The sequence below is a fragment of the Anaerostipes sp. genome (genome assembly GCF_018381315.1).
Taxonomy (GTDB): Bacteria; Bacillota; Clostridia; order Lachnospirales; family Lachnospiraceae; genus Anaerostipes.
Genome location: NZ_JAGZSD010000002.1, coordinates 115,344 through 173,014, shown reverse-complemented (window position 1 = coordinate 173,014; position 57,671 = coordinate 115,344). Strand labels below are relative to the sequence as shown.

The following is a 57,671-nucleotide window of genomic DNA, read 5'->3' as shown; positions in this document are numbered from 1 at the left end:
TCTTTTCCAAGTATGGCTTCATTACGGTTCTCTGGGCTGTCTCCATCTCGTTCTCCTTCTTTTCTTCCTTTATTTCTATTCCTGCAATCTTTAAAAAGTTTTCGAAAATGGTTTTTCCAGACTCAGTGAGAATGGACTCCGGATGAAACTGTATGCCGTAAACATCATAGTCTTTGTGTTTTACTGCCATAATCTGGCCTTCATCATCCGTACCCACTACAGAGAGAACATCCGGCATTCCTTCACCTGCTACAATCAGGGAATGATATCTGGCCACCGGAATCGTCTCCGGCAGTCCATGAAACAGCGGAACACTGCTGTCAATCTGGATATTACTCTGTTTTCCGTGCATCAGCTGCTGCGCATGAACAGTCTTGGCACCGAATACTTCTCCGATTGCCTGATGTCCAAGACAAATCCCAAGTATCGGGACCCTGCCTGCAAAACAGCGGACCGCTTCTTTTGAAATGCCTGCGGATTCCGGATATCCCGGGCCCGGTGAAATGATCAGTGCCTCTATATCTTTCTTCTCTATCTCTTCAAGTGTGATTTCATCATTCCTGACGACCTCTATATGTTCGTACAGTTCACCAATCCCCTGATAGACGTTATAAGTAAAAGAATCGTAGTTATCAATTAATAAGATCATAATTCTGCCGCCTCCTTAATCGCATTGATGACTGCAAGTGCTTTGTTCTCGGTCTCCGCATATTCCTTTTCCGGATCAGAATCTGCCACAATTCCGGCCCCTGCCTGCACATATCCCTTTCCGTCTTTAAACAGCACAGTCCGGATGGCAATACAGGTATCAATATTCCCGTCAAACGCCAGGTATCCGACTGTTCCTCCGTAAAGTCCCCGTTTTTTATTTTCCAGCTCATCAATAATTTCCATTGCTCTGACTTTGGGTGCTCCGGATAATGTTCCAGCAGGCAGAATACTCATCAGGGCATCCAGCGCCGTCTTATCTTCCCTCAGTTCTCCCTGCACGTCACTTACCAAATGGGTCACCTTGGAATATTTCTCTACCGACATAAAGTTATCCACACGGACAGTACCAAACCGGCATACTTTTCCCACATCATTCCGTCCAAGATCCACAAGCATGGTGTGTTCAGCCTGTTCCTTCGGGTCATGCCTGAGCTGTCTGACTAAGATATCGTCTTCTTTTTTGGTCGTTCCTCTCGGCACCGTGCCTGCGATCGGCTTTGTTGTCACGATTCCATTTGTGACACTTACCAGCATCTCAGGGGATGCTCCTGCAATCTGATAATCTACAAAATCAAAGAAATATAAGTATGGAGAAGGGTTTGTTGTCCTGAGACATCGGTATACATCAAAAGGATCAGCCTCACTCTCAACTTCAAATCTCTGTGACAGAACAACCTGAAAGATATCCCCATTTTTGATATATTCCTTAGCTTTCTTAACTCCTGCTTTGTACTCTTCCTTGGACAGATTGGATATGACCTTTATCTCACTTTCCCCTGTGCGGTTCTTTCTGGCCATCCGAAAGCTGTCGATCTGTTCAATCATCTGTTTTGCCCTCGGTTCCAGGCTCTCATATTTTTTCTCAAGGTCATCATTTTCATGGACATTCTGGATGACAATCACCCGATTGGTAAGATGGTCAAACGCCACAATCTCATCATACATACACAAATGACATTCAGGCATTTGCAGATCATCCTCCGGTATATTCGTCAGTTTCTTTTCCACAAACCGGATAGTGTCATAACCAAAATATCCGATGAATCCTCCTGTAAGCTTTGGTTTATCAACCAGCACCGGAGACTGGTATGCATTGACCATGTCTATTAAATAAGCAATATGGTTTTCCACAGTCTGTTTCTCTCCGTCAATCTCTATCTGTGTACCATTGATTTTTATTTCCTTCTTTGGATTTACACCTATGAATGAATACCGCCCCCACTGGTCTCTGTTTTCCACACTCTCCAGCATGAAAGAAGGTGTTCCGGACTTTCTCAGTGCCATAAATACTTGTATCGGTGTCACATGATCCGCCAATACCTCATAAAACACCGGCACTGTCGGATAGATTGTCAATAAATTTTTAACTTGTTCTAGTGTTGGACTTAACATATAATCCTCCTGTCTATTCACATCGTGTTGTTTTGTTCATTTACTTTGAGCATTTGTGCGCATCCTGCACGGAGTGTTTTTTATTTCATAGGGCGCACTTTCCTATGAAATAAAAAAAGCCTATCATCCCTCATACAAGGGACGATAGACCGTGGTGCCACCCAAATTTAAGAGTCCTTCCGAAATTATGAACTCTCCTCTTAGAGTACTCCGCATGTGCTTTTATACTCCGTTCCCATAACGCGGGATCACGGCGGCAGATACTGACAAACTGTGTTCTCTGCGCTCCTCACAAACCCATTCACATGACACGTGTATGCTGTCTTCCACCAACCGACAGCTCTCTGTAAAACCGTTTGCCAAGCTACTTACTTTTGCTCAAAGGATTTTTTAATTTTTTATTATTATATTCCAGGAAACCAAATTATGTCAAGTTATTTTTTATATCAAGGATGGAAACCACTCTCACTTCAATGATTGGAAGTATTAAAATTAGATATAGATTCGGTTGGAATGAGATTCATACGCCGAGTTTTGCGTATGTCTTAGTAGTTTATATTTGAAAAGAGATGAATGATATATTCGTATGAGATATTGTGAGAATGATTTCTCATCCTTGATTTACATTATAATACATTTGTCATCATTTTACAACCATTATTTTACTTTTTTTACATTCTTGTTTAACTCTCTTGTTGGCTTTCTAATTTGTTAATCCGTTCTGAATGATCCTCTGCTATCTTTTTTAATATATCTATATTCTCCAAAGATTCTGCCTCTATATTTGTGACCAGACGAAATGTAATATCCTTATTATGCAGGTAGCCGTCATATAAAGATTCCAGTTTTGGCAATACCCCATTATCCAGTGTATTTCCAATTTTTGAAACCATATTTTCTGTTCTGTACAAGTCTTTTTCTATCAAGTCTGTCTTTCGTACAAGCAGAGTAATTTCATTCTGCATCGTATCCATATGCTGATTCATCTCATTGATCTGACTGTCAACTAAAATAAATTTTTCGTCTAATTCAATCAAATGATTTTCAATTGTATCCAGACGGCTGTCTACTGTATCGAATCTTGTATCTATTTCGTCCAGACGGCTGTCTACTGTATCAAATCTTGTATCCATTTCATCCAACCGGCTGTCTACTATATCGAACCTTACATCCATTTCGTCCAGACGGCTGTCTACTGTGTCGAATCTTGTATCCATTTCATCCAGCCGGCTGTCTACTATGTCGAATCTGACATCCATTGTATCCAGCCGATTATCTACTGAATCAAATCTTTCATCCATTGTATCCAACCGTTTGTCTACTGCATCGAATCTTTCATCCATTGTATCCAACCGACTGTTTACTGCATCGAATCTTTCATCCATTGTATCCAGCCGGCTGTCTACTGTATTGAACCTTACATCTATTTCGTCTAACCGGTTGTCTACTGTATCGAATCCTGTTTCCAGACTCAAATCTATCGTATGTAATTGTTGAGAAATCGGACTTAATTTTATATCAAATATTCCTGCAAGCTGCTGAAATTCTTTGTTTGATAACACCTGAAGCGCCCCCTTCCATTGTTATAAAATTTTCTTTTGCACATATTCAGTTTCAGCATAATTTATATTACTGATTATATCATTCACACAGAAGATAATCAACAATTTTTTCCAATCTTGTGCAACAAAAACGAATTCTGCGAGCGGGATTCTCCGCCTGCGGCGGGTCGCTTTGGCGGCATGATTCCTTGTCACCACAGTGCGATCCTGGCGGAGCGTTTTTTATTTCATAGAACGCATTTTCCTATGAAATGAAAGAAAAAAGATCTTGGAATCTTTCATTTCCAAGATCTTTTTCCTTCGGAATTTAAATTATTACAGGATGGCACCTTCATGTTCTGCATGATTGGAATACCAGATTAGTCTTCCTATGACAGTTTCGCAGCAACCGCTTTAATAAAGTCCTGGCTGTTGACCACATTGACATTTTCTAATGTTGTAATCAGCGCAAGGTCCTTTGTCATGGTTCCTTCTTCAATCGTGTCTATAGTAGCTTTTTCAAGTTTGTCAGCAAATTCAGCCAGTGCTTGGTTAGCGTCCATCTCGCCGCGTTTTCTTAATGCTCCTGTCCAGGCAAAGATTGTAGCTACAGAATTAGTAGACGTCTCTTCTCCTTTAAGGTGCTTGTAATAATGGCGCTGTACGGTTCCATGGGCTGCTTCATACTCGTAATATCCGTCCGGAGATACTAAAACTGATGTCATCATAGCAAGGGATCCAAATGCAGAAGATACCATATCACTCATTACATCCCCGTCATAATTCTTGCAGGCCCAGATATAGCCTCCCTCTGATTTCATTACACGCGCAACTGCATCATCAATCAATGTATAGAAATACTCGATTCCAGCAGCTTCAAACTGATCTTTGTATTCTGCATCATAGATTTCCTGGAAAATATCCTTGAATGTGTGGTCATATTTCTTTGAAATGGTGTCTTTTGTGGCAAACCACAGATCCTGTTTTGTATCCAATGCATATGTAAAGCAGCTCTTTGCAAAACTGCGGATAGATTTCTCTGTGTTATGCATTCCCTGCAGGATTCCGGCACCATCAAATTCATGAATCAGCTCTTTCATCTGAGTGCCGTCTTCTGCTGTATAAACTAATTCTGCTTTCCCTGCACCCGGAACTTTAATCTCAACTCCTTTGTAGACATCCCCATAAGCATGTCTTGCAATCGTGATCGGTTTTTTCCATGTACGGACCGTGGGTTCTATTCCTTTTACCGTAATCGGAGTTCTGAAAACAGTTCCGTCTAAAATGGCACGGATTGTCCCGTTAGGGCTTTTCCACATTTCTTTGAGATCGTACTCATCCATTCTTGCAGCATTCGGTGTGATCGTAGCACATTTAACTGCTACCCCGTATTTTTTCGTAGCCTCTGCCGCATCAAAAGTCACCTGATCATTGGTGGCATTTCTGTATTCCAATCCAAGGTCATAATACTCAGTCTTTAAGTCAATAAACGGGATCAAAAGCTCATCTTTAATCATTTTCCAGAGGATCCTGGTCATTTCATCCCCATCCATCTCAACCAACGGTGTCGTCATCTCAATTTTGCTCATACTGGTTCTCCTTTTCATGCATTCTCCGTAAATTGTTACTATTATAGCGAAAAAAGAAAACCATGTCAAAGAGTATGAAGTTCTTACCAATTCTTCCGGCCAGCTTAAAACAGAAATTCGCCGGCAGTATATCGTAATTATGCAAATTGCTGATAAACAAAAGATAAAATACCCGGACTTTTATACATACAAAAGAAAGATCCGGAGAAACCGGATCTTTGGAATAAAAAGTTTACTGTTTCAGCAGGAATTTTCCCTATAAAGTCAACGTTACCTTCGTTTTTCCCAACCGGTTGTACTTCTCACAAGTTTCCTTTAAAAAGTATCCTCTCCAGTCGGCTCTGGAAAGATCTCCTTTCGATAGTGAAGAATAACTTATCGCGGGTCCTCCGAGAATCTTTGCTAAAAGTCAGGAAATATTACATTCCAGAGACTATAAGCCAAAGAGCTGGTTGAAATGTCACACTTCATGCTCCGTATGCAGCAGCTGATGTGCCCTATGGGACAACGGTTTTTCAAAAAATTCATCATAGAGACTCTGAATATCCGGATTATCATGGGAGAACCGAATCTCTGTATTCTGATCCAGGAAGTAAAGGCTTGATCCTCTCTCTTCTGCCAGTTCACAGCCGTCATGGATCGGCTGACCTCCGCCTCCGGCACAGCCTCCCGGACAGGCCATAACCTCAACAAATTCATATTTCACTTCTTTTTTGCGGATAGCTTCCATAAGCTTCCTTGTATTTCCAAGACCGCTGACAACTGCAATATGAATAACATTTCCTGCAATATCAAACTCCGCTTCTGTCCATCCTTCCCGTTTCACTCCCCGAATTTCACGGAAGGCATCTGCATCCGGATTTTCTCCGGTCACAAGAAAATATGCCGATCTCAGTGCCGCTTCCATAACACCGCCTGTGGCTCCAAAAATGACACCGGCTCCTGTTCCTACTTCAAACGGGGTATCAAACTCACCCGGCTCTAAATATTTAGGATTTAAATGTTCCGCCCGCAGCATCCTGTCAAGCTCTCTGGTTGTAAGAACACAGTCAATATCGTGTCCTGCATATTCATCATAAAACAGCTCCATTTCCCTCTCTGCCTTCTTTGCCAGGCAGGGCATGATGGACAGGGTAAAAATCCGTTCCGGGTCCACCTGAAGTTTCTGGGCAAAATAAGTCTTCATAACTGCACCAAACATCTGCTGCGGAGATTTGGCTGTGGAAAGACTGTCAACCATATCCGGATATTGGGTTTTTATAAATCTAACCCAGCCGGGACAACAGGAAGTAAACATCGGATACTTGTTTAAATCCCCATCCTGCAGGCGCTTAACAAACTCACTTCCTTCTTCCATAATCGTCAGATCAGCAGAAAAAGTCGTATCAAATACATAATCGATCCCCATTCTTCTTAAGGCCGTCACGATCTTTTCGACCGGAGCTTCTTCTCTGGACAGCCCCAGATGCTCTGCCCATGCAGCCCGGACAGCAGGTGCAATCTGGGCAACCACAATCTTATCATCATCCTCCAGTGCTCTGAACAGCATGGAAGTATCATCCCGTTCTCTCAATGCTCCAACCGGACAGTGAGTGATGCATTGTCCGCATAAGGAGCAGTCCGCCACGCGGATATCCCGGTTTCTGGAAACATCCACATTGGTTCTGGCTCCGGTGCCGGATACATCCCACACATTCAGTCCCTGTACCTTATCACAGATCTGAACACAGCGCATACATTTGATACATTTATTGGCATCCCGTATCAGAGGGAATGTTTTGTCCCATTCTTTATGAACCAGTTCCTTTTTAAACGGATTTTCCAAAATGTTGAAATCATTAGCAATCGTCTGCAGGCTGCAGTTCATACTCCTGCTGCAGGTAATACACTGCCCGTCATGCTGGGACAGCAGCATGGAGACAGTCTTTCTCCGGTTCAGCCGTACTTTAGGGCTGTTCGTATAGATCACCATGCCTTCTTCAACTACATTGTTGCAGGAGGTGATTAATTTATCCTTGCCCTCCATCTCTACCACACAGACACGGCAGGCGCTTATCTCGTTGATTCCCTTTAAGTAACAGAGCCTTGGAATATCAATATGGACAGAAGCTGCAGCCTCCATGATTGTTGTGCCCTCAGGCACCGTTACTTCTACACGGTCAATTGTAAGTGTTACCATTTAATATCCCTCCCTCCTTTAAACACGCCGAATCCAAAGTGGTCACAGCGCAGGCACCGGCCGGATTCCTGATAGGCCTCTGCCTTGGACATACAATTTTCTACTCCCTCAAAATCATTCACGCGCTCTCCTGCTTCCCGTTCTGTCATGTTGACTCTTCCGCATGGCGGACGGTCATCCAGACGCGGCTCCGGAATCTCCACATCACAAGTAATCTCATGCCGGAAGCCAAGATACTCATCAATATTTGCAGCAATCACCTTGCCTGCCGCAATGGCGGAAATAACAGTTGATGGTCCTGTTGCACAGTCTCCTCCGGCAAAAACACCCGGTATCCCATCAAATCCGCCGTATTTTTCTGTCTTGATCTTTCCTCTCTGGACAGGGACTCCATTTTCCTCAAAATGTTCATACAGGATATCCTGGCCGATGGCTACGACTAAAGTCTCACATGGAATAAATACATCGTCCTCCCCAGTCGGACGTACGCTGGCTCTTCCATTCTGGATTTTGCTGATCATCTGCGGGGTAACCCAAATACCTTTGATGCTTCCGTCTTCCCCGGTCTCAATTCTGGACGGTGCCATCAGAGTTTTCACTTCGACTCCTTCAGCTACCGCACCCTGAATTTCTTCCTCCAGCGCTGTCATATCGGCAACTCTTCTCCGATAGACAATACTTACCTTTTTTGCTCCCAGACGGATCGCCGTGCGCACAGCATCCATTGAAACATTGCCTCCGCCGATCACTGCGACTTCCTGTCCCTCAAGGCACTCACACCGTCCGTGTCCTACATCCCGCAGGAACTGTACCGCAGATATAACTCCCTTGGCATCTTCTCCTTCAAGACCGAGCTTTTTATCTGTGCTGGCACCAATGGAGATCAGCACCGCATCATGCTTTTGTCTTAACTCGCTGACAGAACAGTTCTTTCCGATCACTGTACCGTACTGTACCTTAACCCCTGTCGCGAGAATCGCCTCAATATCCTCGTCGAGACGTTCCTTTGGCAGACGGTAATTAGGAATACCATATCGCAGCATACCGCCCAGCTTCGGCAGCATTTCATAAATTGTGACTTCGTGGCCCATCAGCCGTAAATAATAAGCGGCACTCAAACCTCCGGGTCCGCCGCCTACGATGGCAACTTTTTTACCTGTAGGCTCACCGCATGGAGGAGGCGGAACTTTGCCTGCAAAATCCGCTGCAACACGCTTCAGCCCTCTTATATTTACAGAATCATCAATCATATTGCGCCGGCATTTGGCTTCACACGGGTGCTCGCATATAAATCCGCATGTGGTAGGCAGAGGATTGTCTTTTCTTATCAGACGTACAGCATCTGCATATCTCTCTTCCCTGACCAGTGCTATGTATCCTGGAATATCAACCCGTGCCGGACATAGGGATACACACGGCACCGGAAGTTTTAAGGACATCAGACACCGATTGTACATGATGTGTTCCAGATAATCATCCCTGAAACCAATCACTCCCTTATAGACCATATTGGCTGCCTCATAACCGATGGCACAGTCAGCAGAATCCATGATTGACTGCGCCGTATCCCGGATCAGTCCCAGGGTCTCTATAGTAGCCCTCCCATCCAATACATCATTGATCAGATTCTTTAACTGTCCGAGTCCGATTCTGCACGGCACACATTTTCCGCATGTCTGCGCATGGCACAGTTCCAAAAATGCCCTGGACATATCTACCGGGCAGATACCTGGAGGACTGGACTCAATCCTTCTCTCCAAATCTTTATAAAGTCCTTCCATCACAATCTGCGCCCGGTCCGGCGTCACAATTTCCAAACGACTCATTCCATCACCCTTTCTTTCATAATATTGTATCTAATTATATACAATATTGACTGTACAAACAATAGATTTTGTCTAAAAACACCGTTAATATAATAACGAAAAACCGCATAAAATCGTGGTTTTTATATGCTCCATGTTCTATTTTGATACGTTTTAGACGGTTAAATCCACTGTTTCCGTGCAAAATAAATTTAGGGCAGGCAAAATAAGTTGTACATATTTTTAACAATCTTTATTTTACACTTTTTTGCATTTGCTATATAATAGTATTTATCATGAAAAAAATGGAGGTAATCTATGTTTCATCTGATCGATATGGATACATGGGAGCGCAGAGAACATTTCCAATATTATACTGAGATCATCAAGTGCGGCTACAGCCTGACAGCTGATTTGGATGTAACTGATTTTCTGAAACTGATCAGGCAAAAAGATCTCAAATTTTATCCAAGCTTTGTCTACTGCGTCTCATCCGTTGTCAATCGCTTAAAAGAATTTAAAATGGGGCTTTCTGAAGAAGGCCTTCCAGTAATCTGGGATTCTGTGCATCCTTCTTACACTGTATTCCATGAAGATGACCACACTTTTTCTGATTTGTGGACATATTATTCGGAAGATTTTTCATCTTTCTACCAGGCCATGACCGAAGATATGAATACATACGGAAATAACAAAGGTATTAAAGGCAGGCCCGGACAGCCCCAGAATTTTTTCTGCATCTCCTGTGTTCCCTGGCTGTCATACACCGGACTCAGTACCATGTCCGCAGAGGGCAGCCCCAATCTGTTTCCCATCATCACCTGCGGCAAATATCACAAAACCCATGGACGTTATAAAATGCCTCTGACCGTCACCATCTCCCATGCTGCTGCGGACGGATACCATACCACGCTCCTTATAAACCAAATACAGGAGTTTATCACAAAAGATTTTACAATCTAAAACAGGGAAACGGTATAAAAACCGTTTCCCTGTTTCTTTTGATACATCTTAACTAATATGCCACAACTACACCGCCGTCACACGCATATAAACTGCTGACTCCCTTGGTATCTACTATGACAATGTCTTTAACATTTACTTTCTCTTTCAGCATATCCTTAAGATAAACTGCACGGTCATAGCAGTTACAGTGCGCAATCGCCAGAATCCGCTCCGTAAGGTCCTGTCCCTCTTTTACAATACAGTCTGTCATCTTTGCCAATGCTTTTTTTGTCCCTCTCGCCTGTGCCAGCTTCTGGATGACACCTTCCTTGGTCCCTTCCATCACCGGTTTGATGTTCAGGGCTGTGGCAAGCACTGCATTTACCTTGGACAGCCGTCCGTTTCTCTGCAGGACATCCAGCGTTTCCAGTACAAAATAGGTTCTCTGCCCTTTGATATATTCTTCTACCTGTTCTACAACCTGCTCAAACGGCATGCCTTGTGAGGCATACTCATAAATCTTTCTGGCAATCAGAAGCTGTGTGCTGGAAGCTCCTCTGGAATTAAACACATAAATGTTCTTTTCCCCAAACTCTTCCTTGTACAGCTTTTTGCCAAGCTCTGCACTGTTGTAGGATCCGCTCAGTTCCGCCGACAGCGTCACCACGTAAATATCATCTGCCTTTTTATATGCTTCCATATAAGCTTCAGGCGCCGGGCAGGCTGATTTGCAGGCTCCTTTGCTGTTCGCCACTTTATCCAAAAAAGAACGCTGGTCAAAAGTATCATCGTCAATGATCTCTTCATCACCGATCAGCAATGTCAAAGGGATCCAGGTATAACATCCTTTCTCAAAATCTTCATTTGTTAAATCCGTGCAGCTGTCACAGACAATATTAAAACTCATATGGCGTCTCCTTTTTAAAACTTTCCGATATAGTATTCATTACTACATATCATATCATATATTTCTATAAATGAAAACCCTTTAATCCTCACCAAGATAATAAGCACAGATACATCCTGCTGCCAATGCTGCCAGCCCTGTCACCCCTGAGAATAAATTAAAGTGATCAAAATTTGCCTCATAGAGTATGGCAATGGGTGATCCTAAAATCAGTCCGCCGATTCCGGCAAATGTGACCGCCTCAAAATGCTCAAACAGATATTCAATAATCTTTGCAATAACTACCACTCCTGCAGCAATCCCCGCTGCCATTGGTGTCAGCAGCAAAATGCCGTGCGTCAGTCCGGATAAATTCAGAGTAGCCAGATTCACCATAAACTGTGTAATCTCCTGAAGAATCGGCTGGTAAAACCCAAGGACTAAAAGGACCATAGATCCGCTGACACCCGGAACCACCATCGTCGCTGCCGCAATGATACCAATCAGAAACATCTTGCCCATCATCAGCGGATCTGCTGTTAAGGTCACATCTGCAGCTGTGCTGCTTCCTAAAAGCGGAAGCAGTACCACCAGCGCAAACATCAAAAGAAAAGCGATTCCATGGGAAAGCCCCTTTTTTTCTCCTTCCATTCTCTTAAAAATCGCCGGCAGTCCGCCGATAATCAGTCCGATAAACAAAAAATTAGTCTGAATCGGATAAAATTCAAACAGCCATTTGATCACGAAAGAAAGTCCGATCAGACCGATAACTGCCCCGATCCCTACAGGGACCAATATTTTGAGACTCTGTTTAAATTCCCTGCGGATGTGCGTCAGCGCATATATAATCTTGTCATAAATCCCCATGGAAACTGCCAGCGTTCCTCCGCTGACTCCCGGTATAATATTGGCTACCCCGATCAAAATCCCCCGGCATATCTCTTTCAATAACTTCATAGGTTCTCTCCTCCTACTTACCTTTTAAAAACATTTTCATTTCTTCATCCCACGCTGTCTCCAGGGTTTTATCAGGCACAAATGTTTTTCTTGATACTCCGGTTGTACATTTTAGATTTTCCCGGTCAAAATATATGTTTAAAAATAGGCCTCCGATATCTTCCTTCCTCTCAGGTATATTATATTTTGAAAGGAAGTCTTCCATTCGTTTTGGATTGAGCATCAGCACAAATTGAAAGGACAGCGGGGTTTTTTTGCCTTTGATCAGCGCAAATATCTTCTGCTTTTCTAACTTCCACGGTATATAAGGATACTCTTTCAGTATTTCCCATTCATCTGTATCGTAAAAGTCTTTCTGCATTTTTCCATTGAATTCATAATTGATTTCCATAGAGAGCTTTCCTTCGTACAGCATAAACTCATCACATACCGCTCCGGTCAAAAACCCTGCCATAAACGTCTTTACTTGTTCTATCTCAATTGAAATCATATCGGCTCCTTATTTCCATACGTTAAAAACGAGCGGCCTCTTGCCGCCCGTTTTTATTGTAACTTGTATCATTTCAGAATTCAACTGTTTCCAATCAGTTATTCTGGGTACTGCTTGAGGAGCTGTCTTCTGTTTTCTTCTCCAGCTTGACACTGATGGTCTTCTTTTCATAAGTCCCCATCTGATTCTGGCGTTTTACAACGACTTTCACAGTATCCCCGGCTTTTTTGCTCTCAATCTTGCTCTTCAGGCCTTCCATTGTAGAAACCGCAGACCCGTCGAAGCTTACGATCACATCTCCTGCACTGATTCCGGCCTTCTGTGCCGGTGAATTCTGTACAACCTGCCGTACCAATGCCCCCTGAGGCATATCCATCTGTGATGCCATGTCACTGGAGATCGTCTGGCCTGATATTCCCAGATATGCCTGTTCAGATTTGGATACTGATTTCTGTTTAATCAGCTGATCAATAATCGGTTTGGCCGTATTGATCGGAATTGCATACCCCATTCCCTCCACATCTTCAGATGAGTATTTTACTGTATTGATTCCTACAAGCTCACCCTTGCTGTTTAACAGGGCACCGCCGCTGTTTCCAGGATTAATGGCCGCATCTGTCTGAAGAAGTGTCATCGTTTTATCTGTAAGCTGGACTTCCCTGTTCAGGGCGCTGATATATCCTCCGGTCACAGACTGTCCGTAGCCAAGTGCATTTCCTATAGCGATGGCCTGTTCTCCTACCTTTAAATTATCAGAATCACCAAGAGTGATTATTTTAATCTTCTTCATTGTTGCAGATTTTATACTTTTTAGTTTAACCGCTACTACAGCCAGATCTGCATCACTGTCCGTTCCTTTTACAGTTCCTGAAGCGCTGGTTCCGTCTGTAAATCCCACAGAAATGGACTGTGCATCAGCGATTACATGATTATTTGTGACCACTAAAAGATATCCATCTTTCTTACCAACGATGATACCGGAGCCGGCTCCTTCACTTTCGTTGTTCTGCTGCTGTCCGAAAAAGTTTCCTGAACTTGTGACATATTTGCTTGTAATGGAAACAATGGATGGCATGACATTGGATGCCACGGTTGATAAATCTTCATTTCCTGATGCTGTTCCCTTTGATGAGGTATTTGTTGTATTCGTTGTAGCCAGCTGGCTTCCTCCGTTTCCGATGCCTGCTGCTGAAAATCCATACTGAACTCCCTGCATGGTCACCCCTGCAATCAGTCCAAAGGCCACAGCCGCCGCTGCAATTTTAACGGCCTTCTTTCCTGTTTTTCTTTCATTTCCTTTATTTTGATTTTGATCTGGTTCTGTATATCCCGTATTATTAAAATTCATATCTTCGTACATAACCTATATCTCCTTTCGTATTTATCTTGCTTAAATAGTACAAAATAAATGTGTAAAAAATGTGTTCTAAATGTTATAAAACTAAGAAAAACATAAGAAATAATTCCATTGTGCCTTTCTGTTTTTTCACTTATAATAAGTTCATAAGTGTGGCGCAATATATTGTTATAGAGGAGAAAACAAATGATTAAGCAAAATCAAGCCTATTTAAATCGGCTTCATATTTTCATTGATGCAGTCTGTATTTATCTGTCGGCTGTTTTATCATATAAAATCCGTTTTAAATGGGGTAAAAATGAATGGATATCAAGAATGCTTTTTTTTGTGGGAAAATATGAACGGGAATTTGCTTACTACCAAAAAACGATTTTTATCACAATTATTATTCTTATTTCATTATATGCTTTCTTCGGCCTTTATACTCCAAAGCGTTATCAGCGTGGAAGCCGTGAAATTATAAATCTTTTTAAGGCAAATCTGATTGGTCTGGGTATCGGTTCCGTTGCAATTGTTCTGATTAGACTCCAAAACTTTCCCCGGAGTCTTCTGTTATTATTTTTCTCATTGAACTTTGTAATTGGAATTGTATCACGTTATACTATAAAAAAGGTATTAAACAGCACCAGAGAGCGCGGCCGGAACTTAAAGCATGTGGTACTGGTCGGCTTCAGCACATCTGCTGCCGCCTATATTGACCGCATCAAAGCCAATCCCCACTGGGGACTTTATATCCACGGTATATTTGATGATACCATCAGTGATAACTTTGAATACCGGGGAATTAAAAAGATCGGCCTTTTAAATGAACTGGAAGATTATTTAAGCCAGACCCCACTGGACGAAGTCGCCATCACGCTGAATCTGGATGAATACGAAAAACTCGAAAAACTGGTTGCCATCTGTGAAAAGTCAGGTGTTCATACCAAATTTGTTCCGGACTATTATAACTTTATTTCCACCAATCCATACACCGAGGATTTAGACGGACTTCCGGTCATCAATATCCGAAATGTTCCTCTGACAAACATCGTAAACCGAGTTGTCAAGCGGACCATCGACATCATTGGTTCTGCATGTGCCCTGATTATTTTGTCACTGCCTATGCTGATTATCGCTTTTTTCGTGAAGCGCAGTTCTCCCGGGCCGGTCTTCTTTGCCCAGGAAAGAGTCGGCCTTGGAAATAAACCTTTTAAAATGTACAAGTTCCGCTCCATGGGGGTCCAGGACCCTAAAAAAGAAGCTACTCAGTGGACGAAACCAAACGACCCGAGAGTTACGCCGTTCGGAAAATTTATCCGCCACACAAGCCTGGACGAGCTTCCTCAGTTTTACAATGTGCTGCGGGGAGATATGAGTCTGGTTGGACCGAGACCGGAGCGTCCGCTGTTTGTCGAAAAGTTTAAAGAAGAGATTCCGCGCTATATGATCAAACATCAGGTCCGCCCAGGTATTACCGGCTGGGCCCAGGTCAACGGCTTCCGCGGTGATACATCCATCCGCGGCAGAATTGAACATGATTTGTATTATATTGAAAACTGGACACTGTCCCTGGATTTTAAGATTCTGTTTTTGACAGTTTTCAAAGGATTTATCAACAAGAACGCTTACTAGGAGGTTTATATGAGCGTAAAATCTACAAAACACCGGCATTCCCATATCCGGCTGTTTTTCGTACTGCTGCTGCTGATTGTCGTGCTGATCGGAGTCATTTTAGGACTGTCTTACTCAAAGCTTGGAAAAATCAAATCCACACCTATGAACCAGAGCAAACTGGTCACGGTCCATGAAGACGCAAATATGAAAGACTATACGAACATTGCACTGTTCGGCATAGATTCCCAGACCGGAAGTATGTCAGACCGTGGGAACCGTTCGGATTCCATTATTGTGGTCAGCATCAACAACAGCACAAAGGAGATTAAAATGCTGTCCGTCTACCGGGATACTTATGTCAGTGTAAACGGCCATTACACAAAGATTAACGCAGCATATTCCTTAGGAGGCCCTGAACTGGCCGTCAGCACCCTCAACAGAAATTTGGACCTGAACATTACAAAATATGCAACTGTAAACTTTAAGATCTTAGCAGATATTGTAGATGCCATCGGAGGTATTGAGGTAAAGGTCGACTCCTCCATTCTGAAAAATCTAAACAGCTATATCGGTGACATGAACCGGCTCAACGGCGGTGATTCCCCGAAGATTAAATCTGGAGGCGTCCAGACATTGGACGGAAACCAGGCAGTGGCATACTCAAGGATCCGGTACACAGCAGGAGGTGACCTGGCCCGTGCAGGACGTCAGCGGGAAGTACTTCAGAAAATCTTTGCCAAAGGCAAAAAAAATCCTTTCGGATTGATGGGTGCCATGGATAAGATTCTTCCGCAGATTAAGACCAATATGGAGCAGAAAGAACTGTTTTCCATGCTTCTGTCCATCTTCCGCTATGACATTAAAGGCCAGAAGGGATTTCCGTTTGACCAGAAGGAATACAAATATCTCGGTGTCTGGTATGGCTTTCCCACAACGCTTAAGGAAAATGCCGTTCAGGTACATAAATACCTGTTTGATACAGAAAATTATCAGGTAAGTGCCGAACTGGGACGGATTAATCAGAAGATCATTAATGTAATCGGATACTAAAAAAACCAGGACATTCTGTGTCCTGGTTTTGTCTGTTCTTTAATACCATCTTGTCATAGGAAGTTCGTTATTGACCCCGTTTGTAAACAGCAGCTGATGCAGGTCAATGATTCCATTCTGGAAAGTGGATGCACATGCACAGAGATACAGATCCCACATCCTGGCAAATGTCTCACCGAACTTCTCTTCAATCTCTGCCCTGTGTTCGTTAAAATTCTTATCCCAGCACAGCAGAGTTCTGTTGTAATGTCTTCTCAGGCTTTCTGCGTCCAGTAAATAAAAATGGTATTTGGAGCCCAGGCTGACAATTTCTCTGAGACTTGGAATAACGCCGCCCGGAAAAATATATTTCTTCATCCATGGATCTCCCGGATGTTCCTCCAGCGCACTGATAAAATGAAGCAAAAACACGCCGCCCGGTTTCAATGCTCTTTTGATACATTGAAAAAAGAGTTCGTAATGATCCCGTCCCACATGCTCCAGCATACCAACACTGACAATACGGTCAAATTTGGTTTGATAACCGGGAAGATCCCTGTAGTCCATCAGTTCAGCCTTCAGAAGATCCCCAAGCCCCTCTTCTTCAATTCTTTTTTGAAAACCCTGCTGCTGTTCTTTGCTTAAAGTAATGCCGGTCCCGCGGATCTTATATTTTTTTGCGGCCTCGATCAGCAGGTACCCCCAGCCACATCCGATATCCAGAACCTCCATCCCTTCTTTTAAATCAAGCTTTGCAAGAATTCTGCAGGTCTTGTTCTTCTGTGCATCAAAAAGTGTATCACTCTCAGACTCAAAATATCCGCAGGAATAATTTAAAGTCTCATCCAGCCAGAGGCTGTAAAAGTCATTTCCCAAATCATAGTGGGATGAGACATCTTCTTTCTGTTTTCTTCGTCCCAGTGACGGAAACATCAGCTTCCTCAGTATCCTTGTATCCACTGAGAAGTTCCCCATCTGTCCGAGAAAATAATACAATGCCTGGTACAAATCCCCGTCGATCTCCAAATCGCCCCTCATATAGGCCTCTCCCAATGCAAGGGATGTACTTGTCATCATTTCTTTCAGATCCGGTTCCTTTTTAAAGATAATTGAAAATCTTGGCTCTCCGTCCCCGATGGAATATTCCTCTTCCTTGATTTTAACAAGAAATGGAGTTTGGTCAAATCTGTCCAAAAAATGAAGGATTGCTTTTTCTTCCAGCTTCATGTGCTCTGCCACACCCTTTCTAAATATAAGTTTTGAGCTTATAAGGACTACTTCCGTCAGACTTTACAAAAGCCGGCTGGAAATACGAAAAAACTCATACTTTGAGTATTGACAGAATTTTGGTATTTAAACGATAGAGGTCAGTTCCGGGATGTCTATGACTCCCACAAATCTTCCGACTCTTTTATATTCCATAATGTTTGTGATCTCCTCATCGTCAATCGTACCGTTCAGGGATCTGAGCAGCTGGACGCCGTGCCTCTTAAAATACCGTCCAATATATAAATATCCTGCACGCAGGAACATCCATATCTCCCCATGTTTAGGATAGCGCCCGTCCATAAACTGAAATCCCAGTACAGAATTTCTGTAAAACTTCGGCTCCAGCATGTTTGTGCGCACCCATACAAAAAATGTACATTCTTTTGTCATAGGATTTTGTTCCACCCACACATCATGCACTTTCTGGCTTCCATAGTCAGCCTGCCCGTCCTCCACGCTGGTAAATTCAAAGCATTTCATTGATTTCTTCCCGGAAGATTTTAAAGACATCATTTTGTCATACTCTAAATTTATCACATATTTTATATATTCTTTCTGATGTACCGGCAGACATTTAAACTTACGTATATATTCTTCATAAGCATATGGGATCATGGGCTCCCTGTCTGCAAACTCATCCAGAGAACAATTAAGGGAAGCTGCCACTTCTTCTATCGTATTAAATCGCGGATTAGGAGTAATTCCGCATACAATTTTTGATAGCGTGCCTATGGGAATACTGCTAATACTTGACAATTCTTCCACCGTTAAATTTTTTGTTTGCATAATTTCCTTTAGTTTTTTATAATTCATTCGCTCCACCTTCCAAATATGGAATAAATTCATCCCTCGAAAAGTTGACAATATTCCTCTTTATTTTCTATAATGAACATGATTACATAATCTAAGGAATAAATTTATCTTTATGAGGGGAGTATATCATGCACAACGAAAATCTTCAATTGGTACTGTCAGATGACACAATATTACAAATTTCTGTAATCCATTCACAGAATCACACATCTGTACCTGACAGCACCTCACACGTCATTCACATTAACCAGCTCTTAAACCAAGCGGCATCTTCTGCTGCACATTTAGATCTCTCAGGCAGGATCAGCAAACTTTTGAAACAATTAGGCATTACACCAAACTTAAAAGGCTATCTCTATCTGAGACAGGCCATTGAACTGGGTATCCAGGATCCTTCTGTTTTTGACGGAATTACAAAACGCCTGTATCCTTACATTGCAGAAAAGAATCATACAACATCCACAAGTGTTGAACGTACCATCCGCCATGCAATTGACAGCGTATGGAGCAAAGGAAACAAAGAACTGTTCTGGAGCATTACTCAGTCCTGTACACTGGAACGCCCGACAAACAGCCAATTCATCATTCAGCTGGCAGAGTACTTCTCCGATTATTAAAGCTTTGCATCGTTATTCCTTCCGGAATGACCAGCCATAAAACAGAAAGCAGTGTGCTATACCTTATCGTGCGCAAGCACGCTAGCCCGAAGGGCATAAAATACGGGATGCCCTGTGGGTATGAATTATCATTCATAAAAACGGCCTTTACCCGGATATCAATTCCGGATAAAGACCGTCATTTTTTTATTTCTTATTTCACTTTTTCTACCGTCTCCCATATCTTCTTTCAAAGATTTCCCTAATTTCCTCTTTGCTGAGTTCCACGTAGTTATTCTGAAGAAGCCTGCGCTGGTTCTTTAATGTGCTTTCTGTAAACTCCTCAATCTGTGTGATGGTCATTCCGTAATCCTTTAATGGTTTAGTCTCCATAAACTTGGATAAAAATTCCCTAAGCCTGAGAAATGCTGAATCTCTTTCCCATCCAAAAATATCAGCTATGGTCTGTTTAAGTTCCTGAATTCTGCCTTCCGGCTTTTTTAACTCATAGAGCTCCATCACTTCCATAAAAAACTGGTGATTTGCTTCTCCGTGCGGCACATGAAATGCGCCTCCTATGGAATAAGACAGCGCATGGACAGCAGCACACCCTGCGTTTCCAAATGCAATACCTGCATAATTAGATGCCAGCATATAGTTTTTTAAGTCTTTCTTCCTTTCCTCTCTCCCGTATTCCGCCATGTGATGGTATCCGTTCAGTATCATTTTTATAGCTTCTTTGGAAAACAGCTCTGTAGCCGGAGAAGCTTTCGGAGACAGAAAGGATTCCACCGCATGGATCAGCGCATCCACTGAGCTTGTGAGAAACACCTTGTAAGGCAGTCCTTCCAGAGTTTCAGGCACCAGAACAGCATAATCTGCATAACATTCATCGGATGCCAGTCCTTTCTTTGTATGTTTAGATTTTATTTCAGCAATGGCTACGTTTGTGACCTCACTTCCGGTGCCGCAGGTAGTAGGCACTGCAATCAGCGTTTTTTCCTTCACTGCCTCCTGCTCCTCTTCAAACAGCGGCGTGCAGCCATCCGGCATATCCAGCGCCAGTATCTTGCAGATGTCCAGAATTGTTCCGCCGCCCAGTGCAAAAATCCTGTCATAGCAATAGACTGACGCTGCGTCTTTGATCCGCCCGATCATCTCATCGGATGGTTCTCCGTCTCCGAACTCTTCCTGAAAAATAAAATTTGTCTCCACACCAAGCGGTTTCAGCAGCGGCTCATACAAATACCTGTTTGTAACAACCAGATCATTTGGCCCGATCTGAAATTCTTTCTGAAATTGCTTCATTGTATCGAAATAATATATGGATGGCACTAATTTTAATAACTGCATGTTTCTCCTTTCTATTCCTCAGGCGGAATCACCTGGGCTCTTCCGCTGATGACAATTTCATTGTCCTGATTGACACAGGTTGTCTCCAATGTGACAAGCTCAAAGTTTTTCTTCATCTCAATCTTATGAACCTTGATCCTTGCAGTCACCCGGTCACCGATCCTTACGGGCCGTTCAAAATTCAATTCCTGCTTCAGATAAATGGTACCGGGACCCGGAAGAACACCGGCGATTGCAGCCGAGATGATGCCCGCCCCGATCATGCCATGGGCAATACGGCCGTGAAATCTGGTCTCTTTTGCATATCCCTCGTCCAGATGCAGCGGATTTCTGTCTCCTGATATTTCAGCAAACAGCTCTACATCCTGCTCTGTTACATATTTATAAAAGAAGCCTTCCTGCCCTATTCTGAGCATATATTCTCCTCCCCGCTTTTCCCGTGGAGCAGAACGCTGACCCTGTAGTTTCCGGGTCTTGCCGCTTCCTCAAAGGCGCTCTGAATCTCATCCAGAGGATAGCTTGCCTCGATCAGGGGCTTCACGTCTGCCACTCCTTCATTCAGCATCCTTGCCGCCTCCAGAAAGTCTTTTGTGTCCCCAAGGTAGGTGCCCAGAATCTCCATTCTCCGGTAATGAATATCATTGGAGGAAAGGCCCAGTTCAGGAGGAGGATAAGCTGCTGCAAACATCAGCATTCTGCCATCAAAATGTTTCAGCATAGCCGCTGCCTGTTCATTGGCTTTTGAAGCTCCTGCCGCTATAATAACCGCATCAGCACCGCGTCCGCCGGTCATCTGCCTGACTTTTTTTACCGGATCTTCTTTCCCAGCATCAACCGTCTCAAATCCCATATCTCTGGCGGTTTTAATTTTCTTTTCCATCATCTCTGTGACAATGATTCTGGCGCCGTAAGACCTGGCAGCCTGGGCGTTTAAAAGCCCCATAGTCCCGGCTCCGATAACTGCCACTGTATCCTGGGGGCGTACCCTCAGCTTCCCGATTCCTTTTACAACTGTTGCCAGAGGCTCTAAAAAAGCTGCCTCACTTGGACTGAGTCTGGGATTCATCTTTACCACTGCTGTTGCATTTCTTACCTGATAGTCCGCAAATCCCATCCTGCCTTTATAACCTCCCTCATGAAGGTCATAGGAACTCCGGATCACACATTGGCTCTCTTCTCCCCGCCTGCAGTATTCACATTCCCCGCAGTAGTTATTGGAAAGGGCCACAAAATCACCGGGCAGAAGCTCCACAACTTTATCTCCGGTTTCTAAAATAATACCTGCACCTTCATGGCCTCCTGCCATAGGATATCCCTGATGTTCCCTTAAGCCCAGCCACTGTCCGTAATCAGCGGTACAGATATTGCAGGCCAGCTGCTTTACCAGCACCTGGTGTTCTAAAAGCTTGGGAAGCTTCATCTCATGTACTTCAGCATGTCCCTTTGATGTAAGCACACCAACCCTGAACGTTTCGATCTTTTTGTCATCCATGATATTCCCTCCATCCCGGACATTTATGGTAGTCCGTGCTCCATAGACATTTTCGGCAGTTTCTGCATAAGACGATCTCCCGGCCCTGCTTCATTTTTTTTACCCAGTGAGGGTCACAGAGCAAAGCCCGGCCGAGAGCCACAAAATCTGTACATCCCTGCTCTAAAAGGAAAAGTCCCTGCTGTGCCTGCCGGATCCCTCCCACAGCAATCACCGGGCACTTAACTCTCTGTTTCATCTGCATGGCTCCCCATACACGGATATTAAACGGAAACCCGTCCGGAGATGTCTCCATAGTCCTCTCATCCATAAAACCGGTGGACCCAAAACCCGTAGATACATTCAGCAGATCCATTCCTGCCTTTTCAAATTCCTTCGCCATATATGCGGAGGCATCCAGATCCGGTTCATCAAATCCAAGCCTGACAGATATGATAAAATCTTCCCCGCAGCTCTGCCGGATTTCTGACAGAATATCAATTGTCATCTGCATCCTTCCTCTGATATCTCCTCCGAACCTGTCTGTCCTGTGGTTGACTGTAGGGGATAAAAATGCACTCAGCAGATAGGAATGGGCACAGTGGATCTCTACGCCGTCATATCCTGCTTCCTTTGCCCTGACAGCAGCCTGGACAAACTGCCGTTCTCTTTTGCGGATTTCTTCTCCGCTCATTTCCTCTGCCGTATACTCTTTTCCTCTGAGCATTCCATGGAACTTAGACGGTGCCGCAGGTTTTCCAGATACCGTCCTTATTCCCGCGTGATGAAGCTGTGAGAGTATAGGCACTCCACAGGCGTGTACTGCAGAAACCAGCTTTTTATGTCCCTCGGTCTGCTCATCCTTCCATATCCCTATCTGCTGGGCTGAAAGGCGTCCGTCTTCTGATATACAGGCCGCTTCCACAATGATCATCCCTACTTCGCCCCTGGCCCTCTCCTCATAGTGGGAGATGAGTTCTTCTGTAATCATTCCATCCTCTGCCCCATATCCAAAGGTCACCATCGGGGCCATAAGAAACGGAGATTTTATCTTCTTTCCTTTTATCACTGTCTCTTTCTCATACATCAAATTCCTCCGTCCTGGTTAAAAACAACCATATACTTTCCTCGGATTCTCAACAAATATGGTCCTGATCTCATTTTCCGTAATTCCCTCTGATTCCTTCAGTCTCGGAATAAATTTTCTTATGATATACTCAAGCCCCGGTCCCCCGTTGTTGGCTTTAAAATAATTGCTTCTGCCAAAATCAGCGCTGATCAGCAGCCTGTCAAGATATCCTGCCTCTATTAGATCCAGGATCATATCAATATTCGTCTGAACAGGATAACGGTAGACCCGGGCGATGTTGTCCACAGACAAAAAGCTTCCCATGGAAGCAATCTTTCTATATTCATAAGGATCCGGATTCCGGTCCATATGCCCCAATACGACTTTGGACAGATCTGCTCCCTGGCTGTCCAAAAGTTTCAGGATCTCTTCCCCCATCATCCCGCCGTGATGGATCCAGATTGGAGCATTTGTTTTCTTTTGTGCTACTGCAGCAGCTTTGAGGCATTTTTCCTCCCTGGGATGGATAAAACGGAGAGATACCGCACATTTTATCTGCCCTGCCCGGATGGATGTTCCGTCCATTCCCTCCTCAATTTCCCTGACAAACAGTTCTGCCAGTTCTTCTGTGCTGATATAGTCTATAAAATCCGGATTGTGGTCATATAAATAAAATCCTGTGGTGGCAATCAAGTGAACCCTGCTCTCCCTGCTGGCATATACAAGTTTTTCAGGATTCCTTCCATAATCTGCTGCCGTTCCATCCACCAGCACAGATCCCCCGGCCCGGGCAAACAGGCGAAGCTCCCTAACAGATCCCTCTATGTTTGTGATTGCCAAGGTGGGATCTTTTTTCGCTGTATACGGGCTGCAGTAAATATGTTCATGAGTATAGGTAATCCCCATCTCTTCTTTATCTACATCACCCAGAACAGTCCTGATACAATTCATATGGCCTTCCTCCTTTCTATCGGTTCCACACCCTTAAAAACGGCTGTTTCTGAATATAGTTCAGCAAATCTTCTTTTATCATTTCAGATGCCCATTTCTTGGAATCCGTACTGATTCCGGCCATATGAGGCGTAAGCAGCACATTCTCCATAGTAAAAAACGGATGGTTTTTTGGGGCCGGTTCATCCCACATGACATCGACTGCCGCAAAAGCAATCTTTCGGTCTTCCATAGCCTGAATCATGGACTTCTGTTCTACCACCGCAGCTCTGGATGTATTGATAAAATAAGCATCCTCCCTCATAGCATCAAACCATTCATCGCTGACCATTCCTTTTGTCTCCGGAGTCACACTCAGGTGAATACTTACAATATCGCATAATGGCAGCATTTGGACCGGATCTTCGTATTTTCCCGCACAAACTTCGTCAAAAACCTCCTGGGGCTGAAATGGATCATAGGCCAGCACTTTCATTCCCATTCCTGAACATATCTTTGCTACATTCTGCCCGATGTGTCCGAGTCCTACGATCCCTATTGTTCTTCCATAAAGATCGATGCCCCAAGGATAAGAAGATCTTGGATTTTCCCGGTCCTTAAATCTCCAGATCACGTCTTTTTTATCCGGTACATCATAGATATCCTTTTCGTCAGCCAGAAACCTTCCTGACCAGAGCCCGTGGTAAGTAAAGGAGATTCTTTTGCAGATATCCAGCATCATACCTACAGTGTACTCGGCCACTGAGTGAGCATTCCTACCCGGAGCATGGATGACCGGTATCCCCATTTCGCCCGCAGCTTTTGTATCTATGTTATTGGGGGTAGCCCTTCCGCAGCCGATGAGCTTCAGACCTTTCTTCTTAAGCTCCCTGATGACTTTTTCAGTCACAGGATCTGTATAGAACAATACAGCCTCACAGCCTCCGCATTCCCGGATAATTTCTTCCTCTGAGGGCAGGATATCTGTTGCTGTCCACGGAAGCCTTTTTATCTCACAGAACGGCTCCAGTTCCTCCAAATGTTCCGGCCAGAGCTCCATACTTGCGGCAACCTTTATCTTCTCCATAATCCTTCATCCTTTCTTAAATCAGCGTTTTCCCTTCACTTCCAAATACCTTCATATAACTTTTTAAGATCTCCTGATATGCTTTTGCTCCCGCTGTCAATGCCTGATTTGCATAGACGGTTCGGTTTCCCGGATAAATCAGTGTTCCATCCTCATCAAAGAGCGGATCATGTTCTTCCTCAAACCTCTTCACCCCTTTCAGGTATTCTGAAGAAAGGTCTGTGGAAAGATTGATCTTCTGTATTCCAAGAGTAACTGCCTTTTTCAGTTTGTCCTCACCTGTATTAGAGCCGCCGTGCAGGACAAGAGGCACAGACACTTCCCTGCTCAGTTCTGAAAGAAGGTCAAAGTTCAAATGAGCCCTGCCCTTATAGACGCCGTGGGAAGTTCCCACGGCCACTGCCAGACAGTCCACCCCGGTTTCCTGTACAAATCCTGCTGCTTCTTCCTTCCTTGTCAATCCGCTGTCTCTGGTCTCTTCATATTCCGCTCCTTTTCCCACATGCCCCAGTTCTGCCTCCACAGTGACACCTACTGCATGAGCCGCACGTACGGCCTCTTTGACGGCTTTTACATTCTCCTCATAGGGAAGTGTAGACTTGTCAAGCATCACGGAGGTAAATCCACATCTCAAGGCACGCTGGATATCCTCGTACTCTTTTCCATGGTCCAGATGCAGTGCCGCCAAAACCTGAGGATATTTTTTCTCATACATCCGTGCTGCCTGGGACAGCTCTTCCATCTGCACATAAGGTGTGCAGGCAATAATCACCGGTGCATTCATTTCTGCTGCTGCCATAAAACAGGCCTCCACAGTTCTTCCTGTAAATACATTGGCGGCCGCTACTGCATATCCTCCCTCTTTTGCCCCGGCAAGCAATTCTCCCATCGTTACTAACATATCTCTTCCTCCTTTTTCTTTTGCACAAAACAGACATGTCCGCTTCAGCTTCCTATTCTATGAAAGGAATGGGACCGTCCGGCCATCCGGACAATCCCATTCATCCGAACTAAATCCGGCTAAAACATTCCATAAAAGAAGGAAATAATCTTATGTATAATATATCCCGGCCATTCCTGCCCTACACAGAAGCCTGAAATAGTCGTTCCGGCCTCAAACTTAAATCCTACGCCGGTAGCCATCTGCGTAATCAGAGGAGCCAGATCCGTTGCAATCCATAGTCCAATACAAAGTGTCAGCACTGCTGCAATCAAAGCCCTGAAGGAATTTCTTTTGGTTCCGATCACAACACCGATCATCCAGTAAGGAAGTGCGGTAAGGTCTGTAAACGGCAGGAATCTGTTTCCCGGCAGAATGACTGCCAGACCAAGTACAATTGGTACGGTAATGATTCCCATGGTGATGACATCCCGGTCTCCAAGGAGCATACAATAGTCCATGGCAATGTTGAACTTTCTTCCGGGGAATCTGGTATTCATAAAATCTCTGGCGGCATCGGTCAAAGGTGCCAGCCCCTCCATCATGATAGAAACCATTCTGGGGAGCAGGAACATAGCAGCGGAAAGTCCCACTGCAACCACAAGGGCCGCATCCCACTTATATCCGGCAAGGATACTCATAACACCTCCAAGCAGAAATCCTAAGATCATCGGCTCTCCGAAAAAGGAAATGCTGGAGGGAAGATTTCCAAGATTAAATGAAATCTTGTTCAGTCCCGGGATCTTTTCGATCACCCAGTCCACACCTCTGGCAAACAGAAGCTGAAGCGGAAATCCCTGGGTAGAGAAGGTCAGCCCGGCCATCTGCTCCCCCGCAAAATCCGTAACGACTTGTTCCTGTCTCTCTCCTAAGATCGTATTTACCATCATGAAAAGAGTGCCGACAATGATTCCCACTATAAAATTTCCTGTTACAAAATAAGAAACCGTTCCGATTAAGATGAAATGCCAGTAGTTGAAAATATCTACATTTAACGTGTGTGTAATTTTAATGACCAGACAGATAACGTTGACAACAAGAAATGTAACAATCGAAGCTAATACAAAGGTTCCGCTTCCGAAAGCGATGCCCGAAGCTGCAGGCCATCCTACATCTGTAATGTCCAATGTCAGCCCCCAGTTTGCCTGCATAGCCTTTACCAGGCCTCCCAGATTGTCGCTTACGAGACTGATCGCCAGGCTGATGCCGGTAAATCCGATACCTACTGTCAGTCCTGCTCTCAGTGCATTTTTTACTTTCATCCGGAAGACAACGCCCAGAATAAAAATAACGATCGGCATAATTACAGATGCGCCAAGCCCTAAAATCGTATTAATGACACCCATATTCCATCCTCCTTTTCATTTGTTATGAAATACTTTTTAAATATTCTTCCATTTCATCAAAAAACTCTTTTTTCCCGATGCCTGTGAGCAGGGGTACCCCTGACATGACCTTGATTTCCCCTACATTGCTTACGGATTCCACGGAAGTGGTGGAAACAATGATCGTCGGTTTGACATTGTCGATCAGTCCGGACATTTCATTTACTCCGCAGGTCCTGACCTCAACATTCACCCCCCTGTCCGCCATTCCCTGGCGAATAGATGTTGCCACGTGAGATGATGTTGCAATACCGCTGCCGCAGGCAGACAAAATCTTAAATGCTTTTGCCATAATTTTTCTCCTTTCGTTCAATAATTAACAGCTTCCGCTTGTTCCCGTATGTTCTAATATTTCTGCTATCTTTTCGGGTTTCTCTTCCTTTTCCAGCTTTTCCATCGCCTCCTTATCGGAAAATATTGATATAATCTTCTGCAGCAGTTCCAGCTGCTGCTCTGTCTTCTGCAGTACCAGATTAAAAATAAAGCGAACAGGCACAGTGCTCTGATCATTGACCATCTCATGGAATTCTACCGGTTTCCGAAGCTTGGCCACAGCAATGCACGGCTTTATTACATGATCCGGCTCCGTATGGGGCAGGGCCACTGCAAATGGTTTGGTACAAAGTCCGGTAGGGAACTTAAGCTCCCTTTCCAAAAGCATATCCAGGTATCCTTCTTCCACATATCCTTCTTTTTCCAAATGTCCTGCCAGCTGTCTCAAGGCGTCCTGGGAGTCCCGTGCATCCACATTGCATAAAATCATCCTCGGACAAATCAACTCTTTTAAATCCATATGCCTTCTTTCCTTTCTCTATAAAATCGGAAGTCTGTCTTTAAACTGGGCCAAATCCCTGGAATCCAGCAGCCGTTTTACCAGTCCCTCGTCATCCACCAGGCGCACAGTCAAGTCAAAGAAGCTGTTGAGATACTTCATATCTTCTTTTTTAACCGCCAGCATAAAAATCAGCTGCGCCTCGCCGCTGCCCCATGAAATGGGATGTTCCAGGATACCCACGCTGATGACCGTTTTCTTTGCACATGCTTCGATAGGATGAGGCATGGCAATCTTGTTTCCGAAAATTGTGGACGCCACCTGTTCCCGTTCCAGTGTTTTTTCAGCGAAATCATCTCCTGCAAATCCCAGATGCATAAGATGCTCTGACATAGTTTTAATTACTTCCTTTGGTGTCTCAGACTTCAGCCGGTAAAAAAACAGTTCTTCATGAAAATAATCCTTGATACTTTTTGGCAGCTGATCGTACATCATTTCTTTCCTCATGTGCAGCAGCCATTTATTGATCTCCCTCTGATCTTTCTCATTGAGCAGCGGTGATATCTGTATTTTCGGCACATGGAAATTTTTCAGTACCTGCTTGGATTCTGTGGTAATTACAAAGGTCGGATCAAGTTTTTCTATCTCCTGAACCGCATAGATAGAAAACGGCCCCTCAATGTTGCAGCTGTCCCCGTAGATTGCTTTAAGCCTTGTTGTCATAAGTCTGCTCGTCCCGTAATTCATCCCTGTCACAACCGCAATGGTAAAGTCCTTCGGAGATTTTTTCCGTTCCATGCGCTCCACAGCGCTTCCCAAATATGTAGCTACATATCCCAGTTCATTTTCATTCAGCCTTACACCAAATACATCATAAAACCGTTCATATAAGAATAAAGACATATCAAACACAAATGGATACTCTGTCTTCAGCAGCATAAGCACTGGGTTTGTACTCACCGGTTCCATGGTAATACGTTTCAGTGTGTACCTGATATGGGTCACCAGCCCGTCTTTCAGCTCCTGGTCATCTGTTAAGTCCAGGTGAAATTTATTTTTGATATCTTTCAGTAATTCATTTACCACATATTCATAATGCGACTGCTCTGGTTTTGATATGGGTCTGGCTTCTGGTTCACTGCCGATCAGACGAAACAGGGAGAGCTGAACCGCAAGATCCACCAGTTCTTCCTCATTAAATACTGTAGAGAATTCTGTTTTTACTTTGGCAGCGATAGTCTCAGACAGGGACCAGTTCATGTCCTCCGGTGCCATGATATCCTTTGTCTTACTCTGGAATTCATATCCCGTATGAATCCTCGTAAGCTTTATGGACAGATAGATGACCAAGTGCAGAATATCCTCTGCGGTCATAGAGATGTCATTGTCTGCCAGTGCATTCAGGACACAATCCATCATTTTTTCCGGTACATCTGCCCCAAAATAATCATCATAATTTTCGATCATCAGATAATCCGGGTCAGTCCGGTCCACCATGAGTTCCTTCAAAAGAAATCTCCTTGTTTCCTCTTCTCCGGACGTCCATATCTTTCTTCCGCATCTTTTAATGTACATTGGTGTTGTCCGGCTCTCCAGCATGGCTTTAATCTTAAATATCCCGCTTTCCAGGGTTGTCCTGCTGACGAACATCTCCTCTTCCAGCTCATCTACGTCTTCAGGTTTTTCTTCATCTGCCTGAAGCAGCCTGATCCCCAGGATTCTCATCCGTTCCTGCGGTGTAAGGGGCACATCCGTACCGTCCCACAGCATGGCTTCCAGTTCTGACTGCCTCTGTCCGCGAAGCCGGTAACCCTCCTGCCTGGAAGATTCAATATGGCAGCTGACTGTTTTCAGCCATACATTGATTGCGGCAATATCTGTCCGTATCGTTCTGGGCGTGACTTCCATTTCTTCTGCCAGTTCCCTCCCTTTTACCCAGCCGTCCAAAGCCACAAGCTTTTTTAATATTTTCTTTTGTCTCATTGGCAATCCCATCATCGCTATCACCCTCTCATCATATTTTCTCTAATCTTATCACCTCAGTTCCGCTCATCCATCAGGTATTTTTTCCCATTGCTGTATTGGCAGTTTTGTTTATTCTAAGCCTAATTTTTTTACGGCCCGGTCGTGCATAATCTTGTATCCATACTCTGGTATAGGATCCATTTTCCCTGCCGTATACGTGTAATACGCAATCTGTGAATTTTCCTCCACATATTCTGCAATGCTCATTGCCTGAGACACATTTATGCCTGCTGCAATCAATCCATGATTCTTGAGCAGGCAGACCACATTGTGCTCTCCCATGGCCTCGACTGCTGCTTCTGCAATTTCTTCCGATCCCGGAATCTCAAACGGCGCCACCTTCACCGGTGAATACGGTGCAGAGGCTGCCGCAACTGCCGGAAGCTCTTCCACAAGAATGGACATAGCTGTTGCAAACGGTGAATGGGTGTGCACAACTGCCTGCATTTTTTCTTTCTTCTGGTAAATCAGCCGATGCATAGGGGCCTCCGTAGACGGTTTGCATTCTCCTTCTGTCCACTCACCTGTATAAAGATCAATTACCGGCACCATGCCGGGTGAGATCTCCTCATAGGGAATACCGCTGGGAGTTATGACCATAACCCCTTCTTCCCGGCAGGCTATGGATACATTCCCTGACGTTCCATGGATCAGTTTCTTCTCACTGCACGCAATAGCCGCTTTGATAACCTCAATTTTTGCTTTCTCTTTCTCCATAATTTCCTCCTTCTGTGCGTCTGCAGATATTATAAATCGCAGCGGATTTCATTTTTTATGACATCTCCTCCTGCATGGGATTCCAATGCTTCAAGACACTGCTCCAAAGGGTATGTATTATTTACGAAGAGGTCTTCATTGATAATTCCTCTTTCAATGAGCCTGAACGCCTGCTCTTCAAGTTTTGGAGTCGTATGGTATACCCCCTTCACTGTCAGCTGGGAATAGTGAAGAAGCGTGGTATCGACTGTAATACTGCTTCCTCCCCGGCATCCTCCGAATTCCAAAACAGTGCCTGCTTTTCTTACCATATAAAGATTTTTCTCCCACACCTCCGGAATCCCTGTGGCATCAATGGCAATATCTGCGCCTCTTCCGTAAGGGGTCAGTCCTTTGACAGCTTCTGTCACATCTTCTTCCTCTGAAATATTAATGGTGACATCAGCTCCAAGCTCTCTGGCTACTGCAAGCCGTTTTGGATTTTTATCTGTACTGATAACATAGGCTCCCCGGAGCTTGGCAAGCTTTGTCATCATTAATCCCAGCGGTCCGGCCCCGTTAATTACCACAGTATCCATCAGCTGAATATCAGCATCCGTAATCCCATGAACTGCACTCCCAAGCGGTTCTAAAAGAGCAGCGGATCGGAACGAAATATGATCCGGGATGTGGAACACATTTTCTCTGACAATGGCTGCGGGAAGCAGGCGGTACTCAGCCCATGCACTTTTTACCATAGTAAGATTTTCACACATGCTGTGCTCCCCGATTTTACAGTAATAGCACTGGTTGCACGGAGCAGAATTATGAGGTGCAATCCGGTCTCCAATTTTAAAACCGGTGACTCCTTCTCCTACTTTCGCAACAATGCCGGCACTCTCATGCCCAAAGATCAGCTTCTGTCCCTCTTTAAATTTGGGATATCCCCGTTTGTATTGTTTTAAGTCCGTTCCGCAGGTCAGCGCCGAAACATTTTTCATCAATATTTCCCCAGGCCCAGGCTCCGGTGTTTCCACATCTTCCATCCTCAGATCGTTAGGTGCATAATAAACTGCCGCTCTCATCTGTATCTCCTCCTTTAATTGCTGCATAACCACTTTTATCTTGTCTCAAGAATACCACGAGGCTTTCACGGCCCTCAACCGGACTATTTCCCATCAGTTAGGAAGATAAAAAAGTGGACAAGGCTCCTCACTCTATGAGGGGCTTGTTCACTTTATGCGCCAAAGGTAAATCATTTCTCTATGCATTTGTGCGCATCCTGCACTGAGTGTTCTTTATTTCATGGGACGCACTTTCCTATGAAATGAAATAAAAAAAGCTGATTCCCCTGTTCAATCTACAGGAGAATCAGCTTTTGACTGTCTCTATCTCTTTTTTATGTTGTTTTACAAATGCTTCATTTTTTCCAGAAGCTCTTTCCCCACTGCTTTCTGCCCTTTCTCACAGTAAAAAAGATTCCTTACATTTTTTCTGTCTTCAGCAAAATCGTCAGATCCGGAGAAGACCTGCTTCAACCCTTCCATCAGTTCATCAAATGTTTCTGCCTTCATACCAGGCGTCACCTTTTCATATGGAAAATACATCTCCCGGTCTTTTTCAATGTAGCTGTCATAATCAAAATTATAAAAAATCACAGGCCGGTCCAGCAGCAAGTAATCAATGTACGTACTCGAATAATCCGTAATCAGCAAGTCAGCTGCCATCAAAAGTTCCTGAATATCCAGCGTTTCCTTTGTCATATCCAGAATATTGGAATAAGACGACAAATCAATTTCTTCCTTAAAATGATAGAAATGCCTGCGTATAATAAACAGTATATGATGATCGCGGCAGAATTCATCCAGCCTTTTTAAGTCAAAATTTTCTTCCAGAGGAAACGGAATGCTGCCTTCCAGACGATGGGTAGGAGCATAAAGGACTGCCTTGTGTCCCTTAAGCCTCTCCTGCAGCTTTTCATTTACAGGGAAAATATGATCACGGTCATAGAATATATCATTTCTCGGCTGTCCGTATGTCAGTATCTGCTTTGACGGGCGGCGGAATGCACTCCTGTAAATCTTGGCAAAGGTATCACTGGTAGCCACCACGTATTCTCTGCCAAGAGGAAACTGCTGTATTTTTCTGCGGATTTTCTGTCCTCTGCTGTCCCAGTTTTTTCCCATTGTATCATCATACCCAACCTTTTTCAGCGGAACTCCATGCCAGACATTCAGGAAAACCGCTCTGCCGAGGAATGTATGATTTAAATCGCTGATTCCGTTGCACATCACCGCGTATTTAGCCCTGAGCTGGAAGAGAATTCCCTTTAAACTGGCAAACAAATATGCTTCATATCCCATTTTTCTCACTTCCCTGAGAACCTGGGGATTTTTTGTGATCCAAATCGGCCTTATGCCTTCCATCTGATTTGCTTCAATAAAAAGATATTTTGGGTTATCGGCAAACTGCTGGCCAAGCCACGCTCCGAAAACCCATATCTTTCTGCTCCTGGGTGCCAGACATGACAAGTACATGACAATATATTTAAATACAAGTTTTATCCCACTTTTCATTTTATCTTAACCCCACAGCCACTGCATCAGCTTCCGGATATTTCCTTCCTTCAGTACCTGATGATTCTTGTAGAAAAACAGCCTGCGCATTTTCCCTTTATAATAAAGATTTCCATAGGTATTCAGCAGGTTGTAGTCATCAAGCCCCTGAATCTCCTCTCCGTAAGTCTCCACAAATCCCTGAATCTGCTCCATGGACTTGATCATCTGCTTCCGGTAGGACTCTTTTCCCTCTTTCAGCCTCTGCATTAAAAATAACGGATTTCTGGAATTCTTTGCCCCTACGGCATTGCTCCCATGCTGCCTGTAATACATGGTCGGTTCATTGACAAATCCGATCCTGCCGAAGATCTTTGCAATCAGTGCCGCCCAATAATCGTGCATCAGAATCTTCCCCATTGGAAGCGGCTGAAGGAAATACTTCTGCAGGGCACGATTAATCATCGACGTGCATCCGGTAACAGAATTTTGAACGATCAGCTGATTTAATGCAATTCTTTTCGGAATGTTGGCATATTGGAAAAAAGACTCGGCTATCATTTCCAGATTCTCGTCTACCACAGACAGATCTGTATGAACAAGGATCGGAGTTTCTTTCCCGTAGCGCTCCTCCAATGCCTCCATCTTTTTTAGTGTTTCATAAATCTTATCCCGTTTCCATACATCGTCCTGATCACAGAACATAAAATACGGACCGTGGGCATTTCTCAGAAGACTGATAAAATTGCTCTTGGCACCTCCGGTAGCCGGTTCATTTCTAATAATCTTGACCTGATCCGGATAGCGGGCCTTAAAATCCTCCAAAATACCCAAAGTCCCATCGCAGGATCCGTCATCGCCTGTGACAAGCCTCCAGTTACCGTACGTCTGGGAAGCAATGGATTCTAATTGAGCCTTCAAATAATCCTCTCCATTATATGTTGCTAATAGAATTGTAACCATAGCACCCTCCTACTCCTTCAGGAAAAATAAAGAATCATCTCTTTTATCCTTTGCAAATAAATGATAATACTGAACCATCCAGTACTGTTTTAAATCCTCAGGCAAATCGTCCAAAGTGTCAATAGAATGCAGCCGCCTGTCAGCATCCATATATACATGGGATGTAACTACAGGATATTTTTTGTGCAGTGCCAGCAAGTACTTTTCATATGGTGTCTCATCCAGATTCAAAGTATTCACAAGGAAAGCACCCAGATAATTCGGGCTGATATCATTTACTGTCTGTTCTTTAATGTCATAGTTGGCCCAAATGACAAACGGTACTTTCTGCTTTCTCTGTCCGTCACCGTTATTTACTTTATTATAAAATTCAGCATCCAAACTTGGCTGATGATCTCCGAACATGACAATTACGGTAGGCTCCTTTACCTTTTCAAAATAACGGATTAAATATTCAAAGGCGGAATCCGATTCTTTGACCAGACTGAGATAACGGTCAGCAATATCATCGCCTTTTCCGTCAGTAATATGAATCTTCTGTTTAAAGTTGGTGTATCCCTTGTCATACCCGCCGTGGTTTTGTACTGTTACATTAAACATGTAGTAAGGCGTACTGCTCTTTTCTTTGGCCTTTTCATACTCCTCAATCACTTTTTTATAGTTTTCTTTATCGGAGATAAACCTTCTCAGCATCTCAGGCTCCTTAAAGTCCACATCAGATAAGAAATCACTGAATCCAAGCAGCGGATACACAACTTCTCTGTTATAACCGCTGGCCAGATATGGGTGGAGTGCCTTCAGGCCCTGATATCCCTGTTCCTTTAAAGTTGTTGTAAGGTTTCCCAGTTCATCCTTGACCTGATACTGGTAAGCCACAGATCCTCCCGGAAGGAATGCCATGGAACTGCCTGTCAGAAATTCAAACTCAGAGTTGGCCGTCTGTCCCCCGAAACTTGACATATACATGTTCCCTTTGATGGTATTTTTCTTCAGGCTGCGGTAAAACGGCATATAATCTTCATTTGTCTTAAAATCTCCAAGTACTGACAGATCGGAAAATGATTCATTCATCACTGCGATGACATTGGGCGTCTGTTTTGTTGTCTTTTTCCCGGATACGTTGATATTCCGGTTCTCTTTTTCAGCCTTTTTCACATACGGCTTCATGATCTGTTCCACTTTTTCTTCCGAGTACCCTTCCGGTTTTTCTGCCACCAGAAATTTAAGGCTGGCTGTAAAGATCGCCGCATAGCCATTTCTCTTGCAGCTGACAGATGGATTGAAGAGTTTGATCTTGATGCCCCACTCTCTTAAACGCTGAGTATTGCTGAACACACTGATATTCACCAGCAGCATTCCCGCAAAAACTGCCGCAGGAATCAGACGCTGTTTCTTTTTCAAACCTTTTCCGGCCTTCAGACGGAATAAAACAATCAGGAAACCAAGTATCAAAACCCCATTCCAAAGAATCGCCGTATTAATGCTGTATTCATAGCCTGCAGCCACATTGGCCGCCGTCCGGATAGAAGTAAAATCAATCGGCATCAGATCAATTCCGCGGAAAGAAACCACAAAGTAATTAGCAAGTCCCAGCAAAGAGACTGTAATCACGGTCAAACACGAAGCGATTTTTGTCCGGTTTGTGATCAAAAAGAAAAATGCCAGCAAGAGAATATAAACCAGCAGATTGACACTGCTTTTAAAAACTCCCAGATTCCGGATGCTGGTCTGGTTAAACCGTTCCAACAGAACAAATGAAAGCACAGGTGTAACTGCAAACATGGCTCTGCTAAGATACAGATTCCATTTTTCATTGAGCTTATTGGGAACCCACAGAAGAACAGCCAGCATTAAAACAGCTCCCAAAAGCATGCAGAATTTCTTAGTATTAAAACCATAATAATGCATCGTAAGATCCGGTCTTCTGGCCGTAATGTTTTGTTCTTTCGGCATATCAACAGCCTTTAAAATAAGAGTATACCCTTCACCCTTTTTCAGCTTCTTATTGACATCGTAGACCGTTCCCTGGATTCCTCTGGCATAAATACCCTTTCTCATTTCAGAAGCAGGAAAGTTCTTCTTCCATACACTTTTCCCTGAAGAATCCCTGATCTCTGCCCTGACATGCCCTTGTGCCGTGTCTCCCTTCGGATTCAGATAAGTCATCTCAAAATACTTAAGCTCCCTCTGAACTGCTGTAAACTCCAACTTCTTTTCCCAGCCGTCACAGACCACCTCTGTCTCCGGTGAATCAACCTTGTACGCCTTAAATATATCTCCCTGAAAGATTTTGTACTGAAATGCTGCAAAAATAAAATACAGTATAATAACAGCTAATCCAATCCATTGAAAGATATGCTGCTTTTTCTCGTTTTTTCTTGTTAACATGCTGTTAAACCTTTCATATAGATAAAAAAGAAGAGTCTCCTCTTCTTTTTTTATTGTCCTGTAATCTTTTTCACGATCTTATCTGCCGCTTTTCCGTCATCCCTGCAGTTGAATTTTGCATGATATGCATCATATTTGTCTTTCCACTGAGCGGGATCATAGGTAAGGATATCGTTTATCAACTGGTCTGTATCTTTTGAAATAGGCCCCGGCACCTCATTTACAAAGTCAAAATAAAAACCGCGGAGGTTGTCCTTATAGTCTTCCAGATCATAAGCAAAGAAGAACATCGGCCTTTTAAGAATGCTGTAATCAAACATAACTGAGGAATAATCCGTAATCATCATGTCTGAAACCAGATAAAGCCATGCAATATCCTTTGTCTCATCAAATGTATAGACAAAGCCCTCATAAGGACTCCAGTCGATGGACTCTGAGACAAGATAGTGGTATTTTACGATAAATACATACTCATCGCCCAATGCCTCTCTGGCCTTGTCAAAATCAAGCTTTGAAGCAAATTTATACTTACCTTTTGAGTGAAATTCATTGTCTCTCCAGGTGGGTGCATATAAAATAATCTTCTTATCCAACGGAAGACCCAGCTTCTGGCGCATCTCTTGAACTGCTTCCGGGTTATCATCGTTGATCAAAATATCATTTCTTGGATATCCAATCTCCAAAATCGGTTTATCTTCAAAGGCAAAACAGCTTTTAAAAATCTCAGTAGAAAATGGATTCTGTGAGATCAGATAATCCCATAAAGCTGTTGCCCTGCGGAATTTATTATGGTAGCCCTCGATATTCTGGCTTCCGCCCATATCCATCTTATCCATATCCAGAGCAAGCTTCTTTAAAGGTGTTCCATGCCATGTCTGTATATACATACATGAATCCTTTTTCCGCATATACATCGGCTGCCGGCTGTCAAACACCCAGACGCCGGCTCTCATCAGATACCAGAAATATGGGACATAATTATTTCTTATTTTCTTGCATCGGCCGGGAATCTCAATGGTAGTGTCAAACAAAAACCAGATTAGAGTATATTCTTTATCCAGTCCCTGGCGCACCATCTCTTCATAAATATATCTTGGATTGCCGGAATAATTTCTTCCGTTGCTGCTTTGAAATATAATGATTTTTTTGCTTGTGGGTATTGCATAGGTAAGTTTTTTATATAGTTTTGTGATTAATTTTTTAATTTTTTGTTTCATTGTCTGTACATCCTTATAAATTTTCGCTGATCTCTTTGAGATAAGCGGCAACCTGATCATGTAATTCCGGGCGTTCTAAGGCAAAGTCAATGGTTGCTTTGATAAATCCAAATTTGTCTCCCACATCATAACGAATACCTTCAAAGTCATATGCATAAACAGCCTGTGTATCAATCAGCCTGCAAATAGCGTCCGTAAGCTGGATCTCTCCCCCTGCACCGGCTCCCTGGCTTTCCAGCAGTTCAAAAATCTCCGGAGTCAGAACATAACGTCCAAGTACAGCCAAACGGCTCGGAGCATCCTTTTGCTTTGGCTTTTCCACCATGTTATCTAACTTCACTGCACGGCCGTCTGCGGGCACATTTTTATTCGGAGCTACAATGCCATATTTGCTTACCTGATCAGCTGCAACTGTCTGAACACCTACAACTGATGCATGGTGTTTATTATACGCTTCCACCAGCTGTCCAAGCGCAGGCTTGCCGCCCTTATTGATCACCACATCATCTCCAAGCAGAACTGCAAACGGCTCATTTCCGATAAATGATTTTGCACACAGCACAGCATGTCCCAGACCTTTCGGCTCCTTCTGGCGTACATAGTAAATGTTGGCCATATTAGAGATATCGTTAATCATCTTAACCTGCTCCATTTTCCCGGATTCCGCCAGACGCTCCTCAAGCTCATAGGCTTTGTCAAAATGATTTTCCATACAATGCTTATTTGAATTTGTAATGATCAGAATTTCTTCAATGCCGCTGGCCACTGCCTCCTCGACAATATACTGAACAGTCGGCACATCGACAATCGGCAGCATTTCTTTTGGAATCGCTTTGGTTGCAGGCAGAAACCTAGTACCCAGTCCCGCTGCCGGTATTACAGCCTTTCTCACCTTTTGTGTATTCATACAAAACCTCCTGTGTACTGCCCCTATTTACTCAGTATCTTCTGATTTACTCTTTCCCATTAGCCCTAAATCCTGTTTGATTTTTGTTGTTGAAATACCTTCGGTTCTCGGAAGATAGACAACATCGCAGTATTCTTTGAGAAAATCAAATTTTCCTTCCCAATCATTGCCCATAACAAACGTATCTACATGGTATTCCTGCACATCTGAAACTTTCTGTTCCCAGTTATTTTCCGGGATTACAAGATCCACATAACGGATAGCTTCCAAAAGTTTTTTTCTCTCTTCATAGGTGAAATAGCATTTCTTCTGCTTTTCATCCCAGTTGAACTCATCTGTGGAAAGAACAACAATTAAATAATCTCCCAGTTCTTTTGCTCTTCTCAGCAAGTTAATATGCCCTGCATGCAGTAAATCATAAGTTCCGTAAGTTATTACTTTTTTCATCACGTACCTCCATGTACATTTACTTTGTTTTTTCTTCGTATATTGCACTTACTTCATCAATGCCGCCTTCTGCAATGATTCGTCCCTGTTCCAAAAGAATTGCTTTATTGCAAAGTCTCTGAACCTGCTCTAATGAATGTGATACAAATAAAACCGTCACACCTTTATCAAACATACTCATGATCTTTGCTTCACTTTTCTTGCGGAACTTTGCATCCCCAACTGATAAAACTTCATCTAATATCAAAATATCCGGTTCAACTAAAGTTGCAACAGAAAATCCGAGTCTGGATTTCATACCTGAAGAATAATTCTTCACAGGAACGTCAATAAACTTTCCTAGTTCTGAAAATTGAATAATCTCATCTAATTTATCATCAAGAAACTTTTTAGAAAAACCAAGAACAGCACCATAGAGATAAATGTTCTCCCTCCCGGTATACTGCTGGTCAAATCCAGCGCCCAACTCCAGAAGCGGAGCAATCTTTCCCTTTGTCATAACGGAGCCTTCTGTAGCTTTCAGAACACCGGCTATTACTTTAAGCAAAGTACTTTTACCTGCACCGTTCAATCCTAGAATACCTAGACGATCTCCCTTATTTAACGAAAAATTTATTTCCTTCAGTGCCCAGAATTCATTATATGAAATCTGCCTTTTAAGCAATTTAATTATATAGTCTTTCAGATCGTCGACTTTTTCCTGACTCAGATTAAATTTCATGCCGACGTTTTCTACTTTTAATACTTCCTTTTTCTTTGCCATGACAACCTCCTATATATGCAGAATGAATTCATCTTGTTTTTTGTAGAAGAATACCAATCCTACAATCACGCTGACAATAGCAAATGCTATAGAAGCCGCTAAATACCTCATATTCATAGGCATACCAAAAATAGCCTGTCTGAAATTATGGATCAGCAAATACAGTGGGTTGCACTTCAAAATCCAGCCAAAACCTGACGATAATAATTTTTCAGGATAATAAAAGATTGCTGAGGCATACATGACGATCATCAGACCGACAGACCAAAGGTACTCAAGATCTCGAAAAAAGACTGCCATAGTTGAAAGGATCATCCCAACACCAAAAGCAGTGACAAGAAGCAGAATCAAAGGAACAACCGCCTGCAGCATATATACAGTAGGATAAACTTTTAAGACGATAGCTACAACCACCAGCACAATAAGAGAAATCGCAAAAATAATATAGTTAAAAAGTACACTGGATAATGGGTAAATATATTTGGGTACATATACTTTTTTTATCATTCCTGCATTTGTACGAATGGCCTTCATTGCTCCATTGGTAGCTGAGGAAAAAAAGGTATACATCAAACGTCCAGTCAGTATATAAACCGGAAAATGAGGGTCCTTATTTCCAAACAATGTGCCAAAGACAATACTTAAAACAATCATTGTCAGAAGCGGCTCTAATAGTGTCCATAAAATCCCAAGATATGAACGACGGTATTTTAACTTTACACCCTTTTTTACAAGTTCATATAACAAAAACCTGTATTTTTTAAAATTTTCAATATACGTTTTCACAGTATTTTCTCCATTTTGTTTTTTACATATTATTTGTATTATACTATTTTATCACCAGATATTCAATTACTGTTTTAAGGGAAGCCATCCATTAATGCTGACTTCCCTTATTGTTTAAATTACATTCCGTATATCGTCCTTATTTATAATATTCAAATTAGGCAAACTTCGTTGAAAACTACGATATCTTACAATCTTCCTGTATTTTTCGTTTTTACGATTCCACTGTTTCAGCTCAAGCCAAGTTAAAACACGGTTATACCCATACACAATATAGGTAATTTTATCGTTATACTCTTCATACATCCACTGATTCATTTTAGAATCAAAATATTTTAAACGAATGGCATAAATTATATTCTCTTTCTGATTTTTACTGTATATTTCATCCAATTCTTCTTTAGTATCAATTCTCTTTTTAAAGACATAAAGTTCTCTTGGTATTCGCTTATTAAATGAAAAATCAGAGACGAGCATATGATTATACTCCCCTGAGAAAACAGCTTTGTTTACATACTTTGCTGAATCTATTGAATCATACTTAATATATTTTTCGCAATATTTTATGTCATCCAAATATGTCGACTTTAAAAACTGATCCTTTTTTATGCCTTCTATAAGTTTCTCCAAATCATAAATCTTGTAAAATGGTAAGTCCTTAGCATTAATATAGGTTCCTCTCTCTTCCATATATTCGTCATAATCATACATAAATAAAACAATCGGTTTTCTTGTGATTGAAAAATCGAAAAATATACTGGAATAATCAGTAATAAGTATATCCGTGCAATTTATGAATTCATATTTTGGTATATTAGCTGGAAAAGGCTCTATGTGTTTAAACAGGTTATAATCCACTTCATTCCCCACATTAGGATGAAGATTTACGAAGAATATCTGATTTTCTCCCAAAATTTCATCCACTCTGGATAATATATTGTTAATATCATCAATATAGTCTGCTCCTATGCCCTGGTAACTATTCTTCCCCCTCCATGTAGGCATGTAAGTATATAATTGCTTACCTTCATAGCCTAGTTTCCTCTTTAATGAAATACCAGCCTCTTCATCCATAAAAACTGCATTTCTTGGATATCCGCAGACAAGTGATTTACCAGTATATAATTCATTTAGATTATAGTCTTCCATCATATGTTCTTTTGTAAATTCATTAGGAAATAATAAGTAGTCTGCCTGTAAAAAATTATGCTGTATATTATGCATTGACTCAATACCTTTTCTCATATTTTTTCCTAAAGTTTTTAATGGGGTTCCATGCCATGTATTTATATAAATCTGTTCTTCTTTCTTTATAAAATAAGGCGGAAAAGAAACATTGTTTATTAAATAATTTGCTGTAGCCAATACTTTCTGATACCGAAAAGATTTGAGCTTTACAAGATGCACATCCATTTTATTCTCTTTTATAAACTTCCTATGTTCTACATAGTCATTAGTCGTAATGTAAATTTTGTATTCGGACTTTTCATTTAAAAGTTCCTGCAGCATTGCTAAGGGTGAATCAGATATATCTTTTCCATGAAAGGATTCAAATAAAACTGTATTTTTCTTAACGGAGCAATGTTTCATTACCCAAGTATAAAAATACTTGTATATTTTTTTCTTATTATATAAATGTTTATCTACTTTTTTCCCAAAAGTTATCACTCTTAAAGGAAATAAGGCAATAAAATACCAGTATAAAGACCTTTTATAAAACCAGCGTTTTACATTTCGATCTTTGGGCAAAGTAAAGTTCGGAAAATATCCATAATTATTTCCCCAATCTGGGAAATAGCTCCTTAAATGTTTAAATGCTTTGTGAATAAACTTAAACTGAAAACTGCGTTTTTTATATGAATCAAATTCCTTAAAACGATAATATATATGTCTTAGATTTAGCGTCACTAACTCATCATGAAAATTTTCGAATTCTTTTGCTTCCTTAAAACGACTATTTAATAAATGAAAAGAATCTAGCATTTGCATCTTTTTCGGAGAATAAGTACTCATAATAGAGCCTTCTCGCTCTTCTATATAATAATAAAGTTCTTCATCAACCTTTGAAACTTTATTACAATACAACAGTAAAGGGTACATAGTACAAATATCTTCGAAAATAATTCCTTTTGGAAATTTTATATTTGTTTTTTGAAATATATTTCTTCGAATCAGTTTATTCCATGCATAAGGAGCCATGGTAATCAACATTGTTGGATTTTCCCTGATATTTTTACCATATAAGTGCATTGTCCCCTTTTGTGCACTTTTTCTAGTCTGTTTATTTTCATTCACTTTGAAATATGCACAAGTCACTGCATCAGCATTATCTTCCTGCGCTTTATTATATAACTTCTCATACATTGTTATATCAACATAATCATCACTATCAACGAATGCAATATATTCACCAGTTGCGTACTGAAGTCCAAAATTTCTGGCATCTGACAAACCGCCATTTTCTTTTACATACCCTTTCACAAGTCCTGGATATTGGCTGACATATTGCTCAATTATTTCTTGGCTGTTATCAGGACTTCCGTCATTGACAACGATAATTTCTATATCTCTTAATGTTTGATTAACTAAAGATTCCAGACACCTTGCCAGCCAATTTTCAACTCCATAAACAGGTACAATAATACTAACTTTTATTTGCATCTTTACCTCCTGAAATCTTCTTTAAATGTTTATTCCTTATCAAATGTTGTAATACGATTAACAATATTGTTAACATTGAAGTCACGGCTCCTGCCCGAAAACCTGGTGTTGTATATTTTAACACAATTTTATTCTCATTTTGTGTTAGCATAATACCCATTCCCATAATATTGGCTCTATTCACTTCAGTCTCTTTTCCATTAACAAAAGCTTTCCATCCGGAACTGTATGGAATGTTAAGATAAAGCATTTCCTTTTGAGTCGATTTCTTTTTTAACGTAATTGTGTTCCCTTTAACGTTTATATTGTTTACGCTGTTATTTCTTAAAGATATTACCTTATCTTTGTAATGACGCATATCTTTGCTAATAAACTTAAGTTGATCAAATTTATAAATACCTTTTATTCTAAAATCAATGAGAATCTCATTATCTTCCTTCTGAGTATACCCCAGATTCACATAAAAATCATCCCTGTCTGGATGATATCTACTATAATTATTAGCAAAATTATAATAGCTTCCAACACCACAAAACCAAAAAGCTATCGGCGTTTCTGCTTGTGGTCTGCTATTTTTGATAGGTGTATACGAAAAATTCTTAAAATACATATAATTCTCTGTTCTCATATGTGAGGTTACTGGAACTCTAACAATAGTTTTATTCTTTTTAATAATAAATTTGTTATCTTTAATAACAACGTCTTTATTCCCATAATTTGCTTCTTTTATTTTAGAAACAAATTTTTTCCCCGAATAATTCCATTGTTTCAACGATACTCGTTCGTCATTCTCTTTCAAATTTTGTTGTTTACTATCTATAATTACTGTATCCATCATAACTTCTTCTCGTTCAAGAGTAGATAACTTTAACCAATTCTCTCGTGTCATATATTTTCCATACACATAAGCTGGTGAAAGGAAATATTTATTTTCATAAATTCTTTCCATTTTCTTTGTTTTTTTATTATAGTTGCTTTGTACCAACTTATATCCAAATGGTACCTTTTCATAATATGGATCTCTTACAATAATGTACTTTACATTGTTCAAAGTATTTAATACTGTTCTTGAATCATATCCAGATATTACATTTTTAACTGCTTCTTTTTGATTCAGCAAAAAATCTTGATACTCAGATACTCCTTTATTCCCCATACTCCAGTAACTTGAAGTGCTTCCATAGTTATTAAAAATACCATAATTCAAAATATTAGGACTCAATACATCAACTTTTTCTCCGGGCTTCATTTCATAAATATTTGGTAGACTGCTCATACGAAGTGTATTTTTTATCTCTTTTACAGATGTAAAATAATTTTCCTCTAATCTATCTTCTGTATACAATCTAAAGCTTAAACTTACATTAATCAACATTATCCCCAAAAGAAATACTGTTACCTTTTGATAATTCCATTTTCTATTTCCGAAAGCTAAAACTGCAATCGTAAAAATGCATGAAATAAAAGTCAATCCCAAGTCGGCTAATTGCAAATGCATTACAAATCTTGCAGCAGCAGCTACCGCAAGATATATTAGTATAATCTTGAAAATCTGTTTATATATCTTCTTCTCCTTAATACAAAGTATTTCTGGAAATACTTTTACTGCTACAAAAGCTAAATAAAAATCAACTAAGAATACCCAACGGTCGGCTACATAGTTAAAACCATTGAACATCCAGCCTATTACCGGCAGAGACTGCATAACAAATATCCCGTATATTCCCCAAAGCGCAGATTTGTACTTTTTTCTTTTGACAATCATTACAGCAAAAATAATTAATATTAATCCGACAAATCCTCCACCCAGCTTATTTGCAAAATGCCCAAATATACCGGTAAATAGTTTAGTGTAATCTTCTAATGTATAATGCAATAGATTTACCTTTCCTACAGAAGTCTGAGCATTATTTTTAAAAGCAACTAATATTGGAAAAAATATTATTGCCGAACAGCAAATGCCTTTTAAATACGCAGTAAAAAAACAAATACCTTTTTTAAAGAAGAGCAAAACAATATTTTTATTAAAGACGCGTCCATTTGTTTTTATGAAACTAATAACCAAGTAGACACCTGCCATTATTGACAACATATAAAAGAAATAAAAATTGCTGATACAAGCTAAAGCAGTAATTCCTGTTAAAAGTCCTGTTTTCTTTTGAGATAACATTCTATCTATTGCAATAAAAAATACAGGAAGATAAATTAATGCATTCACAAAAAACACATGGCCTGTACTGGAATGCAGCCCATAGGCAGAAAAAATATAGATCAGTGTTCCTATTAAAACAGCAAAGCGGTTTTTTTGTTTATCCCAGCAAAACCAAGAAAAAGTCAGCCCTGCCAAATATAGTCTTAGATAAATAACAGCTTGGAAAGCTACAGCAGAAAATCTGATTGGAACAAATACTGAAACTAAATTGAGAGGATCTCCAAATGAGTAATAATTTAGTGTTGTCAAGATATCTGATCCATAACTTAAATTCCAATCCCAAGCTGGTATAGTAAGCGTCCCTGTTGAGAGAATGGTTTTAATAATTGACCTTATATATTGTCCTAGATATACAAAAGCGGGATAATGCTGCTTCAGACAATCCTTGCTGTTGATCATTAGGACATGTTCTTTAAAAAAAGGTATAGAGATGAAAAAACAAAACACAAGAAATACCGCAGTATATGTACATAAATATTTTCTTTTTTCATTTGTTTTACTTCTTATTTTCATTTCTTTCTCCTGCTGTTTTTTCCAACAATGATAGGGATATATTTGTTTATAAAACCAATAAACGGAGCCATACAAATTAGCGTAATAAAACATAAAATAAATGTTTTTATCATAAAGCTAGTACAATTATCGAAAAACTTCCAATTAACGATAAATCTATAAATAATCTTTACAAAGAAAAGATGAAATGCAAAATAAGCAAGCGTATTCTGTCCTATAAAGCTTAAAATGCGATTTGAGTTTAATAACTTACAAAAAGAAAACAATAACATTGTTCCTGCAATTATCATAAACATACATAAAATAAAATTATAATAATAATTTCGATTTACATCAAGGTTTTTCCAACCATACATTGTATAAGATAGAAGTCCCGCCCCCGTATAAATAATCAGAGAAAAAATAAAGCCTTTAAAACTTAGTATAAATCCTTTAAACCCGGGGTAACTCTGCAGCATAAAGCCCAGATAAAGAAAAAATATGCAGATAAGTGCAGTGTCAATTCTCCATGGAATTGCTATCTCTGGTTTAGACCAAAAATAACCCGCACAACAACATGCTATTGAAAGGAATCCAATTAGCAGCAGATTATTTTTGCTAATCTTTTTAATAACAAAAAATATAACTTCTACTACAAAAAGACATGGTATAAACCATAAATTTTTACCTAATAAATAATTTTTGAAATAATTGATAAAATATAATTTAACTTGTTCATTCCAAGCTCCCACATGATACATATAAATCAATACATTCATGGCCATACTGATAAAACCTAAGAAAAAATATGGTACTAGTATTTTGATAATTTTATTCTTAATAAAATCATTCCATCTGCCTTGTCTATCATTAAATAAATATCCCGATATTACAAAGAATCCCGGTATTTTAATGGCACTTGTCGCCATAAAATAAACCGATAAATTACTGCTTTGATATCCTTTCCCCACCAAAAAACTTCCAATATGGCCGAATATAACCATTATCATTACTATACTTCTTGACAGATCAATCCAATCTTCTCTTTGTCTCATAAAAAAATTCCCTTTCAGTTATATTGTTCTCCTCGTCCAAAAACCTTGTATAAATATCATAAAAATCCCCAGATAAGTTATTTCTAAATTTCTAAAAGTAAACCAAAGGTGAATATACGAATGGTTTTTTAAAACATAAAACCACACAAATGGCATTACAGCAATTAAGAGAAGGGGTATTATATTTATATTACGTTTAACCAGCCCTGATATACAGCCAAGTAAAAGCAGCGCCAGCATCACCAATAGAATTATCAAACCCAACTTTTTCCCATATACTGAAGATAATTTTTGTAATATATCCAAATATGCAATATTACTGCCATCTGTTATATTTGAAGATGTTCTTAAGAAAATTTTTTCAATTGCATTTGCAAAAACATTCTCTCTTAAAATGATACTTGCAATTAGCCATTTACTCATCCAAGTTAAGCCATAACCAGCTGCCCAAAGCAAAGTATTCTGAATAATATTAATTAAATATTTTATGCCCTTTAATTCCAGATTTATTAATCCCATAAAGAGAAGTGGAATTCCTAACGATAAAATCGGTGTTGTCAATAAATCAAAGAAACTAGTTGCCATTCCTGTAATGAAAAAAATATAAAATATATTTCTTTTTTCGCATTTTAATAACGCTAGTATTGAAATAAATTGAATATAAAACATTGTAGTATATTGAATATTCATTACAATCACCGAAGGCACTAACAGCAATATTGAGAAAACGAAGCTTATAATATATTTTACTTCAATTCCTTTTTTCCTCATCTTAATGAGAATTAACAAAAACAGAAACAATAATACTACACCATTTAAATGAATTATTTGTGAATATGTGAGGACCATAAGCAACAGTTTTAAAAATATTTGATAACCATGCCAGTATCTATAATAAAGTGTGTGGTCCCCTTTTTCCTTATTTTCAATTTGTTTTTTCAAACTCACAGTTTGAGTATATTCAGGAATATATGTTGGCAAGTTTGACCTCATAGCCCGCTTTATGGCCAAATCCTGCTTGTCTTGTTGCTGCGTAGCCATATTTAACATTAAGGCATCAGTAAAATTATCCTTCCTTGTGCATAGATATCCCTGAACATATTCAGGCCACTCTTTCTCTTCTACCAGTTGATCAATATCACCAGCAATGTGCTTTTTCATAATATCTTCAGGCAGCATATATACTAATGTTGTTGAAACTAACATAAAGATAATTCCTATAATAAAGATCATAACTAGTCCTGTTTTTATACTGTTCTTTTTCATCTTTCTTCCTTTTTATTCAGATTTGTTGCCTTTCAAAAAAGGCAACACCACAAATATAGGTAATTCTAATGCTAATACATATACATATCTTAAACTAAATGCAACAGGGGTTGCACACAAAATAAACAGCCAACAAAATAAAGGAGGCAAGAATCCAAGATATCTTTTATAGTTATGATCTCCCCAGCAGATCGTCATAGAAACTAGCATTATCCACACCAACAACCCTGATCCAATTTTTACCTCTTCATTTTCTAAATTGTTTTTAATGGATTTACCAAATATCTTCTGAAATAAATCTGTATTGCAGATATGATAGGAATTATCAAAAACGGTATATGATGTATACCCATATTCATTTTGAATACCTGGATACCAAAATCCAAAAGTCTCTGATACATATGCCTTAACATATGTAATGAAATTCTCCGGCAAAAGCTCAATCCATACTTTAATAATTTCAGCTTTATGCTCTTGCAAATAAGTATCATTAAATTTTGGATCGAACTTTATGTCATCAACCCTGCTTGGAGCATAATTTTCAATTATTTTATCTCTTGGAATTAATGAATAAATTATTTTCCTTTGCTCTTCTGACAATACATTTTCTTCTTCCTCCGCAACTACTGCTGCAATTTGCTGAATAGGTATTCCAAATGCCTCCGTTTGAGGTTTTTTAATTCCTGCCATGTTATATATAGGCCCTTGTATAATAAATGAAATAACTACTATAAAAAAGATATTTAAAACTAAGCATTTTAATTTTTCTCTATATATCAGGAATAATGTCACTAAACAACCAATAATAATAAAAATTCCATTATTCCGCAGAAATATAATTATAAAACACAAAACATCTATTATTACTATGTCTATAAATGTATTTTCACCTCCTTTTTCATTCACGCATTCAAATAATCGAATACTTAATAGCAACAGCGCTACTGAAAATATAGGATCCTTCCAAAGTACCAATGCATATGCTGGAAAAACAGAAACAACTGCAAAATAAACTGTGGTAATGCCGATAATTTTTTTATTAATATAATTTCTTCTCATCCAAAATAATACATTTGCCACCCCAAATAACATAATCAAGGTCTGAACAATGGTATAACAAAAAATCCCTATATTAATATTGTGCATTCTCTGTCCCAGTTTAACAAAAAGAGAAATATAAAGCGTATATAGCACAGGGTGGTGATTATTATAATTCCCCTCATAGATTTGTCTAATAGAACTTAAAGAATCTCCCTGTACTGACCCTGGTGCAAATGTAAGAATATATGGAAGCCAACACACTAAGACAATAGCAATACAAATAAATATTATTCTTTTGCTTACCATCTTTTTGCATGCAATAAAAGAAGCAATTTCACTTCCAAAACGACGTAAAATCATTACAATCGTAAAAATTACACATAAAGAGAGTAAAAAAATAATGAAATCACTAATGCGAAAATCTGACATAAAGTTTACTGGATATTTATCACGCACATTCCCACTAAAATTAACTTTTCTTCCCAACGTAAAGAAACAAGCAAGTAATGACGCCAATAATATATAAATCTTTTGTTTTCTTATCATTTTTAAAACCATTATTATTCTGCTAATTACTATTATCGCGATTGATCATGTGCAGCCTAAATTCAAAGTCCTGCCTATTCTTTTGTACAAAAGTTGTCAGCAAAAGTCCTGAAAAAAATGACTGTAACGCAGCCATCGCAATAAAACCGCTGACGATTAATGTTGGAAAATTAGGGACAAGCCCAGTATTCAAATATTTCACTAAAACTGGTAAAAACATGATAGCCGAAATAAGAAATAAAACAGCTGCCAACCCTCCAAAAAAACCTAACGGCTTATAATTTTTATAAAGCTTCAAAATTGTTATAAGCACTTTAAAACCATCAGAATATGTATTTAATTTAGACTCACTTCCTTCCGGACGATCCCTGTAATCTATAATTACATTTTCAACCAACATATTCTTGTCTACAGCATGAATACTCATCTCTGTCTCAATTTCAAAACCCTTTGATAGCACTGGAAAAGTCTTTACGAATTGATAACTAAACGCTCTATAACCAGTCATAATATCGCGGATATTGCTTTTAAATAATCGATTAATGGTTGCCCTAACTAAACTATTCCCTAAATTATGAAACGGCCGCTTATTTTCCTCAAAGTAGGTTGATGACAATCGATCTCCCACCACCATATCAACCTTTCTATTCAAAACTTTCTCTGCCATCTGCCGGCCAAATTTAGCTGGATAGGTATCATCTCCATCAACGATAATATAACACTCAGCATCAATTTCACGGAACATACGCCTAATAACATTTCCTTTTCCTTGCTGATATTCATATCGCACTATTGCTCCTGCAGTTTGAGATAATTCTGCCGTTCGATCTGAAGAATTATTGTCATAAACGTATATATTTGCTTCCGGCAGTTCTATTTTCCAATCCTCTATTACCTTTTGAATCGTTTTTTCTTCATTGTAACATGGAACTAATACGGCTATTTTATCCATTTTATCCTTGTATGATAATTAAAAAGTAATTATCACACTCTCCTTTCTTTTTAATATCGTGATTCATACATTCAGATCTTGTGGGCTTTTGATTTCTCCAGTATTTTTAACTGCTCAGCTAACGTGTATTACAGCTACTTTTATCTGATTTTTATATGTTGGATGCACCGGAGCACTTTGCTCCAGTCAGTATTTATTTCAACCAAGTTTACATCAAAAATGCATTTGCCTCATCTGGTAAGTCTGCCACAAGCCATTCGACAAATCAAGTTGCTAGGTAACCGATTAGAATAGATTTAGGCTGAGATGACAGAGATTATGATGTTTAATACTTGTTTTTCTTATTTCTTATGATACATAAGCTGTTGATTTTTTACACTTCCAATCCCCATAAGTAACATCATAATAAAACATCCCAAAAATATCTCAGTTATAAAATAGCTTTCAAATATATTAACGAGGAAAAAAAAGCTTAAACACAAATACCATTTTTTTGCTTCTTCATCACTCATATTATGTATTCTTCTCAGCAAAATTAATATAAATAATATTAATCCAACAAAACCTTTTACGATCAGTGTTCCAATATAACCATTGTGTGTATTGAAGGACCAGAAGGATTCTACTAATTGCTTGGCTTTCTCTGTTGGGAACATCTTTCTAATATAATTATTCCTTGCTTCTTTCTCTCTCTCAAAGTTGCCTGTGCCAAACAATAATTCTCTTTTGTTTCCATTTAAATCCATTTTCCATATTAGATACCTTTGACTGCTAAAAACATTAATTTCATTTTCCTTCGCTGTCATAGTGGTGATTTCAGATTTACTATTGCTATTTTGAAAAACGAAAATCACTAATACCATACTAAAAAAAAGCGATATTATTAAAAAACCACTTGCTATTTGCTTTGGTTTTATAAACCTTACACATTTTTCAATCACATAACCTCCCGCACAAAATATTAAAGCAAGCTGGGCACTTCTGCATTGCTGAAACCAAATGAACCACACCGAGAATACTAAAAATAAATATTTTAATATGCTTCTTTTCTTAAAATAGTTTATACAAATGAAAATACAAATACCAGTAACAATACCTGCATAATTAGGGTTAACATAAATTGTACAATACTGTGATTGATTAAAAAATGTATACTTTATAATAAAGTGTTGAATATATTTAACAAAAATCAGGTGGGATTTCATCTCCATAATTTTGAAAACTATTACTGTTAAAATATTCATTGTAAATACGATATAAATAAAAGTTTTTAAAATCAGGTCTAAATTATCAAACATTTTACATAACAAAAAACCTATAGATAAAAAGAAAAGCTCGTAAAAAAAGACCATTCTTCCCAATTGATCAGGATCTTTTATAATAAAATATAGACTATAAAGCAAATAAAGGAATACAAAAATATTAGTTTTTATCAGATATTTTATTTCGTTGAAAGAACATAAAAACAAATTTATTAAAACTGGTATAAATATCAGAAAAGCAGAATAAAAATATATTTTTTGTCTTAAATTGTATTCAATCAAATATGAAAAAGATGTAATGCGAAAAATAAATATTATTATAAGGAAAAGTATTACTAACTTAGTAAAAAATATGTATGTCTTTTTCATACTGCCTCCAGTCTTTCTACAGAATAAACCTGTATAAGTATACTATTTATTCACTTGATATGTATCCACTAATTCATGTACTAATTCTCTTATATTGTCTGATTCTCCATATGCTGTATCATACAAAATCTTTAAGTATTTATTGAGCTTCTTTTCATCTATCTCTATAGGTTTTCCAATCTTTATCAACTTATTTGGCGTTGTCTCCAATCCTTCTTCATCCATCAGCAGCTCTTCGTATAGTTTCTCTCCTGGACGAAGGCCTGTATATACAATTTTAATATCTACATTTGGAGTATAACCAGAAAATTTAATTAAATTAATAGCCAAGTCTAAGATCTTTACTGGCTCTCCCATGTCTAAAACAAATATCTCTCCGCCTTTTGCATAAGCTCCAGCTTGTAATACCAATGATACTGCTTCTGGAATTGTCATAAAATATCTAATAATATCAGGATGGGTTACTGTCACAGGTCCGCCTTCTTCTATCTGCTTTTTAAATAAAGGAATAACAGAACCATTAGATCCCAAAACATTGCCAAAACGCACAGCAACAAATTCTGTTTGAGACTTTTTCCCAAACGTCTGCACTATCATTTCACAAATCCTTTTAGTAGCTCCCATTATATTTGTAGGGTTCACCGCTTTATCTGTTGAAATCAGGATAAATTTTTCTGCTTTATATTTATCTGCGGCTTTTGCAACGTGAAATGTTCCAAAAACATTATTTTTAACCGCTTCATTTGGTGAAGATTCCATAAGCGGTACATGCTTATGTGCAGCCGCATGGTAAATAATATCTGGATGATACTTCTGAAACAGCTTGTCAATTTTTTTTGAATTCCTTACTGATGCAATCAATACTGCCAACTCTAGATGTGGATATTTTCTTATTAACTCCTGCTGTACGTCATAGGCATTATTTTCATATATATCTACAAGAATCAGTTTCTTGGGACCGTGTTTTGCTACCTGTCGGCAAAGCTCACTCCCTATGGATCCTCCTCCGCCTGTAACCAATACCACTTTATTATTTACATAATCCATAATTTCTTCCGTATTTATATCTATTTGGTCACGGCCAAGTAAATCCTCAATCTCGACATTTCGAAGTGCACTGACACTTACTTCGTCATTCAGAATTTTATACATTCCTGGAAGAACTTTTATTTTACAGTCAGTTTTGCTGCATATATCAATAATTTCTTTTCGTTCAAGACCTGTAGCGCTTGGAATGGCTATATGAATTTCATCTATCTCATACTTCTCTGCCGCTTCTATAATTTTATCACGTTTTCCAACAACCTTTTTTCCCTGAAGATATCTCCCCTGCTTAGTTTCCATATCATCGATAAAACAGATCACCGTTTTATTAATCTTGTCCGAACTAGTAATTTCTTTTGCTATTTGATTTCCTGCTTCGCCGGCTCCAATCACCATAACACGGCTTATATCTCCAGAAGCTCTCCCAAAAAGGCCGCGTTCCTGTAAATACAGTCTGGTAAAACGGTAAAAAAAACGAGCTCCGCCTGTCATGGCAATTAGTAGCAGCATATATATAAAAAACCATGAACGGAACATATTGATATTCATTAAAACAAACGCAATCATTATTAATGCCGAAGCAGACACACTTGCAATAATAATATTCCTTGCCTCATAAATACTTGCATATAACCATAGACTCGAATAAAACTTCATCACCGTAAATGTTACCATTGTTATAATCAGGATAACATAAATGTTCTTACTTAACATTCCTAGATAGTAAGGTTCTATCTGTCCATTAAATCGAATCCATAATGCAGCATATGCCGCAATTATTACAGCTAATATGTCAAATACAAATAATCCAAATCTTTTTACACTAATTGATTTCAAATTCATTCCCTTTATCCCTTTTGTATTCTATTTTCTATAACATAGTACTCCTTTGTACAAATCCCTCAAATCCTTTAATACAATCGGCTACTGATTGTATTTCATCTTCTTTCATATAAGGATGTATGGGTAATGATAAAACAGTATCGCATAAGCGATTAGTCACAGTAAATTCCTCTTCTTGATAATGATATTTGCTGAATGCTTTCTGTCTATGCATTGGTTTGCGGTAATACACCATTGATGGAATTGCCTGTTTTTCTAAATAACTCTGCAGCTTTTCCCTTTCTTCTGTATTATGAAGTATAATTGTATATTGTGCCCAGCTGGAAGTATATCCAAGTGGAATTGTAGGAGTCATAACATAATTCTTCAACTCTGTTTCATATAATCTTGCCAGATCATTCATTCGCTGAAGTTCATACTCTTTAAAAGCCTTTAATTTCACAAGCAAAACCGCAGCCTGTAATGTATCCAGCCTTGAATTCATTCCTACACGAACATTATCATACTTCCCATTACCTTTTCCATGAATTTTATAAGATGCTAATAAATCTGCTAACTCATCATTATCTGTAAAAATTGCACCACCGTCACCATAACATCCAAGAGGTTTTGCAGGAAAAAACGATGTTGTCGCTATATCACCAAAACTGCAGGCCCGCTTTCCATAAATCATACCACCAAACCCCTGAGCGCCATCTTCCAAAATTAATAATTTATATTTTTCAGCAAGGATTCTAATCTCTTCATAATCTGCCGGCAGCCCAAACAAATCAACTGCAATAATAACTCTCGGCCTTAATTTCCCTTCTTCTAGTACTTCGATAATTTTTTTTTCTAACTTTTTTACATCAATATTAAATGTTTTGTCATTTACATCCACAAATATTGGAGTGGCCCCCTGTAAATCCACTACCTCCCCCGATGAAAAAAAAGTAAAATCAGGAACAAAAACAGCATCACCTAACCCAATACCCCATGACATAAGAGCCAGCTGCAAAGCATCTGTACCATTCGCACAAGTAATGCAATGCTTAGTTCCAACATATTCAGCTAACTCATTTTCTAATTGGCTTACCTGTCGCCCCATTATAAAATTCGCATCTTGCATTACCTCTTTTACAGATCGGTCTATATCAAATTTTAGTTCTTCATACTGCTGTTTTAAATCACGAAATTCCATTTTATCCTCCTCATTTACTCTATTTTTCGCATTTTCTGTTCTGCCACATTATCCTCCACAATAATATCTTCTGGATTTCCCCAAACCACAACATCTCCCCCGTACCCTGCTACGTCCGGATCAACATAATTGTTCCCAGATAAAGTGTTATTTTTTATAATACATTTTTTTACTTTCTCCCCTATTGAAATTCCCGATATAAGATTATTTGTAACATAATTATTGGAAATATTTGAATTCGTAACTTGATCAATACAAATTCCTCCCGAATTCCTCTCAGTTTTATTATTATTAATCAAGTATCCATCCCCACCTTCCAGATAAATACCATATGTAACATTTGCTTGTATTACGTTATCAGTTATACTATTACCTGTTCTCTTTCCTTTTAATCCCCAAATACCATAACAATTTCCTCCCAATATCTGATTACTTTTTATAATATTAAAAGAAGCTGATTCGAGGATCGTAATACCATCTCCTGAATTTAAAGTTGCGCCGCTGGCAGTAATAACATTGTCAGAAATTAAATTATTGTTTCCAGAAAGGAACACTCCCCCTGAACAGTCATAAAATGTATTCCCCAGTATCTTACACATACTTGATCCTGAATCTACCACTACGGCATTTCTTCCGCCCTCAATGCGGCAGTTGCTAAGCACAACATTTTCACTTTTTAAAATTCCTATACTATTTTGATTATAATTTTTGTTTACAATTTTAATATTATTTATTTCTATATCTGAACTATAATTAGAAACAATAATTGATTCTTTTCCTTTGGATTGCGTCATATCAAATTTAATTTTATTATTTTCTATCTTACCATTTTTAATTGTAATATCCCCTGTTTTATCTGATAGAATTTCTACTTTTGCTGTGCTTTTTTTATAAATTCTATTCGGCCTTTCTTTTACAAGAAAACTAGTTTTATTTATTACTTTAGAAACTATATTCTTTTCACCAGCAGAACCATCCGATATATATATTCTTTGACCCTTTTTTATAGATTCTGTATTTTCCACTTTTACAATGAAATCTTCAGGAAACTTTGCCGGTTCAATTTTTAAATCTTCGATCAACTTTATCTTTTCTTGCTTCCTTTTGTCCCCCAAATAAAATAATGGTTTTCCTCCTGTTTTATATAAAACATGGCCATTCAGATCTAAATTGGTATTTCCCTCTATATATAAAGTTTTATTCCCACATGTAATGTCAGATTCTAAAACAATATTCAAAGTGTTATGTTCTTTTTTTAGCAAATTTTCTAATTCTCTAAATGTATTTACATAATTTGTTTGTTTAAGGACTTGCTTGTTATTATCAGCTTCGATTTTCCTGCTCTCGCTAAACAAAATCAATGTAGTTAGTACAATTACAGCTATGATTACTCCTTTTATATTGATTCTGATTTTCATTCTCTTCCCCTCTTATAATCACAACACACACTTAATAAATGTAATTCTAGAAACCTATTTCCTCAAGTGTTTCTTTATCAGTCAATTGATATTTTCTATTACAAAAAGGACATTTTAGTTCTTCCAATACTGTTCCGCACTTACAAACCCATCCTATCTGTTCTGCTGGAACACCAACAACTAATGCATAGTCTTTTACATCTTTTGTAACAACTGCTCCGGCAGAAACCATTGCCCATTTTCCAATAATATTTCCACACACAATAGTTGCATTGGCTCCGATAGATGCCCCAGTCCTCAATAATGTTTTTTTATATCCTGTTCTTCCTTTTGGAAATTTTGCTCTGGGAGTCAAATCATTTGTAAACACCATAGAAGGGCCGCAAAAAACATAATCTTCTAATTCAACACCTTCATAAAC

The 57,671-nt window shown here is 39.8% G+C and carries 48 protein-coding genes and 1 other annotated feature (2 of these 49 cut by a window edge); of the genes, 4 read left to right on the top strand and 44 right to left on the bottom strand.

Features of this window, described 5'->3' with window-relative positions; genetic code table 11:
- The 6 genes from KH180_RS02105 to KH180_RS02080 form a co-directional block, all read right to left on the bottom strand.
- Positions 1 to 649: the beginning of a bifunctional anthranilate synthase component II/anthranilate phosphoribosyltransferase gene (locus KH180_RS02105; RefSeq protein ID WP_290755906.1), read on the bottom strand. The gene continues 989 nt to the left of window position 1, outside the view; only the first 649 of its 1,638 coding nucleotides appear in the window; the start codon lies at positions 647 to 649; the stop codon falls past the left edge of the window.
- Positions 646 to 2,103 (bottom strand): anthranilate synthase component I, encoded by a 1,458-nt coding sequence (gene trpE, locus KH180_RS02100; RefSeq protein WP_290755904.1) that lies wholly within the window; start codon positions 2,101 to 2,103, stop codon positions 646 to 648. The genes KH180_RS02105 and trpE overlap by 4 nt, the downstream gene beginning before the upstream one ends.
- Before the next feature lie 134 nt (positions 2,104 to 2,237).
- Positions 2,238 to 2,494 (bottom strand) — a binding site (T-box leader).
- Positions 2,495 to 2,786: 292 nt separating this feature from the next.
- Complete coding sequence (locus KH180_RS02095) at positions 2,787 to 3,665, bottom strand: hypothetical protein (RefSeq protein ID WP_290755902.1); 879 nt, start codon at positions 3,663 to 3,665, stop codon at positions 2,787 to 2,789.
- 368 nt (positions 3,666 to 4,033) lie between these two features.
- Positions 4,034 to 5,233 carry an NADP-dependent isocitrate dehydrogenase gene (locus tag KH180_RS02090; RefSeq protein WP_290755900.1) on the bottom strand — a complete coding sequence of 400 codons (1,200 nt, stop codon included), beginning with the start codon at positions 5,231 to 5,233 and terminating at the stop codon, positions 4,034 to 4,036.
- A 460-nt stretch (positions 5,234 to 5,693) separates the two neighbouring features.
- Positions 5,694 to 7,412 carry a [FeFe] hydrogenase, group A gene (locus KH180_RS02085; protein WP_290755898.1) on the bottom strand — a complete coding sequence of 573 codons (1,719 nt, stop codon included), beginning with the start codon at positions 7,410 to 7,412 and terminating at the stop codon, positions 5,694 to 5,696.
- Positions 7,406 to 9,238, bottom strand: coding sequence for an NAD(P)-binding protein (locus KH180_RS02080; RefSeq protein WP_290755896.1), 1,833 nt, complete (start codon positions 9,236 to 9,238; stop codon positions 7,406 to 7,408). The genes KH180_RS02085 and KH180_RS02080 overlap by 7 nt, the downstream gene beginning before the upstream one ends.
- Before the next feature lie 297 nt (positions 9,239 to 9,535).
- Here KH180_RS02080 and KH180_RS02075 point away from each other — a divergent pair, with 297 nt between their 5' ends.
- The gene (locus KH180_RS02075) at positions 9,536 to 10,180 is read left to right on the top strand and encodes a chloramphenicol acetyltransferase (protein ID WP_290755895.1); all 645 of its coding nucleotides are present in this window, start codon (positions 9,536 to 9,538) and stop codon (positions 10,178 to 10,180) included.
- A 52-nt stretch (positions 10,181 to 10,232) separates the two neighbouring features.
- Here KH180_RS02075 and KH180_RS02070 read toward each other — a convergent pair whose 3' ends face one another.
- From KH180_RS02070 to KH180_RS02055, 4 genes are all read right to left on the bottom strand, one after another.
- Positions 10,233 to 11,069, bottom strand: coding sequence for a DegV family protein (locus KH180_RS02070; protein WP_290755894.1), 837 nt, complete (start codon positions 11,067 to 11,069; stop codon positions 10,233 to 10,235).
- 81 nt (positions 11,070 to 11,150) lie between these two features.
- A complete protein-coding gene (locus tag KH180_RS02065; RefSeq protein ID WP_290755892.1) occupies positions 11,151 to 12,005 on the bottom strand; it encodes a DUF368 domain-containing protein in 855 nt (284 codons plus the stop codon).
- A 13-nt stretch (positions 12,006 to 12,018) separates the two neighbouring features.
- Positions 12,019 to 12,495: a DUF5721 family protein gene (locus KH180_RS02060; RefSeq protein ID WP_290755891.1), complete on the bottom strand. Its 477-nt coding sequence runs from the start codon at positions 12,493 to 12,495 to the stop codon at positions 12,019 to 12,021.
- Between the two features lie 94 nt (positions 12,496 to 12,589).
- Positions 12,590 to 13,855 (bottom strand): S1C family serine protease, encoded by a 1,266-nt coding sequence (locus KH180_RS02055; protein ID WP_290755890.1) that lies wholly within the window; start codon positions 13,853 to 13,855, stop codon positions 12,590 to 12,592.
- A 183-nt stretch (positions 13,856 to 14,038) separates the two neighbouring features.
- On the opposite strand from KH180_RS02055, the gene KH180_RS02050 reads away from it, so the two are divergent.
- Positions 14,039 to 15,466, top strand: a complete 1,428-nt coding sequence (locus tag KH180_RS02050; RefSeq protein ID WP_290755889.1) for an undecaprenyl-phosphate glucose phosphotransferase — start codon at positions 14,039 to 14,041, stop codon at positions 15,464 to 15,466.
- Positions 15,467 to 15,475: 9 nt separating this feature from the next.
- The gene (locus KH180_RS02045) at positions 15,476 to 16,498 is read left to right on the top strand and encodes an LCP family protein (protein WP_290755887.1); all 1,023 of its coding nucleotides are present in this window, start codon (positions 15,476 to 15,478) and stop codon (positions 16,496 to 16,498) included.
- Positions 16,499 to 16,537: 39 nt separating this feature from the next.
- Here the strand turns inward: KH180_RS02045 and KH180_RS02040 are convergent, their stop codons facing one another.
- Positions 16,538 to 17,704 carry an SAM-dependent methyltransferase gene (locus KH180_RS02040; RefSeq protein WP_290755885.1) on the bottom strand — a complete coding sequence of 389 codons (1,167 nt, stop codon included), beginning with the start codon at positions 17,702 to 17,704 and terminating at the stop codon, positions 16,538 to 16,540.
- Positions 17,705 to 17,830: 126 nt separating this feature from the next.
- On the bottom strand, positions 17,831 to 18,559 hold the full coding sequence (locus tag KH180_RS02035; protein WP_290755883.1) for a helix-turn-helix domain-containing protein: 729 nt from the start codon (positions 18,557 to 18,559) through the stop codon (positions 17,831 to 17,833).
- A gap of 128 nt (positions 18,560 to 18,687) precedes the next feature.
- Between KH180_RS02035 and KH180_RS02030 the strand changes: the two genes are divergently transcribed.
- Positions 18,688 to 19,176: a sporulation initiation factor Spo0A C-terminal domain-containing protein gene (locus KH180_RS02030; protein ID WP_290755881.1), complete on the top strand. Its 489-nt coding sequence runs from the start codon at positions 18,688 to 18,690 to the stop codon at positions 19,174 to 19,176.
- 207 nt (positions 19,177 to 19,383) lie between these two features.
- On the opposite strand, the gene KH180_RS02025 is transcribed toward KH180_RS02030, so the two are convergent.
- The 32 genes from KH180_RS02025 to KH180_RS01870 form a co-directional block, all read right to left on the bottom strand.
- Complete coding sequence (locus tag KH180_RS02025) at positions 19,384 to 20,508, bottom strand: 4-hydroxybutyrate dehydrogenase (protein WP_290755879.1); 1,125 nt, start codon at positions 20,506 to 20,508, stop codon at positions 19,384 to 19,386.
- Between the two features lie 11 nt (positions 20,509 to 20,519).
- Positions 20,520 to 20,924 (bottom strand): MaoC family dehydratase, encoded by a 405-nt coding sequence (locus KH180_RS02020; protein ID WP_290755877.1) that lies wholly within the window; start codon positions 20,922 to 20,924, stop codon positions 20,520 to 20,522.
- On the bottom strand, positions 20,912 to 22,000 hold the full coding sequence (locus KH180_RS02015; protein WP_290755875.1) for a zinc-dependent alcohol dehydrogenase: 1,089 nt from the start codon (positions 21,998 to 22,000) through the stop codon (positions 20,912 to 20,914). Before KH180_RS02015 ends, KH180_RS02020 begins: the two co-directional genes overlap by 13 nt.
- Complete coding sequence (locus KH180_RS02010) at positions 21,993 to 23,066, bottom strand: NADH:flavin oxidoreductase (protein WP_290755873.1); 1,074 nt, start codon at positions 23,064 to 23,066, stop codon at positions 21,993 to 21,995. Before KH180_RS02010 ends, KH180_RS02015 begins: the two co-directional genes overlap by 8 nt.
- 18 nt (positions 23,067 to 23,084) lie before the next feature.
- A complete protein-coding gene (locus tag KH180_RS02005; RefSeq protein ID WP_290755871.1) occupies positions 23,085 to 23,999 on the bottom strand; it encodes a phosphotriesterase family protein in 915 nt (304 codons plus the stop codon).
- Between the two features lie 16 nt (positions 24,000 to 24,015).
- Positions 24,016 to 25,065, bottom strand: a complete 1,050-nt coding sequence (locus tag KH180_RS02000; RefSeq protein ID WP_290755870.1) for a 2-hydroxyacid dehydrogenase — start codon at positions 25,063 to 25,065, stop codon at positions 24,016 to 24,018.
- Between the two features lie 16 nt (positions 25,066 to 25,081).
- Entirely contained in the window at positions 25,082 to 25,966 is an 885-nt protein-coding gene (locus KH180_RS01995) for a class II fructose-bisphosphate aldolase (protein ID WP_290755869.1), read from the bottom strand.
- Positions 25,967 to 26,085: 119 nt separating this feature from the next.
- Complete coding sequence (locus KH180_RS01990) at positions 26,086 to 27,351, bottom strand: PTS transporter subunit IIC (protein WP_290755867.1); 1,266 nt, start codon at positions 27,349 to 27,351, stop codon at positions 26,086 to 26,088.
- A gap of 22 nt (positions 27,352 to 27,373) precedes the next feature.
- The gene (locus KH180_RS01985) at positions 27,374 to 27,682 is read right to left on the bottom strand and encodes a hypothetical protein (protein WP_290755865.1); all 309 of its coding nucleotides are present in this window, start codon (positions 27,680 to 27,682) and stop codon (positions 27,374 to 27,376) included.
- A 24-nt stretch (positions 27,683 to 27,706) separates the two neighbouring features.
- Positions 27,707 to 28,183 (bottom strand): PTS sugar transporter subunit IIA, encoded by a 477-nt coding sequence (locus tag KH180_RS01980; protein ID WP_290755863.1) that lies wholly within the window; start codon positions 28,181 to 28,183, stop codon positions 27,707 to 27,709.
- An 18-nt stretch (positions 28,184 to 28,201) separates the two neighbouring features.
- The gene (locus tag KH180_RS01975; RefSeq protein WP_290755861.1) at positions 28,202 to 30,160 is read right to left on the bottom strand and encodes a BglG family transcription antiterminator; all 1,959 of its coding nucleotides are present in this window, start codon (positions 30,158 to 30,160) and stop codon (positions 28,202 to 28,204) included.
- Positions 30,161 to 30,256: 96 nt separating this feature from the next.
- A complete protein-coding gene (locus KH180_RS01970; protein WP_290755859.1) occupies positions 30,257 to 30,904 on the bottom strand; it encodes a class II aldolase/adducin family protein in 648 nt (215 codons plus the stop codon).
- A 29-nt stretch (positions 30,905 to 30,933) separates the two neighbouring features.
- Entirely contained in the window at positions 30,934 to 31,968 is a 1,035-nt protein-coding gene (locus KH180_RS01965) for a zinc-binding dehydrogenase (protein ID WP_290755857.1), read from the bottom strand.
- 324 nt (positions 31,969 to 32,292) lie between these two features.
- Entirely contained in the window at positions 32,293 to 33,459 is a 1,167-nt protein-coding gene (locus KH180_RS01960; RefSeq protein ID WP_290755855.1) for a CDP-glycerol glycerophosphotransferase family protein, read from the bottom strand.
- A 6-nt stretch (positions 33,460 to 33,465) separates the two neighbouring features.
- Positions 33,466 to 34,401, bottom strand: coding sequence for a glycosyltransferase family 2 protein (locus tag KH180_RS01955; protein ID WP_290755853.1), 936 nt, complete (start codon positions 34,399 to 34,401; stop codon positions 33,466 to 33,468).
- A gap of 9 nt (positions 34,402 to 34,410) precedes the next feature.
- Positions 34,411 to 36,789 (bottom strand): LTA synthase family protein, encoded by a 2,379-nt coding sequence (locus KH180_RS01950; RefSeq protein ID WP_290755851.1) that lies wholly within the window; start codon positions 36,787 to 36,789, stop codon positions 34,411 to 34,413.
- Between the two features lie 50 nt (positions 36,790 to 36,839).
- On the bottom strand, positions 36,840 to 38,006 hold the full coding sequence (locus KH180_RS01945) for a CDP-glycerol glycerophosphotransferase family protein (protein WP_290755850.1): 1,167 nt from the start codon (positions 38,004 to 38,006) through the stop codon (positions 36,840 to 36,842).
- Positions 38,007 to 38,019: 13 nt separating this feature from the next.
- Complete coding sequence (gene galU, locus KH180_RS01940) at positions 38,020 to 38,913, bottom strand: UTP--glucose-1-phosphate uridylyltransferase GalU (RefSeq protein WP_290755848.1); 894 nt, start codon at positions 38,911 to 38,913, stop codon at positions 38,020 to 38,022.
- Positions 38,914 to 38,940: 27 nt separating this feature from the next.
- Positions 38,941 to 39,360, bottom strand: a complete 420-nt coding sequence (gene tagD / locus KH180_RS01935) for a glycerol-3-phosphate cytidylyltransferase (protein WP_290755846.1) — start codon at positions 39,358 to 39,360, stop codon at positions 38,941 to 38,943.
- Between the two features lie 19 nt (positions 39,361 to 39,379).
- Positions 39,380 to 40,123 (bottom strand): ABC transporter ATP-binding protein, encoded by a 744-nt coding sequence (locus KH180_RS01930; protein ID WP_290755845.1) that lies wholly within the window; start codon positions 40,121 to 40,123, stop codon positions 39,380 to 39,382.
- A 9-nt stretch (positions 40,124 to 40,132) separates the two neighbouring features.
- On the bottom strand, positions 40,133 to 40,909 hold the full coding sequence (locus KH180_RS01925) for an ABC transporter permease (protein WP_290755843.1): 777 nt from the start codon (positions 40,907 to 40,909) through the stop codon (positions 40,133 to 40,135).
- Between the two features lie 114 nt (positions 40,910 to 41,023).
- Positions 41,024 to 43,570, bottom strand: a complete 2,547-nt coding sequence (locus tag KH180_RS01920; protein ID WP_290755842.1) for a CDP-glycerol glycerophosphotransferase family protein — start codon at positions 43,568 to 43,570, stop codon at positions 41,024 to 41,026.
- Complete coding sequence (locus KH180_RS01915) at positions 43,554 to 46,295, bottom strand: YfhO family protein (protein WP_290755840.1); 2,742 nt, start codon at positions 46,293 to 46,295, stop codon at positions 43,554 to 43,556. The genes KH180_RS01920 and KH180_RS01915 overlap by 17 nt, the downstream gene beginning before the upstream one ends.
- Positions 46,292 to 47,329 (bottom strand): acyltransferase family protein, encoded by a 1,038-nt coding sequence (locus tag KH180_RS01910; protein WP_290755838.1) that lies wholly within the window; start codon positions 47,327 to 47,329, stop codon positions 46,292 to 46,294. The genes KH180_RS01915 and KH180_RS01910 overlap by 4 nt, the downstream gene beginning before the upstream one ends.
- An 18-nt stretch (positions 47,330 to 47,347) precedes the next feature.
- On the bottom strand, positions 47,348 to 48,595 hold the full coding sequence (locus tag KH180_RS01905; protein ID WP_290755836.1) for a hypothetical protein: 1,248 nt from the start codon (positions 48,593 to 48,595) through the stop codon (positions 47,348 to 47,350).
- Between the two features lie 12 nt (positions 48,596 to 48,607).
- Positions 48,608 to 50,194 (bottom strand): DUF6020 family protein, encoded by a 1,587-nt coding sequence (locus tag KH180_RS01900; RefSeq protein WP_290755834.1) that lies wholly within the window; start codon positions 50,192 to 50,194, stop codon positions 48,608 to 48,610.
- Positions 50,195 to 50,204: 10 nt separating this feature from the next.
- Positions 50,205 to 51,134 carry a glycosyltransferase family 2 protein gene (locus KH180_RS01895; RefSeq protein ID WP_290755833.1) on the bottom strand — a complete coding sequence of 310 codons (930 nt, stop codon included), beginning with the start codon at positions 51,132 to 51,134 and terminating at the stop codon, positions 50,205 to 50,207.
- Positions 51,135 to 51,475: 341 nt separating this feature from the next.
- Positions 51,476 to 52,765: an O-antigen ligase family protein gene (locus KH180_RS01890; protein WP_290755831.1), complete on the bottom strand. Its 1,290-nt coding sequence runs from the start codon at positions 52,763 to 52,765 to the stop codon at positions 51,476 to 51,478.
- A gap of 42 nt (positions 52,766 to 52,807) precedes the next feature.
- Positions 52,808 to 54,652, bottom strand: coding sequence for a polysaccharide biosynthesis protein (locus KH180_RS01885; protein WP_290755829.1), 1,845 nt, complete (start codon positions 54,650 to 54,652; stop codon positions 52,808 to 52,810).
- A gap of 28 nt (positions 54,653 to 54,680) precedes the next feature.
- A complete protein-coding gene (locus KH180_RS01880; RefSeq protein WP_290755827.1) occupies positions 54,681 to 55,832 on the bottom strand; it encodes a DegT/DnrJ/EryC1/StrS family aminotransferase in 1,152 nt (383 codons plus the stop codon).
- 14 nt (positions 55,833 to 55,846) lie between these two features.
- Complete coding sequence (locus KH180_RS01875) at positions 55,847 to 57,250, bottom strand: NosD domain-containing protein (protein ID WP_290755826.1); 1,404 nt, start codon at positions 57,248 to 57,250, stop codon at positions 55,847 to 55,849.
- Between the two features lie 46 nt (positions 57,251 to 57,296).
- A protein-coding gene (locus KH180_RS01870; RefSeq protein ID WP_290755824.1) for an N-acetyltransferase crosses the window boundary here: on the bottom strand, positions 57,297 to 57,671 show its 3' portion. 201 nt of this gene lie beyond the right edge of the window; the window shows 375 of its 576 coding nt (coding positions 202-576); the start codon falls outside the window, past its right edge; it ends in the stop codon at positions 57,297 to 57,299.

Coding starts and splice junctions, on each gene's coding strand:
- trpE (WP_290755904.1), bottom strand. CDS start 2,103: ATGTTAAGTCCAACACTAGAACAAGTTAAAAATTTATTGACAATCTAT.
- KH180_RS02090 (WP_290755900.1), bottom strand. CDS start 5,233: ATGAGCAAAATTGAGATGACGACACCGTTGGTTGAGATGGATGGGGAT.
- KH180_RS02085 (WP_290755898.1), bottom strand. CDS start 7,412: ATGGTAACACTTACAATTGACCGTGTAGAAGTAACGGTGCCTGAGGGC.
- KH180_RS02080 (WP_290755896.1), bottom strand. CDS start 9,238: ATGAGTCGTTTGGAAATTGTGACGCCGGACCGGGCGCAGATTGTGATG.
- KH180_RS02075 (WP_290755895.1), top strand. CDS start 9,536: ATGTTTCATCTGATCGATATGGATACATGGGAGCGCAGAGAACATTTC.
- KH180_RS02070 (WP_290755894.1), bottom strand. CDS start 11,069: ATGAGTTTTAATATTGTCTGTGACAGCTGCACGGATTTAACAAATGAA.
- KH180_RS02065 (WP_290755892.1), bottom strand. CDS start 12,005: ATGAAGTTATTGAAAGAGATATGCCGGGGGATTTTGATCGGGGTAGCC.
- KH180_RS02060 (WP_290755891.1), bottom strand. CDS start 12,495: ATGATTTCAATTGAGATAGAACAAGTAAAGACGTTTATGGCAGGGTTT.
- KH180_RS02055 (WP_290755890.1), bottom strand. CDS start 13,855: ATGTACGAAGATATGAATTTTAATAATACGGGATATACAGAACCAGAT.
- KH180_RS02050 (WP_290755889.1), top strand. CDS start 14,039: ATGATTAAGCAAAATCAAGCCTATTTAAATCGGCTTCATATTTTCATT.
- KH180_RS02045 (WP_290755887.1), top strand. CDS start 15,476: ATGAGCGTAAAATCTACAAAACACCGGCATTCCCATATCCGGCTGTTT.
- KH180_RS02040 (WP_290755885.1), bottom strand. CDS start 17,704: ATGAAGCTGGAAGAAAAAGCAATCCTTCATTTTTTGGACAGATTTGAC.
- KH180_RS02035 (WP_290755883.1), bottom strand. CDS start 18,559: ATGAATTATAAAAAACTAAAGGAAATTATGCAAACAAAAAATTTAACG.
- KH180_RS02030 (WP_290755881.1), top strand. CDS start 18,688: ATGCACAACGAAAATCTTCAATTGGTACTGTCAGATGACACAATATTA.
- KH180_RS02025 (WP_290755879.1), bottom strand. CDS start 20,508: ATGCAGTTATTAAAATTAGTGCCATCCATATATTATTTCGATACAATG.
- KH180_RS02020 (WP_290755877.1), bottom strand. CDS start 20,924: ATGCTCAGAATAGGGCAGGAAGGCTTCTTTTATAAATATGTAACAGAG.
- KH180_RS02015 (WP_290755875.1), bottom strand. CDS start 22,000: ATGGATGACAAAAAGATCGAAACGTTCAGGGTTGGTGTGCTTACATCA.
- KH180_RS02010 (WP_290755873.1), bottom strand. CDS start 23,066: ATGTATGAGAAAGAGACAGTGATAAAAGGAAAGAAGATAAAATCTCCG.
- KH180_RS02005 (WP_290755871.1), bottom strand. CDS start 23,999: ATGAATTGTATCAGGACTGTTCTGGGTGATGTAGATAAAGAAGAGATG.
- KH180_RS02000 (WP_290755870.1), bottom strand. CDS start 25,065: ATGGAGAAGATAAAGGTTGCCGCAAGTATGGAGCTCTGGCCGGAACAT.
- KH180_RS01995 (WP_290755869.1), bottom strand. CDS start 25,966: ATGTTAGTAACGATGGGAGAATTGCTTGCCGGGGCAAAAGAGGGAGGA.
- KH180_RS01990 (WP_290755867.1), bottom strand. CDS start 27,351: ATGGGTGTCATTAATACGATTTTAGGGCTTGGCGCATCTGTAATTATG.
- KH180_RS01985 (WP_290755865.1), bottom strand. CDS start 27,682: ATGGCAAAAGCATTTAAGATTTTGTCTGCCTGCGGCAGCGGTATTGCA.
- KH180_RS01980 (WP_290755863.1), bottom strand. CDS start 28,183: ATGGATTTAAAAGAGTTGATTTGTCCGAGGATGATTTTATGCAATGTG.
- KH180_RS01975 (WP_290755861.1), bottom strand. CDS start 30,160: ATGATGGGATTGCCAATGAGACAAAAGAAAATATTAAAAAAGCTTGTG.
- KH180_RS01970 (WP_290755859.1), bottom strand. CDS start 30,904: ATGGAGAAAGAGAAAGCAAAAATTGAGGTTATCAAAGCGGCTATTGCG.
- KH180_RS01965 (WP_290755857.1), bottom strand. CDS start 31,968: ATGAGAGCGGCAGTTTATTATGCACCTAACGATCTGAGGATGGAAGAT.
- KH180_RS01960 (WP_290755855.1), bottom strand. CDS start 33,459: ATGAAAAGTGGGATAAAACTTGTATTTAAATATATTGTCATGTACTTG.
- KH180_RS01955 (WP_290755853.1), bottom strand. CDS start 34,401: ATGGTTACAATTCTATTAGCAACATATAATGGAGAGGATTATTTGAAG.
- KH180_RS01950 (WP_290755851.1), bottom strand. CDS start 36,789: ATGTTAACAAGAAAAAACGAGAAAAAGCAGCATATCTTTCAATGGATT.
- KH180_RS01945 (WP_290755850.1), bottom strand. CDS start 38,006: ATGAAACAAAAAATTAAAAAATTAATCACAAAACTATATAAAAAACTT.
- galU (WP_290755848.1), bottom strand. CDS start 38,913: ATGAATACACAAAAGGTGAGAAAGGCTGTAATACCGGCAGCGGGACTG.
- tagD (WP_290755846.1), bottom strand. CDS start 39,360: ATGAAAAAAGTAATAACTTACGGAACTTATGATTTACTGCATGCAGGG.
- KH180_RS01930 (WP_290755845.1), bottom strand. CDS start 40,123: ATGGCAAAGAAAAAGGAAGTATTAAAAGTAGAAAACGTCGGCATGAAA.
- KH180_RS01920 (WP_290755842.1), bottom strand. CDS start 43,570: ATGCAAATAAAAGTTAGTATTATTGTACCTGTTTATGGAGTTGAAAAT.
- KH180_RS01915 (WP_290755840.1), bottom strand. CDS start 46,295: ATGAAAATAAGAAGTAAAACAAATGAAAAAAGAAAATATTTATGTACA.
- KH180_RS01910 (WP_290755838.1), bottom strand. CDS start 47,329: ATGAGACAAAGAGAAGATTGGATTGATCTGTCAAGAAGTATAGTAATG.
- KH180_RS01905 (WP_290755836.1), bottom strand. CDS start 48,595: ATGAAAAAGAACAGTATAAAAACAGGACTAGTTATGATCTTTATTATA.
- KH180_RS01900 (WP_290755834.1), bottom strand. CDS start 50,194: ATGGTTTTAAAAATGATAAGAAAACAAAAGATTTATATATTATTGGCG.
- KH180_RS01895 (WP_290755833.1), bottom strand. CDS start 51,134: ATGGATAAAATAGCCGTATTAGTTCCATGTTACAATGAAGAAAAAACG.
- KH180_RS01890 (WP_290755831.1), bottom strand. CDS start 52,765: ATGAAAAAGACATACATATTTTTTACTAAGTTAGTAATACTTTTCCTT.
- KH180_RS01885 (WP_290755829.1), bottom strand. CDS start 54,652: ATGAATTTGAAATCAATTAGTGTAAAAAGATTTGGATTATTTGTATTT.
- KH180_RS01880 (WP_290755827.1), bottom strand. CDS start 55,832: ATGGAATTTCGTGATTTAAAACAGCAGTATGAAGAACTAAAATTTGAT.
- KH180_RS01875 (WP_290755826.1), bottom strand. CDS start 57,250: ATGAAAATCAGAATCAATATAAAAGGAGTAATCATAGCTGTAATTGTA.